Below are 57,671 nucleotides of genomic sequence, written 5' to 3' on the forward strand. Positions count from 1 at the left end.
CAAGTACTATTGAAGAAAAATGTGAAGGATGTTCATGTTTTTAAGCTGCCCAAGTATACCAAAGAAAGTCCGATTTCTGAGACGTTAATCCATTATCTGAATCCCCAAATATCGGTGCTGTTTGCTGCTGCAGAATACGGTCCCAATCCTGACGTGCTATATGATTTAAATGATACGTGGTCAGAGATTTACTATACAAAGCGGCACGGCACGATTACGATCAAGTTTACGGAAACGAAATTTGAGGTTATTACAATCCCGGTTACCGCTGAGGAATAACTCCAGAATTTTTGAAAAAATTCTCCTAAAACAGGCTTGATTTAGCTTATTATTGTGGTAACCTATTATAATAATGAAGTAGATGACTATATAAAGAAGTGATGGAAAGTGAAAAAGTGGATCATTTCAATACCGATTGTTCTTGTCTTAATATTTGTTGCCGGTTTTTTTAAGGTGTATTATAGTTCAATGGAACCGGTTAAGGCAGCTGAAAGAAAATCCCTTAAGCTTGCAGGGGAAGAAATAAGCAAAGTAGATGACTTTCATATTTATAATGGTCAAGAACAGGTAAATGTGCTTGAAGGGAGAAACAAACAGGGTAAAAAAATAATTGTTTGGATTCCTGAAAAAAGTAAACAGGTCATTGTAAAGCAAGCGAAAGATGGCATTTCAAAAGAGGAAGCCATTCAAAAACTAATGCAAGAAAAGAATCCTAAAAAAATTATCTCAGTCCGCCTAGGAATGGAAAAAAATATTCCTTTATGGGAAATTTATTACCGTTCTCAAAATAACCTGATAAATTATTACTATATTGATTTTGAAACAGGGAAATGGCTGAAAAAAATTGAAAATTTATAGCAGCGATGGAGATTGGAGGAAAAAGAAATGGTGTTGGGATTAGCTAACAGGGTATTGTCACTTACACCGTCATCGACATTGGCAATCACCGCTAAAGCAAAAGAATTAAAAGAACAAGGGGAAGATGTGATTGGTTTAGGGGCTGGAGAACCTGACTTTAACACGCCACAGCACATTCTGGACGCAGCTGTTGAATCGATGAACGAGGGTTTTACCAAATATACCCCATCAGCGGGTCTACCTGCGCTCAAGCAGGCTATTATCAGGAAGTTGGAGACTGATCAAGGGATAGCCTATCAACCGAATGAAATCATTGTTGGTAATGGCGCCAAGCATGTGTTATATACTTTGTTTCAAGTACTGCTAAATGACGGAGATGAAGTCATTATTCCAACCCCATACTGGGTCAGTTACCCTGAACAAGTTAAATTGGCAGGTGGGGTGCCCGTCTTCATTGAGGGCAAAGAAGAAAATCAATTTAAAATTACAGCGGAACAATTGGAACAAGCAATAACAGACAAAACAAAGGCTGTTATTATTAATTCACCAAGCAATCCGACAGGGGTCATATATACAGAAGGAGAGCTTCGAGAATTAGGAAGAGTCTGCTTGAAAAAGGATATCCTTATTGTTTCCGATGAAATCTATGAAAAGCTTATTTATGGTGGTGCCAAGCATGTCTCGATTGCCCAACTTTCTCCGGAACTAAAAGGGCAAACGATTATTATTAACGGGGTTTCCAAGTCGCATTCGATGACAGGATGGAGAATTGGTTATGCTGCTGGCAACGAAACAATTATTAAAGCGATGACGAACCTGGCCAGCCATAGTACATCTAATCCGACAACTACGGCTCAATATGCTGCAATTGCGGCCTATAATGGCCCTCAGGAGCCGGTCGAGGAAATGCGCAAGGCATTTGAGCAACGATTGGAAATTATTTATAATAAATTAACGTCTATCCCAGGTTTTACCTGCGTAAAGCCGCAAGGAGCGTTTTATCTCTTCCCAAATGTCAAGTCAGCTGCAGAAATGGCTGGTTATCAAAATGTCGATGATTTTGCAGCCGCCTTGCTGGTTGAGGCAAAGGTAGCTGTCATTCCGGGTTCAGGTTTTGGGACACCAGACAATATCCGCCTGTCTTATGCAACATCACTTGACCTGTTAGAGAAAGCTATTGCCAGAATAAAGGAATTTGTGGAAGCAAAGAGTCATGCAAAATAATCTACAGCCTGCGGAATGCAGGCTGTTTGTTTTCCTTTTCCAAAGCTGGATGCCCTTCGGGTCTTACTGGGAGTAATCGTTCATGATATACTGATTAAGAGGTGTCCAAACATGAAATCAAATATTCTAGCATGGCTGGAGGAGGGGAATATTACCGTCCCTAGTCTATTATTTTCGGAATATCGAAAGCTTAATTTGAATGAAACGGAACTTGTTCTCCTATTGAATATTTTAACTTTTTTAGAAAGAGGAAATTATTTTCCGACACCGGAAGAGCTGTCAGCAAGAATGACCATTTCCACTGCGGATTGTCATGAAATGCTTAGACGATTAATGCAAAGGGGATTCCTTGAAATTATTGAGCAATACTCGAACGAGGGCATCCGCTTTGAAAAATACTCGATTAAACCTCTGTGGGAAAGACTTGTCGAGCAGTTTTTAGTGAACCACCAGAGTGGCCTGCAGGAAGCAACCAGGAAAACTGAAGAAATGGATCTATATACTTGTTTTGAGAAGGAATTTGGCCGGCCGCTTTCCCCATTTGAATGTGAATCACTAGCTATGTGGATGGATGATGATCATCATGACCCGATTATCATTAAAGCTGCATTGAGAGAGGCTGTGATGTCGGGAAAACTTAATTTCCGCTATATTGACAGAATCCTGTTTGAATGGAAGAAAAACGGGATTAAAACGATAGAGCAAGCGAAAAATCAGGGGCGGAAATTTCGCCAAAAACAGCTGCAAAAAAGTAATCCCAAGGAAGAAGCCCACAATCCTTCCGTTCCATTTTATAATTGGTTAGAGAATTAACGGGGGTGAACAAGTTGCTGAATAATAGCCAAATCCGATTTTGTTTAGACCAAATAGGCGAAATGTTTCCTAATGCACATTGTGAATTACATCATTCCAATCCTTTTGAATTGATTATCGCTGTTTCCTTGTCAGCACAATGTACCGATGCTTTAGTAAACAAGGTAACAAAAGAGCTATTTATAAAATATAAAACCCCGGAAGACTATTTAAACGTATCCTTAGAAGAATTACAAAACGATATCCGCTCGATTGGACTTTACCGCAATAAGGCGAAAAATATCCAGAGTCTGTGCCGGATGCTTCTGAATGAATATGGCGGCAAGCTTCCAATGGACAGGGATGAGCTGACCAAGCTTCCTGGGGTTGGACGGAAAACAGCCAATGTGGTTGTGTCGGTAGCCTTTAATATTCCGGCAATTGCCGTCGATACACATGTTGAACGGGTGAGCAAGCGGCTGGGAATTTGCCGCTGGAAGGACTCGGTTCTGGAAGTAGAGAAGACATTAATGAAAAAAATCCCTAAAGAGGAGTGGTCTGTTTCCCATCACCGCCTTATCTTTTTCGGCAGATATCATTGTAAAACACAAAATCCGAAGTGTGAAAGCTGCCCATTATTAGAATTATGCCGCGAGGGGAAAAAGAGAATGAAAGGAAAGACGGTTATCAATGGATCAGTTAAATAGTACTGTTACCGCGATCCTCGAAGAATGGAAGATAACCAAGCCAAAACTGGAGGAACTATTTCGAAAACGTGATCAAAAAAGTGCGAAGCAGTTCATGGAAAAAGGTATTTTTTTGTTCAAACAATTTTTATTTATAACTAATGACCTGCCTGTTTCTATCGAACAGACGATACCTTACCAGCAATTAACCTATAAACCGGTAAATCTTGAAGAAAGATTGGAATTTATTGGTTCTCGTCCTCATTTACATCATGCTTACCGCCAGTTAGCTGAACTAATGGTGGAACTGGAAAAAATGTATGTAAAAAAACAACTCCAAAAAAATCGTCCAGCTAAATAAGCTAGACGATTTTTTTGGCTAATCTAACCATTAGAATCGGAATTTTCAGGGGGTGCAGTTGGATCTTGACCGTCACTGTTCCCATTGTTATGCCCGTTATTGTTTTCGTTCACATTTCCGTTTCCGTTACCAGTCCCATTTCCGTTACCAGTCCCGTTTCCATTATCGTTGCCATTCTCATTTCCCGTTCCATTCCCGCTGCCATTCTCATTCTGATTTCCATTATTGTTTCCAGTTTCATTTCCATTGCCATTATTGTTTTCATTCCCTGGTTGATTATCTTTGGCCGTTTTTGGGACTGTGATGGAAATCGTTACTGGATCACTCTTTTTACTTCCACTGATGGCTACAACCGTTATTTTGTATATTTTTCCTGGCTCAGCGGGAAGAGTTATCTTATTGTCCTGAGCTGTATAGTGTTTCTTACCGTCTGAGACATCAAATGTAACGGATTCATTTGTATTTTTATAGGACCAGGTTACCGCAATGCTATTTGTTGTTTCATCATAACTTGCTGCCAAATTAGTAGGAGAATCTAATTTGTAATATTTTTGCGAGACTGTTCTTGGCGCATGCCCCTTCAGTGCATATTCGATATCAACCTGGCTGCTTGGTGTATATTCACTGGCAAGAACCGGCGGCATTGACCCCTTTTCAATTCTAACCTTTTGCACCGAACTTGGCATTGTAAAGTCAGGTGTATCAATATCCTTGGATACATAGGCCATTAAGTCTTTAAAAATCAACTGGGCAATTCTTTGGTTATCACCAACTGCCAATATTGGAGTACTTCGATCTTTATAACCGGTCCAAATGGAGGCAGTGTAATTTGTCGTATATCCAGTAAACCAGGCGTCAGGTACTGCACTCCTGCTAGGAATATGCCACTTGCTTATCTCCTCATCTGTATAGTTGGTAGTACCTGTCTTACCGGCAATTGGCAGACCGGGAACTTTCGCTCTCACGCCGGTACCTGGATATTCTAAGACACTTTTTAACATGTCAGTAATCATGAAAGCAGTGGAATCCTTCATTGCCACTTTGGGCTCAGGTGCCAAACTGATAACAGTACCATCACGCAGCTCGATTTTTGTAACTGCATGCGGTTTTGTATAAACCCCATTATTACCAAAAGCACTGTAGGCACCGGCCATTTCCAGCGGGGAAACTCCGACTGTTTTTCCGCCAAAACCGCCGATTGCATAGGATTCGTAAATTTCTTTCAAGGGGATGCCGATACCCTTTGCGAAGTTTTTCGCTTTAACCAGCCCAACCTTCTGTAAGGTTTGGACGGCGGGACTGTTACGGGAAAGCTGCAGTGCTGTTCTAATCGTCATCGCACCCTTATAGGATTGGTCCCAGTTTCCAAACTTCTTCCCTGTTGAATAGGTAATTGGTTTATCCTCAATCATTTGATAGGTTCCCCAATTTAAATATTCGATTGCTGGGGCATAATCAAGCACAGGCTTAATCGTCGACCCAGGCTGCCGCCTTGTATCAATGGCATAGTTAAAGCCGCGTTGCACCTTTTGGTTCCTGCCGCCACCAATGGCCCGAATTTCTCCTGTTTTTGTATCAAGGAGGACAATTCCAGCCTGAAACTGATCGTCAGGATAGGGAATATCCTTTGAATTAAGAAGATTGTACACATGCTCTTGGGCATTTTTGTCTAATGTCGTATGAATGGTTAAGCCATCCGTCATAATATCAAAATCAGTATTTTCTTTTACTTCATCAATAACCGCATCGACAAACGAATCAAACGGCTTATCGTTTATCTTCCGGTCCTTTGGCTTCAGGACGGTGTCTTTCACCGAGACTTTTTTGGCCTCATCCATTTGCTTCTTGGTAATGTACCCATGCTGATACATGAGACTTAGAACAATATTCCGCCTTTTTTCAGCTAAATCCGGGTGGGTAAACGGATTATAATTATTAGGGCTTTGCGGCATCCCGGCGATTTGGGCCGCTTCCGCCAAATTTAATTCATTTAATTCCTTCCCATAATATACTTTAGCTGCGGTGGCAATACCATAATTGTTACCACCAACCAATACTTTGTTTACATACATTTCAAAAATCTGGTGTTTTGTGTATTTTTGTTCCAGTTGAAAAGCGAGCCATGCTTCCTGCACTTTACGTGAAAGTGTCTTTTTATTTGTTAAAAAGGCATTTTTCACGACCTGTTGAGTAATCGTACTGCCGCCTTCCGCCCCAAAGCCACGCTGGAAATTAGCTAAAACGGCCCCTGCAAAACGGATTGGGTCGATTCCATGATGCTTATAAAAGCGATAGTCTTCGGTCGCCAAAATGGCATTTTCAACGACTGGGGGGATATCTTTATAATTGACGTATTCCCGATTAACGGCGCCAACTTCCGTTATTAAATCACCATTTTTATCTAAAACCTTCGAAGGGATCGGATCTTTTAATAATTTCGGATCAAGTGGCGGAGCATCTTTGACAAGATAAGCGAAAGTGCCAACTCCGGCGATAATACAAATAATACCAAATGCCACCAGGGACAGAAAAATCTTTTTCAAGAGATCCCGAGATTTTTTCTTTGGTTTTTGCTTAGCCTTTTGCTGCTGGAGCTTCTTTCGGCGTTCCTCTCTTGATTGATATTGTTCAGCCATTTTTGAAGTAACCTTCCTTTCTAACCTTTGGATTAGTATTAGCAAAGGTTAAGTGCATCTAATATTTTAATATAGTCGATTCGAGGTTGAAAACCAAGGGGGATGAAATAACCATTTTGCTCAATTTCACCTTTTGTGATCGATTTCCTACCTCCATTTTTCATTCTATCCCAAAATCCTAACAAATGCTTTGCCTCAAGGAAATACACTTCCTTCAATTTAGTAAACATTAGGATGACAAAACATATTCCTCCCTGTTCAATTACAGCTTGCATGTGTGAAATCTGATGCTGATGGAAATTTTTTAACGGAAAAGAAGTAAAATTTCTCGTTTCCTTCGCTTCAAAATCAATATATTTGCCCTTATATACTCCATTATAATCGGTAGTCGAGGCAAGTTTAAAATAAGCTTCTTTGATCACAGCAGCGCTTCGTTTCGGGTAATCGACCTGGACGATTTGAATCGGGGTCGGCTTCTTGTGAACGACAGCTATTTTTCTGTCTCGGTAATATTTATTGGTCTCATTTAAATCTTCTTCAAGTGTCATTCCCCGATTTCCATAGGATTCATTTTTGCCGGTATGAGTGATCCGGTTTTTTGGCAGCTCATTCTGGTTAAACTTTTTACCATTTGGATAATGAATCTCCATGTTATGCACCCCTTTATGCCATACTTTATCATACCAAATCTTTGGACAAATCGGATGAATAAATTGTCCAGTTCTACAGATGCTACTAACAATTGTACCTTCATTGTCAAGAAATAGCATGAATCTTATCAGTAAAACAGATACCGCGTTTCACAGATAATATAATATGGTTGGGAAATATATTTATCAACCCATTCCCTGCTCAGATAACTTATAAACTATTAAAAAGGGAAAGCAGAGTATATATGAATCATCTTACAATACAGGAACAGCATATTATCCGTCAAATTAGATGGGAAACTAAAAAGAAAAACGTCGATAATATCTCGCGGACAAATGCGTACTTTACTTACTTTAAACAGAATCCCGACATTCTTTGGGCTTTTCTAGCCAGCATGGTATCAAGGAATGGCGGCTGGAATATGTGTGACCTTAAAGGAAATATTTTTTCCCAACTGATTGCCCCTCAAACCAGAAAACAACTCTTTTTAACTTACGAAAGAGCCAATTGGCTTATATTCCAGGATGCCTTTCCACAGTTGCTTATTTATCAATATTCGACGAAATTCAGCCGACCTTTGTTTCATTTACTGCCTTATTTCAATATTTCCAAATTTATTCAGAGGGAATGGAAGCGTTATTGGGAGGAAAAGGATAGGGAACGTCTAACAACCGCGTTAATTATTAATGAGCAGAACGTAATTCAAACACCGGTAATCGAACATCCCGTTTATCAGAAGAAAGTTTTTCACTCTTTGCTGTTCCATTTTCAGGATTGGCTTCACTTCAGCTGTGTCCTCTTTCCCACTTGCGGCGGTGAGCTATATGGAGCTAGTGTCAATGGGTTCAGCAAATTATCAAACCGGATCGGCTTGGGGAAAAGGCTTGTCAGTATTCTCTTTCATCCCCGTCTGTTTCCCCATTTTTTTGAGTTTGCCGAAAAAACTGCGCATACCGGCTCCAGATATGATTATGAACAATTTTTCAAGCAAAAGACTGTTCGAAAAACGCCGATGCTGCGGACAAGCTTTCCTATAATCGAACACCATCAGCAGACATTTGAGGATTGGAGTCAACAACGGGTGATATCCCCGGCATGGTTGTACGTTCCGGCAAAGCACAAACACCCGATTCATTTAACGGATTGGTATTTTGCTAAGTCTTATCAGCTGGAACTATTGCTAACACTGCAAAAAGCGTTACAGCTAAAAGGCTTAAAATAAGAAAAGTGAAGGCCCCTCGAGGGGATAGGAGCCTGAACTGGACAATAACAAAAAGCAAGGTTGCCCTTGCTTTAGTGAAAGGTTTTAAATTAAGTTGATGGTCTGTCGGGGCCTTCAAGTTTTTTATCGCCATAACCGGCTCGTCTTTCTGTGTCAGCTTGTATCGGCTGCTTTTTATTCTTGTTATCTTTTTTAGACACTATCAACACCTCCGAGTATAGCTTGCGCTGTTTTTGGTTTTTCATGCGAAAGTGGAAATTGTCGAAGTAATAGCGGGAACTTGCCACAATGACACTATCTTTGACGAATCACTTCTAGTTTTGTCAAGGAGGAAGGAAGAAGAAATATAATGGAGAATAAAAGTGATTAAGAAAATACGAGGGGGATATAAAAATGACTGATTCACAAACCGAAAAGGAAAGACTCCTATCCATGCTGGCGGAAATCCAAGACCAATTAGAAGAATTAGAATCGGTTCTGGAGGCTTCTTTCTCCGAGCAGCGAAATAGAATGAAACGGGATGAGCAAAACAAATTAGTTAATACAGCCAATCAGCTTTCCAGCTTGGAAAACAAATATAGCCATTTTCATCACATATCCCATAATGAAGATAGGATTTGCACCGCTCCGGCTAAAACGCAAAACTTAAAATGGGCGTTTAAGTAATTCGATCGTTTAAAATGAACGGAATTCAAAGCATTGAGAATTCACTCCATAACTTCCGATAAAACCACCAAAAAAAGATGCCAAAGCATCTTTTTTAGTTGTTATTTCTGATGAGGGAGTTTTCGAGAGCCATTTCAGGGAATGTTGCTCCATGACTTTCTAGCTCACGAACTAATGTGCGATATTCTTTAATGCTAATTTCATTATAAATATAAGTCTTTTTGGCAAAATCCATGAGCGCATTAACATCTTCAGTAAAGTAATTTCGACTTTTGATAAATTTCTCTTTTAATTCGCGAATATTCATTTTTCTCCTCCTTCATCATTTTTTAGCTATTAGGAAAGTATAAAATTTCCACCCAATTTTATACTTTCCTATGTCGCATAAATTCAACTATGCCTCTGTCTTCGTCCTAACGGTCTCGCCAATCGGCAAGTTTTCATTTATATCGTAACATGAATGAAAGGGCTTTCTTAGTTTTTTAAAAATTTAAACTTTAGACAGACTTCCACTAATTTTGACAAAATCTTTATTCCTTGGCTTTATTCACCTTTCATTTTTGTCCTTCATAAAGTGTAATAGTGATAAATGCGGAGGAGATGTTTGCCCATGTTTGCTAAAAGGAGAGCAACGAATCACTTTTATAATGGATCCCAGGGGCAAATGATGAACCAAGTTCCCATGGGGTACCCACAAAACCAACTGCCATATACTGCTCAGCCCATTCCTTTTCAGCACCGGCCTCAAAAGCAAGAATGGAGTTTGATTCAGCGGCCTGGTCCTTTTTATCCACAAGGATTTCAACCATATACGCAAAGCTTTTATCCCGGTCCGGGACCTCAACAGTTGTCATATCAGAATCAATACGCTTTACAAAAAGATTCGCAGTTTTTATTTCAAAATCCGTTACAGCCGAAGGAAGAAATGATTACAAACCCTTACTTGCCGATCAATGGTTTCCCAATTATGAACCCGTACCCAAAACAAAGCTTCATTCCAAAACCTCCGAACGGAATACAGTCGATTATGAATTCCTTTAAATCGCAGGACGGGTCAGTGGATTTTAATAAAATGATGAATACGGCGGGACAAATGGTGAATGCCGTTACGCAGGTTTCATCACTTGTAAAGGGATTGGGAGGGATTTTTAAAACATAAAGAGACGGCCAATTAAGCCGTCTTTACAATTTTTGCTACTAAAATTAATCAATTTCAATCATTTTCCCTCTTTCTCGGGGAATGCGCACCCGTAATAGGCCGTCACGATATGAAGCTTTAATCATTCTTTCATTAATTGTATGGGGAAGTGAAATCGTTCTTGAGGATTGCTGACGGACAAATTTACGCTGATAAATTTGATTTCTGCTATCTTCGGCTGTTTCCAGTTCTTTATTTTCAACGGAAATTGTTAAGTAATTACCGGTAATGTTTAAGTGAATTTGTTCCTTTTTTACACCGGGTAGTTCAGCAGAAACAATATATTCATCTTCGGTTTCAACAGTATCTACGTGGAAGCCCCCCTCAAAAGGAAAAGGAGTTTTGAAAAACTCATCAATGGATTGCAAAAATCCTCTAATTGGCTTTTCATTAAAAAATTCGTTCATTGCTTTTCGAAAGTCGGCAAATGGATCCAGCGGCATTTTTGAGTTATTCTTATCGCTTGGAAGATTAGATGACAAGGTAAACCCCTCTCTTTCCCAATTTTCACACGATATCATATGCATTGAAAGCCGAGGTTGTGACATCTTTTCTATCCAGCGAAATGGAGGTTAATTATTCCTATGGGGGGTTTTTCAAAGCAAATGTGAAAAAAACCGCAGCAACGATCGGCTGCGGTGGTTAAACAAGGTGGATTTCCTCCATTAATATTTCAATATCCATAATCATATTTCCTTGATCATCGACTTCAATTAATTCATCTTTTTTCATTTTTGTCAGGGTCCGGCTGATGGTTTCTCTCGTTGTACCAATCATATTGGCTAAATCTTTGTTGGTAAAATGCGATTTTAACAAAATAGTTCCATCGTCTTGTTTCTCCCCATGATTTTTGGACAAACGAATTAACAGCTTGACGATTTGTTCATAGGTATTATTTAGGATTTGCTCTTCTAAACGGTTTTGTAAATCAACAATTTTTTCGCCTAACACCCTAAAAACCTTAATACAAAGCTCAGGATTTTCAATCAGGACGTTTTCAAATTTGGCAATTGGAATGGTGATCAGTGTCGCTGGTTCTAGCACTTCGGCATATGCAGGATAATCCCCTTTTCTGAAGAAGCCGACATGCGGAAACATATCGCCATTTTTCATAATGTTAACAATTTGTTCCTTGCCGCTGACATCACTTTTATATATTTTAATTTTTCCTCTATAAATAAAATAGACATTTTCGAGCGGGTCCCCTTGAAGGAAAACATGGCTGCGTTTTTTCCATTCCCTCACAATCGAAATATCCGTGATTTTTGTCAGCTCAAAATCATTTAAATCACGAAACAGGGAGAAGCCGGAAAGGAGTTTTTTTATCTCGTCAATCTTCATTCAATCACCTTCACAATATGTTCACTCACTTTATTGTAACAAATAGTAAGCCTGAATGATTACTTTTTTTGCCGAAAAATCATGGTCCTCTAAAAATACGATTATTTTTCTTTAATAACGAACGTTTATTCGCTAAAATAGAGATAATGGGGTGATATGGATGAGTTTGAAAAAAAGTTTACCGGAAATTCTTGAAGACTTAAAAATAAATGATGAATTCAAAGAAAATATTGTAACATGGCGTAAGATTCCCGAGAAGGAAGCAAAAACTGTGGCATTGCCGGAGGATTTACATCCCGCACTCATAAAGGCGCTTCATGCTAAAGGAATTGAACAACTTTATACCCATCAGAAGTCAGCATATGAGAAGATCATGGCGGGCAATAATATGGTAGCAGTAACGCCAACTGCTTCTGGGAAAACATTATGTTACAACCTGCCTGTTTTGCAAACGATTCTAACGAATCCTAGTGTCCGGGCGCTCTATATGTTTCCGACCAAAGCACTCGCTCAAGACCAAAAGAGTGAGATCAATGAAATGATTCAAGCGGCAGGTGTTGAGGTAAATAGTTATACATATGACGGTGATACACCGGCAAATATCCGTGGACGGGTCAGAAAAGCAGGTCATGTGGTGATTACCAACCCGGATATGCTCCACTCGGCGATTCTGCCGCACCATACGAAATGGGTTTCATTATTCGAAAATCTAAAATTCGTTATCATCGATGAGCTTCATACGTACCGCGGCGTCTTTGGCAGTCATGTAGCCAATGTTATTAGAAGGTTAAAACGAATCTGCCGTTATTATGGCAGTCAGCCTGTTTTTATTTGTACGTCCGCTACGATTGCCAATCCGCGGGAACTGGCAGAAGCATTAACCGAGGAAAAAATGACACTCATTGATAATAATGGGGCACCGAGCGGGAGGAAGCATTTCGTTTTCTATAACCCGCCCATCGTTAATAAGCCGTTAAATATCAGAAAAAGTGCTACGCTCGAAGTCCGGAAGCTTGCCGGGGAGCTTTTAAAAAACAAAATCCAAACAATTATTTTTGCCAGGAGCAGAGTGAGGGTCGAAATTATCTTAACTTATCTACAGGAGTTAGTTAAACATCAATTAGGGCCTAAATCAATCGTAGGTTACCGCGGTGGTTACCTGCCGACCGAACGGCGGAAAATCGAGAAAGGCCTGCGCTCCGGTGAAATTTATGGAGTGGTCAGCACAAATGCACTCGAACTTGGTGTTGATATTGGCCAGCTGCAGGTTTGTATTATGACCGGATACCCTGGAACGATCTCCAGTGCCTGGCAGCAGGCCGGAAGAGCGGGGAGGAGACATGGAGAGGCCTTGGTTATTATGGTGGCGAGCTCAAGTCCGCTAGATCAATATATTATCCAGAATCCCGGCTACTTTTTTTCAAAAAGCCCGGAAACAGCAAGGATTAATCCTGATAATCTCATTATTTTAATTGATCATATGAAGTGTGCCGCCTATGAGCTGCCGTTTAAAGCAGGCGAAGAGTTCGGCGCTGTCGGGACTGAGGAACTGTTGGAGTATTTAACCGAGGAGCGGGTTCTTTACCGCAATGGAGATAAGTGGTACTGGATGAACGACTCTTTTCCCGCCCACAATATCAGCCTGCGTTCGGCCTCCCAGGAAAATGTGGTGATTGTTGACCAAACAGATGTCGCAAGTGTAAAAGTGATTGGTGAGATGGACCGGTTTTCAGCGATGACACTGCTTCATGATGAAGCAATTTATTTGCATCAAGGAAGGCAATTTCAAGTGGAAAAACTTGATTGGGAGGAAAAGAAGGCGTTTGTTCGTGAAGTCGATGTTGATTATTTTACGGATGCCAATTTAGCCGTCCAATTAAAAGTTTTAGAGGTCGATAAGCTGCAAACATCCAAAGCCGTGGAAATGGGTTTCGGTGATGTCAGTGTCAGAGCGATGGCAACGATTTTTAAAAAAATCAAGTTTGAAACGCATGAAAATATTGGTTCGGGACCGATTCATCTTCCCGAGGAAGAACTTCATACAAATGCCGCATGGATCTCATTACAGCAATCATTGACGGAAATGGGGCAGGATCGCCTTGAACAAGGTTTAATCGGTGTCGCGCATGCTTTAAATCATATTGCCCCGTTGTTTGTCATGGCTGATCCACAGGATATCCATGTCATTCCGCAGGTCAAGGCAGACCATAATGAAAAGCCAACGATCTTCTTTTATGATCGTTATCCAGGCGGCATCGGTTTAAGTGAAAAAATTTATGGTAGTATGGAACATGTCTTTTCCGAAACAAGGAAAATGATTATCGGCTGTGAATGTGAATCCGGCTGTCCGTCATGTATCGGTACGGAGGCAATCAATCAAACGGCCAAAAGGGACGCGTTAAAGATTATTGAAGCCTGCTTTCCAGCTTTTTATGTTGACAAGGAAGTGCCATCATGTCATTAAAAAATAAATTAAACCGCTTAAAACCATATTTATCGGGAGCAGAGCGGGCAGAAAAAAACAGTTCCTTGGCACCCAGCAACGCCATTGATGTGCCTTTCCAAGAACGCTGGGAAGAGGAAGGGATATTCCCTTATTTTTTCGATCAGAACTACTGTTTAGTCAGGGAAGTGAAATACCCCCTGGCGCAAAAACACGGACATTATCGATTTGAAGATTTTCTTACCGCGGTGGACATTTGGAATCATACGGCTATAAACCATCCGCTATCCGCCCGCGGATTCCAGCCGGAGGACCTGTTTTTTTTCGATACGGAAACCACCGGACTTGGAGGCGGTGTTGGTAATACAATTTTTTTACTTGGTCATGCCAGTGTTTCCGGCGATCAGTTAATTGTGCGTCAGCACATTCTTCCGCATCCGGGGGCAGAAGTCCCTTTATACCAAAGCTTTTTGGAAAAAGTGAATTATAAAACACTCGTTACTTACAATGGGAAATCGTTCGATTGGCCGCAGGTTAAAACAAGACATACGCTAGTAAGGGAGCATGTTCCGAAACTGCCGGCATTTGGTCACTTTGATTTATTTCATGCGGCAAGGAGGTTATGGAAACATAAATTGGATCGGATAAAACTAGCGGTGGTCGAGAAACAGGTTTTGGGGGTGGAAAGAGTGGATGACATCCCGGGCTTTTTGGCGCCGATGATTTATTTTGATTTCATTGAAAGCAAAAAGCCGGAGGGCATACTTGGCATTTTGAAACATAATGAAATCGATATTTTATCACTTGTGACGTTATATGCGCATCTCACGTTCCAATTATGCGGGGTGGACCCCGGTCGAACGAGGATGGAAACCTATGAGGTAGGGAAATGGTTTGCGGCAATTGGCGAAAGAGCCGAAGCAGAGAAAACATTCACAAAACTGACTGATAGCCAGGATTTAACCTCTTTTCACGCCAAACAGGCATTAGCCTTACAGGCAAAGAAAGACCGCGATTGGGAAAAGGCGAAACAATTATTTCTAGATGTTGCCGATTCAGAGGAAGAATTGTTAAGTCTGGAGGCTTGTGTTGAACTTGCGAAAATATATGAACATAGATTAATAGATTTACAACAGGCGGTCTTTTTTTGTGACAAGGCGCTTCGTCTGTCCTTACAGGTTAGGGGCAAGGCTAAATTATCAGGTGAAACCTCAGGGGAACGTCTGAAAAAAAGACATGATCGCTTAACGAAAAAATTGGCTAAACTTTCCTGCTATTAGCCAGTTTTAGCAAACATGATACAAAAAAACTGATGGTTGGGCAATTTTATTAGAAGTAACAAAATGTTCACATTTGCAACCGAAAAAACCAGTAATTCCATATTGTTAATCTTCAGTTAACAAGGTACAATTTACAATTGTTGAGAAAAACAACTCTAGAAACTTATGGAGCTGGTATTATGTACAAAGCGATTTTATTCTTATTTTTTGTGGTCGTCTGTTTAACTGCTGTCGTTTTTACCAGTCTGAAAGATAGCTTTTATTCATTTTTTTAACCATCGCTGGGCTTGGTCTTTGAGCACTTGAAGATGGTTATAAACACAATTGGAATTAACCGCGAAAAATAGGTATTTTCATTAGTACAAGAGTACTCCTTTCTTCATAGGCTGTTAATGTAAACACTATATGAATGGAAGGGAGATAAAAACTATGTTTCTTGGAGCTAATGTTACACCACCGGTTATTCATCCGACCACCAATTTTGTGAATCATACTTTTTCTACTACGGTGGTGCCGCATATTCATCCGGTCCATACCACAACGGTAAACCATCATATGTTCCAGCATAAGCATTACTGTCCACACACCTCTTCTTGTTGCGAAGATGTATGTAATCAGCATGTGAACTGCTGTAATCCATGTGCACCAGGCGGAATGCCAGCTGCTAATGCGATGCCGGGATTTGGAATGGGTATGGGTGCTGCAGGATTCGGTCCAGGACCGTTTATGGGACCCAGACCTTAGAGCTTAAAGGAGTAAAATATATTTCAGGGGCTTTTGGCCCTTGTTTTTTATTTCTTTTTCTTATTGATATGGTATGCTGATTTTAAAAAAAATGTTTGTCCTATTTTAAAAAATTTTTGCTGAAGGAGAGCATTCTTGATTAAAGTATTAGCGATTTCCGGTTATAAGCCATTTGAGTTAGGGATATTTAAAAACGACCACCCATCTGTTTCCTTTATCAAAGCGGCGATTAAAAAGGCTTTAATACCTAAACTGGAGGAGGGACTGGAGTGGGTTCTAATCAGCGGACAATTGGGTGTGGAGCTATGGGCAGCGGAAGTTGTTTTTGATTTGCAAATTGACTTCCCTGATTTAAAGCTTGCGGTGATTACTCCATTTCTCGATCAAGAAACGATGTGGAATGAGCAGAATCAAAAATGGTATGAATCGGTTCTGATGCAAGCCGACTTTGTAGATTCCGTGACCAAAAAAGGCTATGAAAAGCCGTGGCAATTTCGCTTGAAAAATCAGTTTTTTCTCGATAAAAGTGATGGCCTTTTATTGCTGTATGATCATGAGAAAGAAGGCAGTCCAAAATACTTATTTGAATTGGCCATGCAGTATCAGAAGAATCATGATTATCCGATTGAACTTATTACCTTCTCTGATTTACAAATGATCATCGAAGAAGAACAATGGAAACATTGGGAATATTAGCTATTTAAAGGAATAGTAATTGATTGTTGAATATAATCAATTATGATCTTACATCTTAGCTTAAGAAAATTGACAAAACCACAGATTTTTGAAAAAATAATAGGTAATGATGGGCAAAACTTGAGGTGATTTAAATGCTGTCAGATAAAATAAAATTAACCGCCAAAGATATTTTAGAGAAAGAATTTAAAACTGCCGTACGCGGTTATAAACAAGAAGAAGTAGATAAGTTTTTAGACCTAATCATCAAAGATTATGGTACAATGCATCAGGAAATTGAAGATCTTCAGCAGGAAAATCTAAGACTGCGAAAACAGCTTGAAGAGGTCTCGAAAAGACAGCCTGTGGCACAACCTGCCGGGACAACTAATTTTGATATTTTAAAGCGATTATCCAATCTCGAAAAGCATGTATTCGGCAATAAACTTGATGATTAACAGGGGATACCACGATTTCCAAATAATTACCATTGAATTAACAGCATGAGATACATATAATAAGATAGTAATCATTACTAACGTTCGGGTAATCGCGGCAATATTTGCTGAGGAAAGTCCATGCTCGCACGATGCTGAGATGCTCGTAGTGTTCGTGCCTAGCGAATTCATAAGCTAGGGCAGCCGGCGAAGCCGGTTGACGGCCGGGAAAATACCTAAGTCCGTTGGGATATGGTATGAATACCTATAAAAGTGCCACAGTGACGTAGCCTTTTCAGAAATGGAAAGGGTGGAACGGGTAAACCCCACGAGCGAGAAACCCAAATTATGGTAGGGGCATCTTCCCGGAGGAATTGAACAAAGGGAAGGACAGATGTAAAAATCTGTAGATAGATGATTACCGCCTTTGTACGAGATCTATGTCGTTTGTAGTACAGAGGAACAGAACATGGCTTACAGAACGTTTTTAATGAATAATTTTTGCCAATAATCGCCCTCCTAAATTGGGAGGGCCTTTTATTCGTATATAGGACTATTTTGTTATTGGACCATAATAATGGCTAAGAAAACAGCACATAGCAACGATAAGGGTGAAAATATGGGTACATATCAGATTATTGCGACCGCTGCGATGGGGCTGGAAGCGTTGGTTGCCAAAGAGGTACGGGCACTTGGATATGAATGCCAAGTTGAAAATGGTAAAGTCACATATACGGGAGATGAAAGCGCCATTGCCAGAAGTAATCTGTGGCTTCGAACGGCTGACAGGATCAAGCTAAAGGTCGGTGAATTCAAGGCTTTTACCTTTGATGAATTATTCGAACGGACAAAAGCCCTTCCTTGGGAAGAATTCCTGCCGGAGGACGCTGAGTTCCCTGTGATTGGGAAATCAGTAAAATCGAAGCTGTTCAGTGTTTCCGATTGTCAGGCGATTGTCAAAAAAGCGATTGTCGAACGAATGAAACAGCATTATAAACAAAATAGTTGGTTTGCGGAAAATGGCCCTTTATACCGGATTGAAGTGGCCTTATTAAAGGATCTAGCCACCATTACAATCGATGCCAGCGGACAGGGTCTGCATAAACGGGGCTATCGGACTGCCCAAGGGGAAGCACCGCTAAAAGAAACATTGGCTGCAGCCCTTATCATGTTGACTAATTGGCATCCTGATCGGCCATTCTACGACCCTTTCTGCGGCTCCGGCACGATTCCAATTGAAGCGGCTTTAATTGGCCAAAATATCGCTCCGGGTTTTAACCGTGATTTCGTTTCTGAGGAGTGGAAGTGGCTTTCTTCCCGGGTCTGGGAAGAGGCTAGAATCGAGGCGGAGGATTTGGCAAAATATGATCAACCGCTTGATATAACTGGCTCTGACATCGATCATCGCATGGTAAAAATCGCACAGGAAAATGCCTTTGAGGCCGGTTTTGGCGATCTGGTCCATTTTAAGCAAATGCAAGTGAAGGATTTTACAGCAACAAAAGAATACGGTGTGATTGTCGGGAACCCTCCCTATGGTGAAAGGATTGGCGAGAAAACGGCTGTTGAAGCAATGTATCGTGATATGGGGCAAGTCTTTAGCCGTTTTGATACCTGGTCCATTTACATATTGACCTCGAATGAACAATTCGAGCAATTATATGGAAAGCCGGCAACAAAGAAACGTAAGCTTTATAACGGTTCGATTCGTACCGATTTATACCAATATTGGGGCAGGAAACCGCCGCGAAATCATGAAGTTTGACACGATTCAATAAGAAAAGCGAAAGCGCCTTTGGTGGAGCTTCCGCTTTTCTTTGTCCAGCTGCAGCGCCTAACCCCTCGAGGTCAAAGAACATTTGCTTGTCGGGGCTGACCAAGGCGCTTCCGCTTTTCTTTTTACCATCTTCCTAATGCTCTTTTTCCTTCCTCTGTCATTTTGTCAGGGGACCATGCTGGTTCCCAGAACGAGGTTAACCTCGACGTTTCTGGTTTCTTCAAGCGCTTCGACACAGTAGCGCACTCCGCTCGTAATACTGCTGTGAAGCGGGCATCCTGGTGTTGTTAAGGTCATGGTAATTTGTACATCGCCTTGTTCAGTAGTCCCGATACCATATATTAATCCTAAATCGACCACATTCATATTTAATTCAGGATCATAGACGCTTTTTAATGCTTCGAGTATTTTCTCTTCTAAGTTCATCGTAAACACCTCGTTATTTTTTTAAAACGCTAAAGATTCCACCAGCAAACACGATAAATACAATCGATGCAACGAATTGTCCAATATTAAAGAGAACTGCAGATTGGATGATTAAGGAACAAAAAACGACAGCTACTGCGGTTATCAATAATGACAAAACAGGGGCTATGAGTTTTTCATTCATCATTTCCTTTAAAGCAGGTACCTTTGCTTTGCCAATTTCTTTACTGTATTTATAGGTCCACCAGAGGAAAGGAACAATCTTATATAAATAGCCTGTGATGCTAAGAACGATCCAAAGTAAAATATAGGCGTAGACGAGCGGTCCGATCACCTTATTAAATGTTGAAGTCCATAAAAGCAAGAAGGCTGCCAAATGAATAATGTTTCCCAAGCCAATAGCTGACAAAGCAAATGAGAACGGCTTATCGAGTTTTTTCTTTAACCTTTTGTTAATGATGATGCTGATATGCCAGCTGAAAATGGAAAACCCCACTAACAGTAGAAAGAAACCAACCTTTGTTAAAACGCTTTGTCCATTAAAGAAGGAAATGAGTGTGATGATCAGTCCTGCTGTATAAAATCCATATACATATCTGGCATGAATCATTGGAAAACCATGCGATAATGAAAACATCGGAACCATCTTATAGGAAAATCCGAAAATTAACAGAGTAAACCAGCCGGTAAGGCCCATTAATAAATGGCTTTTAAAAATAGCTTGATAATAGTTGGTACCGGTACCTGTTTCTAAGCAATATATTAAGGTGATCCCTAAGGATATCGTCAGCAGCAAGCAAACTAAAGCGGTTCCGACAAAAGCCGTCAGGATATTTGGCTTAGCCTGTGTTTGTAAGGTCATCAGCATTTGAAATATAAACATTAAAATTCCCAAAAGGGTCAGGATCCCTGGAATCAACGCATGTTGCGGTGAAAAATATAAAGTGACAGCAAAGGAGATGACTCCTATTGCCGTAATGAAAAATTGGATAAAACCCAATTTTTCACTCCAAATTTTAGTTAAAAAGGCCACTGGTACCAGCTGGTACATCGCTCCCATAGCAATCATCAAGGCCCACCCCAGGACTAATAAATGGGCTGCCGACCAAATCCCCGGAATTCGAAAGCTGCCCCCGGTCACCATTTGCCCGTTAAATAGCAACATGATTTGCGAGGCAATGAGGGCTATTAAACTAAATAATATAAAGGAAAAAGGAAGTTTGAAATTGGTTTCACTTCCTAAATTCTGCGGAAGCATAGTCTCACCTTCTTAACGAAAGATTTCAATTTTAAAACTTCCATCTGATTGTTGTTCGGTTCGCTGTTTATATCCGAGTTCTTCCAGCTGCTCATAAAGGAACATGGGTCTTCTATCATTAATAATCGTTAATACTTCATCATCTTTCATTTTTGTTAATGCAGCTAAAGTCCGCATCATTGGCTGTGGCGGCTCAAGACCACGATTATCTAGCATTTTCATTGATTTCACACTCCTAGTTGCTCTTTGTAAAGGTTACTTTCCAATGCTTTTTTTCGATTTCCTCCGCCTCATGGGAAAAGCCCTTTGCTTTTAAAATGGCAAACAGCGGGGTTGGCTTAAACGGGGCATGAAGAATGAAGATATCGCCCTGATTGCAATCCTTTACAGCCTCCATTATTTTTTGGAATGGCTCAATTTTATTTTTTAAATCTTCTCTAACATCTAATTCAATTATTTTCGGTTCCATTTAACCATCCTTACCTTTCCTTCAAATTAAGAAAACAATTCTCCTTGGAGGGATTCACGGTCGATATAGTAAAACCCATCCTCACTCAGAACAACTTGCTTTTTCTTTTTTAATTGGTTAATCGTACGGCTGACAGTTTCCCTGGAAGTTCCAATCATATTGGCCAATTCCCGATTTGTAAATGGGGTTGTCAGCTTATAATGACCCCCGATTTTTTCCCCATTCGTTTTACATAACCTAATAAGCAGGAGAACAATTTGTTCAAATGTATTATGAAGAACCTGCGCTTCTAATCTCCCTTGTAAATCGATAATTTTTTCTCCCAGCACTTTAAAAAGTTTAATACAAAGTTCAGGAAAAGAAATGAGGATTTCTTCAAATTTGTCAATAGGGATAACAATTAAATCTGCATCCTCGATAACCTCAGCATGTGCTGGATAATGCCCCTTCCTAAAAAAGCCGGCATGAGGAAACATTTCACCCGGTTCCAACACCGAGACAATTTGCTCCTTACCGGTAAAATCAGTTTTGTAAATTTTCACCTTACCGCGATGAATAAAGAAGACACGATCAAGGGGGTCGTCCTGCATAAAAACATACATCTTATGCTTATAAAAGCGAGTTAGGGCAATCTCCACGATGGGAGCTAGTTCATCGGATGATAACTCTTTAAATAAGGGGACATCGGATAGTCTCTTTTCTATGTCCTCTTGCCTCATTAACATCACCTTCATGTTATTAATTACTCTATTCGGAACTATTTTAGCAATGAAATCACAGTAAATATGTGACCTGCATCATAGAAGTGAAGTTTTTATGAAAATAATTCTCGATGTGACAAAATTGTGAACAAAAATCCGCTAAATGTGAGAATTATCACAGATTAAAAATGAGGCGCCTCACACTGTAGAATTATTGGAAAGCTAAAATATGATTTGTAATGAAAAGGAGGAGAACCAAATGGATATCCAAAGGGGAACAGCCACAAAAAAAATGGCAAAGGAAAATAAAAATGCCCTATTGAAATCTATTCTATTAGTCACTATTATTCTTAGTTTCACAGTTTTGCTTGGGGGAGGTTATTGGATCTTCAAGGAACAAGCTCCTAGGCCGCTGAAAATCACCAATCAAAAGGGTGAAGTATTGTTAACGAAAAAATCAATTATGGGCGGCCAGGCCGTATGGCAAAAATACGGATTAATGGATTATGGTACCGTGCTTGGACATGGCTCCTATATGGGACCGGACTATACGGCCGAAGCATTAAAAATATATACCGAAGGAATGCAGGATTTTAAGGCAAATCAACAGTATCAGCAAAATTATGCGACCCTAAATACGGATGATAAGGCAATCATCAAAAATCAAGTTATTAAGGAAATGCGAAAAAATCGTTATGATTCAAGCAAAGATACTTTGCAGCTTACGGACGCACAGGCGTTTGGCTTGGAGAAAGTGCGTACATATTATAAGAAGATTTTCACAAAAGGCGATGGCTGGGGTTTAAAGGCCAATCTAATAAAAGAATCAGATATGCCAACAAGTCATCGTGCCTATGTAGATAACGGGGATCAAATAAAGCAAATTTCTGATTTCTTCTTCTGGACGGCCTGGCTCTCAAGCACTGTACGGCCAGGAGACAAAATAACCTATACGAATAACTGGCCGTATTACGAAGATGCCGGAAATCATCTGTCTTTCTCAGCTGTATGGTGGAGCGGAGCAAGCGTTACGATATTAATTTTAATGATTGGGATTATTCTATACTTCTTCTACCGTTATCAATTTAGCATGAAAGAGGCCTATAAGGAAGGAAATTTCCCGCGGATAGATTTACGTGCCATGCCGGTGACAAGTTCGCAGGTTAAAACAGGAAAGTATTTTGCCGTTGTTTCAGTGTTATTCTTTGTTCAATGTATGTTTGGGGCGTTACTTGCCCACTATTACATTGAACCGGAGAGCTTTTTCGGAATAAAGTGGATTCATGATATCCTTCCATTTAATATCACAAAAGGCTATCATTTGCAGCTGGCGATATTCTGGATTGCAACTGCCTGGCTTGGAATGGGGATCTATGTAGCACCGCTTGTTGGCGGTTATGAACCGAAGAAGCAAGGATTATTAGTTGATATTTTATTCTGGGCATTAGTTGTCCTTGTCGGCGGCAGCATGGTCGGCGAATGGCTTGGTGCCAAAGGCTATTTAGGCAACGAATGGTTCCTGTTCGGACACTCAGGCTGGGAATATATTGAGCTGGGACGTGTATGGCAGCTGATTCTGATCGTAGGTATGTTTATTTGGCTGTTTATTGTCTTTCGGGGAATTAAAGCCGGATTAAAGAAAGAAAGTGATAAAGGCGGTTTAATTCACTTATTATTTTACTCGGCAATTGCTGTTCCAGCCTTTTATATCTTCGCATTATTTATTAATCCGGATACAAGCTTTACCTTTGCTGATTATTGGCGTTGGTGGATCATTCACCTTTGGGTGGAAGGAATTTTCGAAGTGTTTGCCGTAGTGGTAATCGGGTTCTTACTTGTTCAATTGGGACTCGTTACGAAAAAATCAACTGTTAGACAATTATACTTCCAATTAATTTTATTGTTAGGCAGCGGGGTAATCGGCATTGGCCACCATTATTACTATAACGGATCCGCTGAGGTTTGGATAGGACTTGGTGCTGTTTTCTCAGCTCTGGAAGTCATTCCGTTGACATTATTAATTCTTGAAGCATATGAACAATATAGAATGATGCGTGATGGCGGCGTCGATTTTCCTTTCAAAGGTACCTTCTGGTTCTTGATTTCTGTTGCCATCTGGAACTTGGTCGGTGCTGGTGTCCTAGGATTCTTGATCAATCTGCCAGCCGTTTCCTACTTTGAACATGGGCAATTCTTAACACCAGCTCATGGACATGGTGCGATGATGGGGGTATATGGTATGTTTGCCTGTGCAGTCCTGCTATACTCCTTAAGAAATGTTGTAAAACCAGAGGCTTGGAATGATAAGTGGATTAAATTTAGCTGTATCATGTTAAATATCGGTCTTGCCGGAATGGTCTTCTTATCGCTGCTTCCTGTCGGTATTAAGCAAATAAAAGAAGCCTTCTATCATGGTTATGCAGCCAGCCGTTCCTCGGCATTCCTGAAACAGGATTTTGTGCAAACTATATTAACCTGGCGTGCTGTTCCTGACACCATTTTCCTAGCCGGAGTAATTGTTCTTACACTATTCTGCATTAAAGCGCTTTTCAATTTGCGTAAGCCAACACATAAAGAGGGGGAAAAGCTCCCGGTTAAAGATTTAACACTTGATTATGAAGAAGAATAAATAAGGAAAATCCGTAAGGCTCAGCTTTACGGATTTTCATTTTTTTTGCATATAGTTTCGTAGCAAGTGAAGCAGTAACTTTGTTTTTCATCCGTCATGACTCCATTGAAAAAACCGTCTAAACAATAAATGTCTTTACCACAGCAACTGCAGGTGCCAACTAATTCCTTCATCCCAAATCCTCCTTTGCCTTAAACCTATTAACAAAATCATCAATAAACTGTGATAGGGTTCACTATTTCTTGGAAAAACATTTTTTATAATGTAATAGCAGTTAACGAAATAACAGGAGTGATTCTATTGCAAACTTTTGCTAAGGTAATAAATGTACCAGATTATCCACCACGTGAAAAACATCCAACGATCTTTAAAGCATTTGATGCGTTAGCATCGGGGGAAATCATGCAAATTATCAATGACCATGATCCAAAGCCCCTGCTATATCAATTTATGATGGAGAGAGCAGAGCAATTTACTTGGGAGTATACTGAAGAAGGTCCTGAAATTTGGAAAGTAACGATTAGTAAGAGATAATTTTTGCTGATTTGACAAGTCCCTCTTTAAAACATTCGAGAAACCCATTATTTTAGATAAATTTATTTTACAACAGAAATAACTTCTGTTGTATTTTTTTATAAAGGGGAGATCGCTTGCACCGTCTTTTAACTTTTCAGAAGAATGTGATAAAATTTATTTTATGAAAAAGGGGGAAGCTTTGATGGATTTTGGACCATTAACTATGGAGTTCTTAGAATTATGTCAGAAAGACATTGATTATTTATCAGAAAAATATGGAAAGGTGTATCAGTTAAATTGAAACACGTTTACCCGATTTTTTTGATATCTATTAGTGCGACGTTATGGGGGATTATCGCGATCTTTGTTCGGAAACTTTCAGCTATTGGCTTATCTTCAATGGAAATTGTTACTATCCGAGTGGTAATGGCAGCCATATTGCTGGGGATTATCGGACTGGTAAAATATCGGCCGCAGATGAAAATTTCTCTATCAGATTTGAAGTTATTTATCGGGACGGGAATCTTTAGTATTGTGTTATTTAATTGGTGCTATTTTACTTCCGTTAATCAAATGAATTTATCTTTAGCGGTCATATTGCTTTATACATCGCCAGCTTTCGTGACCATTTTATCATTTTTGTTTTTAAAGGAAAAAATGACATGGCTAAAGGCTGTCTCAGTCTCCGGAACGATCCTGGGGTGTATGCTAATTGCCGGCGTCAGCCAACATGATGCTGCCTCTTTAAGTACGCTTGGCATTATTACTGGTCTTGGTGCCGGTTTTGGTTATGCCTTATATAGCATCTTTGGTAAATTTGCCTTGGAAAAATATCAGCCGTTTACCGTTACCTTTTATACATTTTTAATCGCGGCTATTTTCTTACTCCCAATTTCCGGTCTATGGAATAAAGCAGGATTACTTTTTAGTGGGCAAGTCCTCATTTATGGAATTGGTTTTGCGTTGTTTCCAACCGTTATTGCCTTTTTATTATATACGAAGGGGTTGGAGAAAATTGAAAGCAGTAAGGCAGCCATCATTGCAACTGTTGAACCTTTGGTGGCTACTTTATTAAGCCTATTACTTTATAAGGAAAGCTTTGGATTGATTCAGGCCATTGGATCCAGTCTAATTCTCGTATCAGTTATTATCGTTAATCTGCCAAAAAAACAAAAGGCTTCAATCATCGATTGAAGCCTTCGTTTGTCCTAGTTTTCAAGTGTTTTTTTCTTTTGTTTATCTAAAGATGTTTTCTTTTAACGAAGTATTTACTTTTTATTACCATGTCTTAAAGCCTTTTGAGCCAATTGGTGCATTTTGAATGATATCAATGAATGGCACCGTGTAGGCAAACAAGATAAGTACAGCAGTTATTCCAAGCCATAATTTCCAGTTTTCAAATACCAATGGTGCTTTTTCTTCCAGATTCTCTGCTTCACCAACAGGGAATTCTTCTTCTCCTTTTGGTGCAAAGAAAGCGAGATTAATAAAAATGATTAAGAACAAGATAATCCCAATGAATAAAATCGATCCGCCGACTGCTTGGGCAATTTGGTATGGAATCCAATCTAAAGCCTGCTGTGAATTCCCATATGTTGAAAAACTTGAGCGTCGTGGTCCGCCTAAGAGACCTTCAAGATGCATTGCTACAGACATGAACGTCATTCCAATAAACCAAACCCAACCTTGGATAATCGCCAATTTATTCATGGATTTTGTTAGTTTACGCCCCGTTAAATGCGGGACAAGCCAATAAGACACACCCAGGAATGTTAATAATACAGCGGTTGCAACTGTAAGATGAAAGTGACCCGTTACCCAAATAGTGTTATGAACTACCTGGTCCATTTGGTTGGAAGCATTGACAATACCACCAGCACCTGCAGGGATAAATGCAACCATACCGATAAATGGAACGGTAAAGCGGGCATCATTCCACGGAAGTACTTTAAACCAGCCGAAAAGGCCTTTTGCTCCCTTGCTACGTCCATATCTTTCAAATGTAGCGAAGAGGGAGAATGCGGTCATCAATGATGGGATGACAACCATAAATGTCAGGATAACTTGAATGAACTTCCATGCTGGATCAATCCCCGGTTCCATTAACTGATGGTGGAAACCGACCGGAACCGAAAATAGCAGGAATAAAATAAATGTCAAACGAGCTAAAGAATCTGAGAAAATTTTGCCACCAATTACTTTTGGAATCACAACATACCAAGCCATATAAGCAGGAAGTAACCAGAAATAAACCAGCGGGTGACCGAAGTACCAGAAGAGCGTACGGCTTACCAGGACATCAACCCGGTCAACCAGACCCAAAGACCATGGAAGCAATTGGAATAATACAGTTGAGGCTACACCAAGGGTAGCGACAATCCACATTACTGTATTAATAACAGCCATAAAGGACAAAAGCGGACTTGGTTTCCCAGGATTATTCTTCCGCCATTTAGCGTAGGTCATAATTTGTGCTGCACCATCAACCCAGCTGCCGACAACGACCAAGGTTAAACCTAAGTAGAAAATCCAATGTGCTTGAAGCGGTGCATAGAACGTATAAAGAACGGATGCTTTATTGGTCAAAATCATCGCAGCCGCCATTAATGTTCCAATTGTCATCAGCCAAAAACCAATCCAACCAGCACGTCTCGCTGCATTAGAGTGGGTTCCGGCTGTTTTGCTGACTGCAGCATATTGGAATCCCATGATGAAAAACGTAGTTAAAATAAGCCCCATTAACACACCGTGGGTGGTTAAAATCTCATAATAGCCTATTCCTAATGGTAATTCGAATTTACCGGAACGGACGAGCACTTGCAGTAAGCCCATAAGTCCCCCAAGAGCAAGCGCTATAAAGGCCACATAAAAATGCGCCATTGAAACCTTTGCATCTTTGGGATCAACCTTTACCTTTGCCGAAACACTATTTATCATTGTTTAACCACCTCTATCTTTGAGAACATTAAATGGTGACCCGAGCCGCAATATTCGTTACAAACGACTAAATATTCGCCAGCTTTATTAAATGTTGTCGTATATTCGCTGACATAGCCAGGTTCAAGCATCATATTAATATTCGTTCCGGCAACTTCAAAACCGTGAATGACGTCTTTCGTTGTAGCAATTACCTTTACTTTCGCCCCAAGAGGAACTTTTACTTGAGCGGGATTATATGAGAATGCCTGCGCAACATAGACTAGCTCATAATCCCAGTCTTTTCCTTCTACTTTATGTAACCCCGGTTTGTCGAATGGCTTTTGCTGATCGACCTTATCAGGGTCTACTGTTGTTAAACAGCTTGGTGGTTTATTGCCAAGGTAGAAGGCGCTTACACCTATCGTGGTTAAGAAAAGAACCAGGCAGCTAACACCCACTATTAGCCAAATTTTTTCCAGCTTATGCATATGCATAATTTTTTCCCCCTTCAATCTTTAAAAACGTTCTACGAATAGCATGTAAACACTAACCCAGGTGATAACAATAAACAATCCCAGGAAGAAAACGGATGCAAGTGTTCCTTTTAAAGAAGAACTATCTTCTATTTCTGTTTTTTGTTCCGTTTTAAGTTCTGCTTTCGCCATCCCCAAACACTCCCTTCTGAAAGTTTAAAAATAAAAATAATTTAGTTCTCTTTCATAATACAAAACAATCTTGAAAGAAAAATACCAAATTTAAGAGTTCACAAATTGTTCATACTTTATATTTTCACTATGAATATAGTGAAAAATTGATGTAATAGTGATTTATGTCACATTTTGCATTTTTGCAAATGTGAACAAAATGTGAAATGCCATAACTCACTTGTGACATAAGTAGTTGAATTTTCCTAAAAGGTCCTTTCGCCATTTTATGTCACCTTATCGGATAGAAGGAATAGTATAATTATTATTTGAATATTTTTCAGATTGGAAGAGAGTGATCGGTAAGTGGAGAAATATTACTGTGAGCAATGCCGCTTATTGTATAGCAAAATGGAGTATTGTAAAATATGCGGAATTTTAGCCAGTAACAAAATAAAGATTGAAATTCATAAGCAGCCCGAAAAATAAAGCTGGAAAAGATTGTTCAATGCCTGGCCAATGAATCTGCTATATAATAATAGAGCACAACAACAACCTTCAAAACGTTTGCTTCTCCATCTGCGGGGAGGCTTTTTTTTACTGGAATAATGGCTGGTGAACAGGAGATAATATTCCGTAAATATATTAGGGAGTCAGAAAATGCCAACAATCATTTCTATTGCAGAAGTTATTCCGCCGTTTGAAATAAAACAAGACAAAGCCTCTGAATTTGCCAAAAATCTATTTTCAAATGCCTATAAGGATATCGATAGATTATTGCAGGTGTTTCAAAATGGTCAAATTGAAAAACGCCATTTTGTGAAAGATTTAGCCTGGTTCGGGAACAGCCATTCATTAAAAGAAAGAAATGATGCTTATATTGAAGCAGCGGTTTCTTTAGGGAAGGCTGCAGTTATAAATTGTTTAACAAATCGCTCATTTTTAAAAAAATCAATTCCCGTTGCGGAAATTGATGCCATCTTTTTTGTCTCGACAACTGGTTTTGCTACTCCCACTATAGAGGCGAGGATAATGAATCTTCTCCCGTTTAACCCAAACACAAAACGGATCCCCATTTGGGGGCTTGGCTGTGCCGGCGGGGCCGCCGGGTTATCAAGAGCATATGAATATTGCCTGGCCTTTCCCAGCGCAAAAGTTCTTGTCTTGGCAGTTGAACTTTGCAGTCTCACATTTCAGCATGATGACCTTTCAAAAAGTAATTTAATCGCCACATCGCTTTTTGCTGATGGTATAGCTTGTGCGCTGATTTGTGGAGATGGTTGTAATCTGGATGAAGTAAGATTGAAAAAAACCTTGCCGGCAATAATGGCCACGCAGTCGACGTTAATGCCTGATTCATTGGATGTTATGGGGTGGGATCTTCAAAATGAGGGCTTATACGTTCTCTTCTCCCGCGATATCCCCAGTATCATCGAGCGATGGCTAAAGCCAAATGTTATCAGCTTTCTTCAACATCAGCGGCTTCATTTGGAAAAAATAGATTATTTTATTGCCCATCCGGGTGGTAAAAAGGTACTAGACGCTTATTTGAAAGCACTACATATCCCTGCTTCCATGGTTGAAAATTCTTTGGAGGTGTTAAGACAATACGGAAATATGTCTTCAGCGACTATATTTTATGTGTTAAAGCGTTATTTGGAATTGCAAATTCCGGTTGGGGCCAATGCTTTGTGCGCTGCCCTCGGTCCGGGCTTTAGTATGGAATTGTTATTATTAAGGTGGTTTGAATGAGTAGTAGTACACCGTTTCTTTGCTTAATCAGCTATCTAATTACCGCACGTTTAATAGAACTGGTGATTGCAAAAAGGAATGAAAAGTGGTTGAAACAGCGGGGGGCAGTTGAATTCGGCAAAGATCACTATCGTTATCTAGTCACGATGCACATGCTGTTTTTTGCGGTATTTGTTTTTGAAAAAATTTTCTTTAATTGCAGGTTAACTCCGTTATGGCCGGCAATTTTCCTTCTTTTTATATTGGGGCAGATGATGAGAATTTGGATCATCGCGTCACTCGGTAAGTATTGGAACACGAAAATTATTGTGCTGCCAAATGCAAAAGTAGTCAAGAATGGTCCATACCGCTTTATGAAACATCCTAACTACTGTATCGTTACATTGGAGTTTATCGTGATTCCATTATTGTTTTCCACCTATTATACATTATTTATTTTTACATTATTAAATATGTTCATGCTTATGATTCGGATTCCGGAAGAGGAAAAAGCACTTAAAAGGTTAACGGAATATGAAGGAACTTTTCATGATTATAATCGTTTTATACCAAAGATTGTGAAATAATTGTGACTTTTACTTTTTTGATGTTGAAAATGATTATCATCAGTGCTACAATTTGATTAGAGTGAGAATTGTTCTCAGCAATGGACGTAATAAGGAGAGTGTTACATATGACATATGCTTTTGTTGTCGGAACAATCATTATTTACGCATTTGTCATCAAGCACGTTTTAAAAAATGTAACTCATTAAAATGGATTTAATTTTTGCCAGGGAGCTTGTACACTCCTTGGCTTTTTTATTTTTTAAAAAATTACACCGGTTTGGAAGTGTCAAGATAGGAAAAGTTTGAATTATCGTATAAAATAGAAATTATTATCACGATGCTAAGGGGATTAAATGTAATGGTGAAAACTGCCAAGCAAACTGAAACCATCCAGACGCTTAAACAAAAGATGGTCTTGATGTACGACTATTTAATGGAACAAAGTGATCACGAAAATGCTGAAAAAGTGAAACAGTTAGCAAAAAAATTGGCCAATCGGGAATATGCGATTGCCTTTTGCGGTCATTTTTCCGCAGGAAAATCAACGATGATCAATCGGGTAGTGGGAGAAAATTTATTGCCGTCGAGTCCAATTCCTACCAGTGCCAACCTGGTGAAGGTGAAATCCGGCGATGATTATGCAAAAGTCTTTTTTAATAACGGTAAGCCGCGCCTTTATTTAGCTCCTTATGACTATGAACTGGTTAAAAATTATTGTAAAGACGGCGATAAAATTGAGGAAATTGAGATTAGTCACAGTGATTCCCATCTGCCGGAGAATACGGTGATTATGGATACACCCGGGATTGATTCAGCCGATGATGCTCATCGGATTGCCACTGAATCAGCGATCCATTTAGCAGATTTGATCCTTTATGTAATGGATTATAATCATGTTCAGGCAGAATTGAATTTTTTATTTACGAAAGAGCTGACAGAGGCTGGGAAAGATGTCTATTTAATTGTCAATCAAATTGATAAACATAAGGAAGAAGAGCTAAGTTTTCAAGACTTTCAGCAAAGTGTTGTTGCTGCTTTTGGTTCTTGGGGGGTAAAGCCGGCAAAAATCTTTTATACGTCATTAAAAGATAAAGAACACCCGTTAAATCAGTTTCAGGATCTGCAGCAGTTTATTGCTGACCATTTAGTTGAAAAAGATCAATTTTTACTGCCATCCGTATTTCATTCTTTAAAAAAAATTGCCGCAGAACATATTGAACATACAAGAAAAGCAGAGAAGGATAAACTAGCACCGATTTTTGCCCGATTAAATGATTTAACTGACGAGGAAAAAACAGGATTACTGGAAACCTATCAGAAAATTTCTGCTGACTTGAAAGAACTAACCGAAAGTGTCACAAAAAAGGAAAAGCAATTTGATGAAGAAATGAATAAAATTTTAAAAAATGCCTATTTAATGCCGTTTCAAACTAGAGCTTTAGCTGAAAGCTTTCTGGAGTCATCACAGCCGGAATTTAAGGTAGGGTTCCTGTTTTCAAAGCAGAAAACGCTGGAGGAGAAAAAGGCCCGATTCCAAAAATTTTACGATGATATCAATGATAAAACGAAGTCACAGCTTGAATGGCACTTACGTGAATTTTTGTTAAGGACGTTAAAAGAGGCCGGATTAAATCATGGTGAACTATTAGACATGGCGCAAAAATTTTCGCTCTCGGTTCCTGAAAAGATCTTACTTGATGCGATAAAGTCAGGAGCCCGCTTAACCGGGGAATATTTGCTTCATTATACTGAAGATGTTGCCAATGATATTAAGAAGTATGCCAGAAATGAACTTGGTCAATTTAAAGCGAGCTTGCTTAGTTCTCTTTCCGAGCAGGTAAAAAGGTTAAGAACTCAATATGAGCAGGAACTGAGTCATATGCAGCAGTATGTTGCGGCATTCTCGGAACTAACATCATTTGAACAACAGATTGCCAGGAAAGAAACAATTATCAATGATTTACTCAGTGAAACCGACGTCTTCTTTCAAGAAGATCATGATCTATTTAAGCTGGCGGAAGAGGAATATGAGCTGGTGAAGTCCGATTATGAACCTCTTAAAGAAAAAAAAGAAAAGCTGATTACGCCAGCTAGCGATAAGCTTGCTCGGAGTCGTCAATCGAATAGTAAGCGGGCAGAGGATCAGCTGAAAACGACAGTTGCCAGACTGCAGCTGGCTTCAAAGTTAATCGTGGATTTACCGGGGTTCCAAAAATTATCAATTGAATTGATGGAGAAGGCTGGCAGATTAGAAAACAAAGGTTTTACCGTTGCTTTATTTGGTGCTTTTAGCGCAGGCAAATCCTCATTTGCCAATGCCTTAATGGGAGAAAGGGTGTTGCCGGTTTCACCAAACCCGACTACTGCGGCGATTAATAAAATTAAACCGGTAACCTCCGAGTACAAGCACGGTACGGCCTTGGTGAAGTTTAAGGAAAGTGCGGCAATGCTTGAGGATGTTAACCGTTCGTTAAAGTTTTTTGATTTACAGGCCAAGGATTTCACAGAGGCGATAAAACATATCAGCTCGATTATGCTTGAGCAAGGCCAGGCGGGTGTCTTGGAGAAAACCCATTTTGCCTTTTTAACGGCATTTGCAAAAGGATACTCCGCCTTTGTACCACGCTTGGGCACGGTTTTAGTCACGGATCTTAACGAGTTTCATAATTTTGTTGCCTTAGAGGAAAGATCTTGTTATGTCGAATGGATTGAGCTTTACTATGACTGCGAATTAACCCGGAAAGGAATCACTTTAGTTGACACACCTGGGGCGGATTCGATTAATGCACGACATACCGGGGTTGCCTTTGATTATATCAAAAATTCAGATGCGATTCTTTTCGTCACTTATTACAATCATGCCTTTTCAAAAGCAGACCGGGAATTTCTAATTCAGTTGGGCCGGGTTAAGGATTCATTCCAGCTTGATAAAATGTTCTTTATTATTAATGCCATTGACTTGGCTGAGAACGAGGAGGAAAAACAGGCTGTTTGTGATTATGTTCAAGATCAGCTGGTGAAATACGGGATTCGCAATCCCCATCTTTATCCATTATCAAGCTTGCTTGCGCTGCAGGAAAAAACAGATCAACCAGCGGCAGAATCATCGGGAATGAGTTATTTTGAGCATGATTTCGCAGAGTTTATTTCCAATGATTTAACGGAAATGGCAGTTTCCGCGGCGGAAAAAGAAGTGACACGTCTTCAGGCTGTCATGAACAAGCTGATTCAAACTGCCAAAGAAGATAAGAATCTCAAAGCGAAAAAGCGCTTTGAGATTGAGCAGCAGAAGGCGGAAATTATTGGTCTATTAGCCGCCCAAACCGCTGACCATCTCACGAGCCGCATGCTTCAGGAAGCTGAAGAGTTAATTTACTACATTAAACAGCGGGTCTTTTTCCGCTTTGGTGATTTCTTTAAAGAAGCCTTTAACCCATCGACATTAAGGGATGATGGGCGCAACTTGAAAAAAGTCCTGCAAGCGGCCCTTGAAGAATTCTTAGAGAGCCTTGGTTTTGACTTTGCTCAAGAGATGCGGGCGACAACTGTTAGACTAGACCGGTTTGTGGAAAAACTGTTTGCGGAATACCAGGAAACGATTGTCTGGCACTTACAGGACATTAATCAGGATTTATCTTTTTCATTTGTTGAAGTCAACGCCAATAATCAGCTTGATTTCCCAATTGCCTTTAGCAAGACTGACCTCCAAGTGTTTGCCAGAGCACTCTCTTATTTTAAGAGTCCGAAGGCCTTTTTTGAAAAGGATGAGAAAAAATTTATGCTGGAGGAACTTCAAAACGTGTTAAATCCGCTGGCGGACCAGTATTTAAATCAGGAAGCTGAACGAGTGACTCAATATTATACGGATGAAATATCTCGCGAATTCTACCGTTTACTTGACCATATAAAACAACAGGCTGAGGATTTCTGCTTTAGCTTATTAGCTGCCATAGACGGCGGTGTGCCAATTGAACGGCTAATGGAAATAAAACAGCAATTAGCTAATTCATAGGGGGGAACTAGATTGAAGTACATTGTAGAAAAAGACTGGCTGTTAAGAAATTTAGATGACAGCAAGATTAGAATTGTTGATTGCCGGTTTTCTTTGGCGGATAAAGAGCAAGGCCGTCAAGAATATGAAGAAAGCCATTTGCCTGGGGCCGTTTTCTTTGATGTGGTAAAAGATCTATCCAGCACCGTTAAAGAACATGGAGGCCGTCATCCATTTCCTAATTTGCCAGATTTCATTCACAAATTGGAACAAGCAGGCATCGATGAGACCGTAACCATTGTTGCTTATGACAACGGCGAATGCTCATTTGCCGGACGCTTTTGGTGGCTGCTTCACTATTTGGGTCATGATAAGGTATATGTATTAAATGGCGGTTTTAAACAATGGCGGGCGGCGAACTATCCTCTATCCGCGGATATTCCATCCTTCGAAAAAGTTCATTTTCACAGCCATATTCGGCCTGAACTTTTAGCCGATATCGAAGAGGTAAAAGCCGTATCTGCCGGAAAAAAAGCAGCAATACTAATTGATTCACGTGAAGCCAAGCGCTATCTGGGAATGGAAGAGCCGATTGATAAAAAGGCCGGTCATATCCCTGGTGCCATTAATAAACCATATATCGACGGATTTAGCGGCGGGCAGTTTAAGCCGGCAGAGGATCAAAAAGAAAGATTCAAAGATGTCGATCCGGACAAACAAATTATTGTTTACTGCGGCTCAGGCATTACGGCAACGCCGAACTTTTTGGCGTTAAAGGAAGCAGGCTTTGACAAAGTAAAGCTTTATTTAGGAAGTTTTAGCGATTGGATCAGCTATGACGATAATATTATCGAATAATTTTTTTAAGCTGTATTTGTGGTATAATGGTAAACATGTGTTTTTTCTAAGGAGGTTCTTAACATGAAGCAGCAAAAGCCTTCATTTATGCTTGTTGATGGAATGGCACTGCTTTTCCGAGCTTTTTATGCAACAGCCGTTTCCGGACAATTTATGGTCAACTCTAAAGGAATCCCGACAAATGGAATCCATGGCTTTATAAAACATATGTTTACCGCTATTTCGTCGTTTAAGCCGACACATTTGGCGGTATGTTGGGATATGGGCAGCAAAACATTTCGAACTGAGCTTTTTCCGGACTATAAAGGCAACCGTGGCGAGGCTCCAGAGGAGTTAATCCCGCAATTTGACCTTGTCAAAGAGGTGGTGGCATCATTTGATATTCCCAACATAGGTATCGACGGGTTTGAAGCAGATGATTGTATGGGGACAATTGCAAACCAAGTCAAGGACTATGCCCATGTTTCCATCCTGACAGGAGATCAAGATATTCTTCAATTGCTGGATGATGAAATATCGGTTATTTTGCTGAAAAAAGGCTTTGGAAATTATCTGGTACACACGCCTGAAACCTTTTTTGAAGAAAAAGGAATTTCACCAAGACAGATGATTGATTTAAAAGCCTTGATGGGGGATCCGAGTGATAATTACCCCGGGGTAAAAGGGATTGGCGAGAAAACGGCACTTAAATTGTTAAAAGAGTTTCATCATGTTGAGAATATAGTCGCCAACCTCGATCGGTTGTCCAAATCAAATCGCACCAAAATTGAACAGAATATCGACATGCTCTACCTATCGAGAAGATTGGCCGAGATTAAATGTGATGTTCCTGTCAGCTGCACCATTGAAGAAGCGGGGCTGAGGATTGAAAGGGAAAAAGTCTTAAATAAATTAATGGAGCTCGAAATCCGCGGTTTGCAGCGGCTGCTGCCAATGGATGAAGCCATTATATCTTAACAAGTGAGTTCTGGCTGTCTAGGAAGACAGCCAGTTTGTCGTTTGTGCTATATTTTGGTATTAGACTTTTTCGCTCTGTTTTCCAGCTTGCTTTTCGGTTCCTCGGAAAATTCTGCATCCTGTCCGTAACCTTGTGGATTCACACCTGGTGCTTTGACACCGCGATTTTTGCTTTTCTTACCCATATTGTCACCTCCCGCTTGATTAGTATTTCCGTTTCGTATAATAAAACTCAACTTTCTCAACAATAAGGGCAGAGGTGATTCAGAATGAACAAAGGGGTTTATTTGTCCCTTTTAAGTATAGGGCTTGCTCAAGCAATAAAAATCCCGCTTCATTATATAAAAAAAAGGGAGTGGCGGCCGGATCTATTTTTCAGTACCGGGGGCATGCCCAGCTCCCATTCTGCCGGGGTTTCTACGTTAACAACATACATTGCCTTAAAACAAGGGATGCCGACTTTTGATTTTGCCTTATCGCTTATTTACGGGTTGATTGTCATGTATGACGCCCAAGGGGTACGAAGGCAGACGGGTGAATTAACATTACAAGTTAATTCTCTTAATGAATTCATTGAGAAAATTCATAAAGACGAGAGCGTCAAATTTAAACAGAATGGGCCAAAAAAGTTAAAGGAAGCGCTGGGACATCAGCCAGAAGAAGTATTAGGCGGTGCGCTGCTTGGAATATTAGTAGGGATGATCGGCCATAAATGTACAAAAAAGGATAGAAAATCAGCAAAAATTACGATAAGATTTTAAAGGGATTGGCAGATTGAATGGAGAGGGATGTAAGTAAAGTGCGGACAGTGGAAGATTATTTGCACTATTTAAAAGGAAAGGGCTTTCAATTACAAGAAGATGCCATTGGCTTTATTTACTTTGGAAAACATTATACCAATGCTTCCGATGAAATCATCAATACAGCGATTGAAGTGACGCTTAAAGCCCAAAAAAGCTTCGATGGCAGTTTCTATGTTTCGTTACTGGAAACGTTTATCACAAATAACATCAATAGCAGAGAAGATGCTCTTAAGTTTGTTAAAGAGAATGTATTGCTGGCCATTTAACAGCCTAAAGCAAAGCTATCGCGAATGGTGTCAGGCACCGCTAATTTATTGAGGGCCCTGACACCATAGCCTTTAGATCGTCTTTTTGCTACCCTCCAATACTTTTACTTTTTTGCAGCAGCGGAATTTTCTTGGCAGGCAATTCAGCCAAGATCATCCCTATAAAGATAAGGCTGCAGCCCATAATGGCGCTAGATGTTAATCTTTCGTCAGCCCAATAATATCCGGTGATTGCCGCAAAGACAGGCTCCATGGCAAAAATTAAGGCAACTCTTGTGGCGGATGTATATTTTTGGAATTTTGTTTGAATAAAAAAAGCAATCGCCGTAGCGAATACACTTGTGACAATTAATGCGATGATGACCTCCTTTGATAGTAAAATATCGGCTCGGAGAGACTGTTTCCAATCTTCAAAAATAAAGGATGAAACGATACATAAAATGGCAACGGTTGTAATCTGAACAACTGTTAACAGCATCGTTGGATATTGGCGGGCAAACTTTCCAGTAAAGATAATTTGTAGTGCGAAGCTTATGGCACAAATAAAGACAAATCCATCGCCAATATTAATTGCTGTAACGTCAGTCATTGTCAATAGGAATAACCCGAGTGTTGCTACCATTATTCCGAAAATGGCATTTCTGCTTGGAAATTGTTTTAAAACAGCCATAGAAAAGATGGGGACTAATACCACGCTCAAACCTGTAATAAACCCGGCCTTGGAGGTAGTGGTATATAATAACCCGATTGTTTGGCTGACATATCCGAGAAACAACCAAAAACCAATGAAAAATCCGGCAGCTGCCAATTTGAAATCAAATTGTTTTAATTGTCCTCTGTTAAAGAACATAAGAAATAGAACAAGTAATAAAGCCGCCATTAAAAAGCGGATTCCGTTAAAGGCAATTGGTGGTAAAAAGTCGATTGCCTTTTGAACTAATACAAAAGTCATTCCCCAAATAAGGGCTACAAAAAGTAAGCTAATATCGGCGATTATTGATTTCCTCATTTTATGTTCTTACCTCCATAAATGTTGACCTTTCTCTAATGCAATATGGAAAGTTTATCATAATTATGATAAGTTTGCAGATAATTTGCATAATTGGGTAAGATAACAAAGTGTATAGAAAATATTCTATAATAAAATACAACGGTAAATTATGAAAGGCTGAAAAAAATGAAATTCAGACTGGAATGGAAGTATAAATTAAAAAATAATCAAAAAGTTCACTGCTCTTCGGAATGGATTTCAGGAATGAATGCCATTCAAATGGGAGAAGAATTAGAAGCTGGCGGTAAGGCCAGTGAATTGTATTTTTATGATGAAAAAGGGACATCGTGGATATTAAAGGAAATGAAAAAGCTGGTTGTCGAAATTGAGGAGGATCCGCATGAAGTTACCGTCTATTTTGATGGCGGATTTAATCGAGAATCCAATCAGGCCGGGATTGGCGTGGTCATTTATTTTAAACAAGGGAAAAAGAAATATCGCATACGTGCTAATGAGTTAATAGAGGAAATGGATACAAACAATGAGGCGGAATATGCAGCATTTTACTATGCCTTAAATATACTGGAAGATTTAGGCGTTCGCCATTTGCCATGTGAATTTAAGGGTGATTCTCAGGGATTATTAAAGCAGTTGGAAGGTGAATGGCCGTGCTACGAAGAAGTGCTGAACCGATGGCTTGACCGGATCGAGGAAAAAATCAAGGCATTGGATCTGAAACCAGTCTACAAGGTTATTCCCAGAAAGGACAATAAAGAAGCGGATAAATTGGCAACCCAGGCATTAGAGGGAAAAGAAGTCTTCTCTAAAATGTTGATACTTTGATAAGCGGGGGTAGGAAAATTAGTGAAACCAACAGTCAGGAAAGAAGTTCTTCAACAAGTGGAATTGATCATGGCTCAATATTGTGAGGGCTGTTTTTTACATCGGCATTTGAAACAGGAAGGCGGCAGGAGACTTGCCCATCGCTTTTGCATTTCACAATGTACAGTTGGTGAAACTTTAAAGGAATATGGAAAAAAACTGATTTAATGACAAGCCAACATAGAAAAAGGTCGACATCATTTGTCGACCCTTAATTGTCTAATCTATAAATGGATCATAGTTTTACAACGTTAGCAGCTTGAGGTCCACGGTTTCCTTCGACGATTTCAAAAGAAACTTCTTGGCCTTCTTCTAATGATTTGTAGCCTTCACCTTGGATTGCGCTAAAATGTACGAATACATCGTCGCCGCCTTCGACTTCGATAAAACCAAAGCCTTTCTCATTGTTAAACCATTTAACTTTACCGTTTTGCATGTACTTCTTCCTCCTAAGCCTTTCGCGGCACCGCCTATATAGTGCCAAAGTAAAATATTACCATGTCACGTTTACCAACGCTTTGTTTCATTGTTAAATCTGTGTACATGATGCTTTAAATATACAATAAGAAAAAAGGCCAGTCAAGGAACGCTGAAGATTTTTACAAATATTATTGAGGAGATTTCTGGATTCAAAAACATTTAACATAAAGTAATTGAGGCCCCTCATATGTTAGATTATGACTAAATATTGAGGTGGGGATCCATGTATCGCTTTTCAATTGAAAAAGATGAATGGGTTTTAAGATTTTCTCCAAAGCTTTCCATTGATGCTGACGAACGGCAAATGATTTTGATGTCACTCCTTCACATAGGCGAGAAACTGTCGAAATATTCACATGGAGATGCCTTTATCATTTTTACAAAAAAGATCGGCGCTATTGTCTTTACTGTAGAAACAATCCCATCATTTATATTAACCGTATCAAATATTATTTCAGAAGAATATTGGTACAATCAAGATTCGGTCAGTTAAAAAAATAAGTGCAAGAGGTTCAACAGGGTGCCCATTGAGGCACCCTGTTTTGGTTGAACTAGGAATCATGTTAATATTGTAACAAATTTGACAAAAACTAGAGCACTTTCTTTGATTATCTTTGATAAGATAAATGTGAGGAATATCACATTTAAAAACAAATCGGCTTTTTTGTGGGTGCATAATTTTATTAACATAATAATCAAATAATCTAAAGGGAGTGTTATTAGTGGATCCGCTTTTTTTGGCAAGGGTTCAGTTTGCCGCGACAACGATTTTCCATTTCTTCTTTGTTCCGCTTTCCATTGGACTTGTCTTTATGGTAGCAATTATGGAAACCATGTATGTCGTGAAAAAAAATGAACTCTACAAAAAAATGGCAAAGTTTTGGGGGCATTTATTTTTAATTAATTTTGCCGTTGGTGTAGTTACCGGAATTATTCAAGAGTTTCAATTCGGCATGAACTGGTCAGATTACTCCCGATTTGTTGGGGACGTCTTCGGTGCTCCGTTGGCTATTGAAGCACTTTTGGCCTTTTTCATGGAATCTACTTTTATTGGATTGTGGATTTTTGGCTGGGACCGTTTGTCGAAAAAGGTCCATCTGGCTTGTATTTGGCTGGTTTCCCTTGGTACTACTTTATCGGCAATTTGGATCTTGACAGCCAACTCATTTATGCAGGTTCCGGTTGGATTTGCAATGAAAAACGGCCGTGCGGAAATGAATGACTTTTTGGCCTTAATTACGAATGGCCAATTACTTGTCGAATTTCCACATGTCTTTACGGGTGCCTTATGTACTGCGGCCTTCTTTGTTGCCGGAATTTGCGGCTATAATTTATTGAAAAAACGTCATATTGCTTTTTACAAAAAGTCCATGAAATTGGCTATAATTATTGGCCTAATCGGCAGTATTGGTGTTGCTCTTACGGGTCACACACAAGCCCAGTATCTTGTCAAAACACAGCCGATGAAAATGGCTGCAGCAGAAGGGATTTGGAAAGATACTGCTGATCCTGCGCCATGGTCTCTTTTTGCTTTAATTGATACTAAGAAACAGGAAAATAAATTTGAACTAAATATTCCATACGCCTTAAGCTTTTTATCCTATTCGAAATTTGAAGGTTCACTTAAAGGGATGGAAACACTGCAAAAGGAATATACTGAAAAGTATGACTCAATCGTAGGTGAGGGAACAAATTATATCCCTCCGGTAAAGACCACCTATTGGAGCTTTAGACTGATGGTCGGTTTTGGAGCAGCGATGATTCTTTTATCAATCATTGGTTTAATCCTCTGGAAAAGGGACCGGCTTGTTGCAAGTTCTACATTTTTGAAGTTTTTGGTGCCGGCAATAGCGTTCCCATATTTGGCCAATACCTTTGGCTGGCTGATGACAGAAATTGGACGGCAGCCATGGTCTGTATTCGGTTTAATGACCACCGCCGATGCTGTTTCGCCAAATGTCCCTGCTGGGATGGTGCTATTTTCAACCATTATATATCTAGTGGTATTTACCATTCTTCTTGGTGTAATGGTGTATTTAATAATCAGGGAAATCAAAAAGGGTCCGGAAGAAGTACAGGGTATAGATGATAAACTTTCAACAGATCCATTTAAGGTAGGTGCTTAAGATGGAGTTAAGCGAGTTATGGTTTGTCTTAATCGCAGTGGTATTTATTGGTTTCTTCTTCCTGGAAGGGTTTGATTTTGGGGTAGGCATGTCAACCCGTTTTGTAGCTAAAAATCAAACAGAACGTTCAGTTATGGTCAATACCATCGGGCCGTTCTGGGATGCGAATGAGGTGTGGCTGTTAACAGGCGGCGGAGCTATTTTTGCGGCTTTCCCACACTGGTATGCCACGATGTTCAGCGGCTACTATTTGCCTCTGTTTGCGGCTTTGCTTTGTTTAATCGCGCGCGGAGTCTCATTCGAGTTCCGGCGAAAAATCAAGAATGAACGTTGGACAAATATTTGGGATTGGGTCATATTTATCAGCAGTCTTCTGCCGCCATTTTTACTTGGTGTCTTATTTACCAGCATGCTCAAAGGCATGCCAATTCAAAAAGATATGAATATGCAGCCCGGATTTACCGATTTTATCAACGTTTATTCCCTATGGGGCGGTGTAACCGTAACAATATTATGCTTCTTGCACGGCCTTCACTTCTTGACGTTGAAAACGGATGGCGAGATTAGAAGCCGCTCGGCCAGCCTTGCCAAAAAGGTTGCCTTGGCTGCACTGGGAGCATTGGCCATTTTTGTTGTCCTGTCCTGGATCATGACTGATATATTCACCGTCCATCTTGTTCCGGAGCTGGCGTTAGTGGTGTTAATTGTCTTGGCATATGCCTTAGCCTACTATTTTGTCTCGAAAAAGCGGGAAGGGTTAGCATTTACAATGTCTGGTCTAGGTTTGGCATTTACTGTTTCGGCGATATTTGTCGGGCTGTTCCCGCGGGTCATGATCAGCTCGATCAATAAAGCCTTTGATTTGACAGTCTACAATGCATCCAGTGGAGCTTATTCTCTCAAAATCATGACAATTGTTGCGGTTACGATCCTTCCATTTGTGTTAGGTTATACAGTCTGGAGTTACTATATTTTCCGTAAACGGGTAACAGATAAGGAGCATTTAACCTACTAATGGACAAAGCGATATTCACCTATAAAGGAGTTACACCAGTTTTAATTAAATTAGCGGTTTTAACGATATTGCAATGTGGAATGATCATTGTACAGGCCTATTATTTAGCGAATGCAATCTCCTCTCTTTATAGAGGAGATTTGTTTCGTACTGTGGTCGTTAAATTAATCATTTTCCTTATAGCACTTGTCCTTCGCCAGCTGCTATCTGTGTGGAAAAAAAATATTAGCTTTCATTTTGCTGCACATACAAGTGAATGCTTTCGTGATGCACTATTGCAAAAACTAATTTCTTTAGGTCCTCGTTTCATCCGAAAAGAGGGTCGGGAATGACAGTTACATTAGTAATGGAAGGAATTTTAAAGTTTCGTCACTATTTGGAAATTTATTTAATAAAAATGATGAATATGGCCATTATTCCTATGGTCATTGTTTTGTTTATTTTTAAGGTTAGCGTTCAGTCAGCGGTAATATTAGTAGTAACTTTACCAATTCTGGTGACGTTTCTTATACTCCTTGGACTTGCAGCAAAAAGTAAGGCAGACCGGCAATTTCAGTCATTTCATCTGCTTTCGAATCATTTCATCGACTCGCTTAGGGGATTAGAAACCCTCAAATACCTCGGATTGAGTAAAGAACATGTTCATAAGATTAATAGTGTCAGTGAAGCCTATCGACGGGCCACGATCAAAACTCTGAGAATTGCCTTTTTATCGTCTTTTGCGCTTGACTTTTTTACTCTGCTTTCGGTTGCTACCGTGGCCGTTTTCTTAGGCTTGGGATTAATAAATGGTACGGTCCAGCTGCACCCGGCTTTAACGATTCTTATTTTGGCACCGGAATTCTTCCTTCCGATTAGGGAACTGGGGGCTGATTATCATGCTACTCTCGATGGCAAAAATGCCGGTAAAAAGATAGCAGAAATTATTGCCCAAGAATCAGAACATCACGATCATAAGATTTTACCAGTTTGGAATACATCAAGCAGTTTAGCTATTAAACATGTAAATTTACAGTTTCCTGATCATCAACAAGGTGGTCTTCAAGATATTGAACTTACCGTTTCAGGCCCCCAAAAAATTGGCATCATTGGGGCAAGTGGTGCGGGAAAATCCACCTTAATTGATCTGTTAAGCGGCTTTCTTGAACCTTCATCAGGAGAGTTTTGGATAAATGGAGAAAAGAGTTCTACACTATCCAATGACGTTTGGCAGCAGCAAGTTACGTATATACCGCAGCATCCATATATTTTTAATGACACGGTTTTAAACAATATCCGCTTTTACCAACCGGAGGCTGCAGATGACGACGTGCTTAGAGCTGCCAAGAAAGCTGGACTTGAGGAGGTAATCCAATCACTGCCCCAAGGGCTGGAAACCGTGATTGGGGACGGCGGCCGCAGCTTAAGCGGGGGGCAGGAACAACGAATCGCATTAGCCCGGGCTTTCTTGGGGAACCGCTCGATTATTATGCTTGACGAACCTACTGCCCATTTAGATATTGAAACGGAAGCAGAATTAAAGGAAACGATGTTAAAACTATTTAGCGGCAAGCTGGTTTTCTTTGCCACTCATCGTCTGCATTGGATGTTGGATATGGATCAAATTATTGTGTTAGATCAAGGCCGTATTGTCGAAATTGGATCACACGAACAGTTAATCGCAAACAAATCCTATTATTATCAACTCGTAGAAGCGCAGAAAGGAGATGGTCAACATGGGTAAGGAGAACTGGATTCGGCCTTATATACGGCAATACCGAACTTTCTTTGTCCTCTCAATCTTTCTTGGCCTATTGACCATTCTCTTTGGTGGTGCCCTTATGTTTACGTCGGGGTATTTAATCTCTAAATCGGCAGCACGGCCTGAATCCATCTTGATGGTGTATGTTCCGATTGTTGGTGTCCGCGCTTTTGGTATTGGCCGGGCGGTATTAAGCTATGTTGAAAGGTTATCAGGGCACTCGTTAGTGTTAAAAATCCTTTCAGAGATGCGTGTGAAGTTGTACAAAGTGATCGAGCCTCAAGCTTTTTTTGTACGCTCACGCTTTCGCACCGGAGACATTCTCGGGGTACTTGCTAATGATATTGAACATATCCAAGATTTCTATTTAAAGACCTTCATTCCTGCGTTTGTTTCCTTAATTATTTATGCGATCATCGTTGTTTGTTCTGATTTGTTTTCTATACCATTTGCAATCTTTCTTGCAATCATGATTGGCTTATTGTTATTTGTCGGTCCGCTCTTTTCATTGATCTATACAAAAGCCAAAAATGAACATTTAAAGAAGAACAGAAATGAACTCTATTATAAATTTACCGATGGCATTTTCGGTATTAGCGACTGGATCCTTAGCGGTCACTCTTCACAATTAATTGAAAAAGTGAAAAAACAAGAACATCAGATATTCCAAATAGAAGAAAAAAAACAATCCTTTATAAATTGGCGTGATGTCGCCAATCAGCTTGTACTGGGTTTCATTGTTATCGGAGTAATCTACTGGGCTAATGATTTTACACTTAAAGAGCTGCTTACTCCGCCATTCATTGCTGCCTTTGGACTTGCTGCTCTCTCCTTAATGGAATCCTTTTTGCCGATTGCAGGTGTCGTTAGTGATATTACCACCTACCAAGATTCCCTAAAGCGGCTGGATACAATAGAAAGTAAAGCCTTATTAATAACCGAAGAAAATCACACTGCTGATGACGTGGAGTTATTCTCAAACTGTGATAAACTGATCGAGATCAATAAGCTGACATTCGGTTACTCCCCAGATCTCCCGGTCCTGAATGAAGTGAATCTAACCGTTTCCCAAGGAGAGAAAATTGCTATTATCGGCAGAAGCGGCACAGGAAAGTCAACCTTGTTACACTTGCTGCATGGCGCCATTCATCCAACTAGTGGCGAAGTTAAAATAAATGGTCGGAATCTAACCAATTTAAGCGGATCAATCACTAAATATATTAGTGTTTTAAACCAAAAATCCTATTTATTTAATACATCGGTTTTGAATAATATCCGTCTGGGAAATCCAGCGGCAAGTGATGATGATGTCATTCGTGTTGCCAAGATGGTACAGTTAGATGAGATGATTAAGCAGCTTCCGCTCGGTTATGATACCATCATGGAGGAAACAGGGCAGCGTTTTTCGGGAGGAGAGCGTCAGCGGATTGCACTTGCCAGAATTTTATTGCAAAATACACCGATTGTTATATTGGATGAACCGACAGTCGGTCTTGATCCAATTACCGAATCTAAACTGTTATCTACTATTTTTACGACACTAAAGGATAAAACGATTATTTGGGTGACGCACCATTTAATTGGTGTTGAACAAGTAGATCGTGTTCTCTTTCTCGATCAAGGGAAATTTGTCATGGAAGGCAGTCATAAACAGCTGTTAGAGAGCGAAGAACGGTATCGGCGATTATATAGCTTAGACCGTCCGTTTTACTAAAACCTTTGATACCACCCTAAAAAATGAGGGAATGGAGGTATAAAATGGTTAGTGTAATTATTTCAGAGAAACCATCCGTCGCAAAAAATATTGCGGATGCGTTAAATATAAAGAATAGAAAAGATGGATACTTTGAAGGTAAAGACTATATTGTTACTTGGGCTTTTGGACATTTATTACAACTTTACAATGTGAAGGATTACGATGTGGGAAAGGCAAGGTGGAGAATGGAAAACTTCCCATTTATCCCTTCCCATTTTCGCTATAAAGTAAAAAGTGATCCTCGTAATAAAGAAAAAGAAGATCTTGGTGCTAAAAAGCAGTTGAAAATTATATACAGCTTAATCAAACGAAATGATGTAGATTCAGTGATACAGGCTTGTGATTATGATCGTGAAGGACAAGTCATTGGCGATACGATTATTTATAATCTCAAGACAAAAAAACAAGTTTATCGCTTATTATTGAACGAATGGACTCCGGATGAAGTGTTAAAAGGACTCCAAAACTTAAAGCCAAATACGGAAATGAGGCCTCTCCTAGACGCTGGTATTAGCCGTCAGTGGGCTGATTGGGTAATTGGCATTAATTTAACTTCTGTGGCAACCTTGAAGTATCAGAAGGGTTCTGGAAAGGCACTGAACATTGGAAGAGTGCTACTGCCAACGCTAAAAATTATTTATGATCGAGATAAAGAAATCGAAAACTTTGTACCTGAAGATTATTTTAAATTAGCGGCTACATTTAAAACAAAAGATGGTAAAGAGTACGAAGGGACATATATGGAAGATGGAGAGGATAAATTTAAGAATAAGGAAACTTTGGAATTAATACAACAAGCTCTAAGTCATCGATCAGCCACAATCTTAGACAAAAAAGTTGAACTTAAAAAAGAATATCCCCCATATTTATTTAACCTTTCAAACTTACAAGGTTTTATAACAAATAAATATAAAGGTTGGACTTCTGATAAAGTCTTGAAAGTGGCTCAATCTCTTTATGAAAAGAAATATATTACGTATCCACGTACGGCCAGTGTAGTATTGGAAGAAAGTTTAGTAGATAAGGCGGCTAAGGTACTGGGTAATCTAAAAAAAGGACTGCCATATGAAAATGAAATTACATTTGCGAAAAAGAAACGTGTTTTTGATAATTCTAAGGTAGAAAGTCACAGTGCGATTACTCCAACGTATTTACTTCCGAAATCGTTATCGGGGGATGAAGAAATTGTTTATAATGCTATTAAAAATCGCTTTATAATGCAGTTTATGCCGATTGCTGAACATGAAGAAACTAAAATTATCACCAAAGTTAATAATAATGAAATAAAAGGTCTGTTTACATCAAAAGGGAAAGTACAGCTAGTTGAAGGATGGAAAAAGGTTGAGAAAATCGAATCGAAGGATACTATTCTACCTTTAGTGAATATAAATGAGGTCGTAAGTATTGAAGACCACAAATTGACTTCTCATGTGACAAAACCACCAAAGCACCATACAGAAAAAACATTATTAAGAGTAATGGAAACATGCGGCAAGGGTAAAGACAAAGAGGATGATGATAGTGAAGAAATGATGGCTGCTATTTTAAGTGGTTATAGTATAGGTACACCAGCTACAAGGGCTGAAACAATAAAGAAGCTAAAAGACGTTGGCTATATTGCTACTCAAAATAAAGATTTAATTTGTACGGAACTGGGCAGAAAGTTAGTTGACACATTTCCAGTAAAGGAATTATTTGATTTAGAATTCACTGGTAGATTGGAAAAAACATTGTCTGATATTGAAAAGCAAAAGTTTAAAAAGGAAAGTTTCTTGAACTTAATTTTTGATTTTACAACAGGTGCTGTTAAAACAATTAAAAATGAAAAAGACATCATTATTAATGAAGTATCAAACGAAAAGAAAACCATTGAGGTTCTTGGCAAATGTCCTCTTTGTGGGCATGGAATTATTGAGGGACAAAAAGGTTATGGATGTAGCAACTGGAAAAATGGCTGTAAATTTGTCATTTGGAAAAATGATAAATATTTAGCATCGATGAAAAAGAAACCAACAAAAACAATGGTAAAAAGCCTTTTAAAAAATGGAGTCGTTTTGGTTAAAGGACTAACTAGTAAAAAAGGGAATAAGTTTGATGCTTATTTACGTTATGAAAAAAATTCTGATAACGAATATTTTAGTTGGAAGATGGAGTTTCCTGAAAAGCAAAAGGTTAAGGGTGAAAATTAACAAGGATTTACAAATAACGGTAAAGACTTTAATGCCAGGGTTTTTTTCGATGAAATCGGCTATAACCTGAAGTTCTTATTTGAAAGCGGGACAATAAAAAAATGACCTTTAGACCAATATTAGTGTGATAAAGAGCCTTGTCACTCTTATGGTTCTATAGTAAACTTTTAATGATGATGAGTAATGGAGGACTTCGGGATGCCCACACCAAGTATGGAAGATTATATAGAGCAAATTTATATGTTAATTGAAGAAAAAGGATATGCTCGTGTCTCTGATATTGCTGAAGCGCTATCTGTTCATCCCTCCTCAGTAACGAAAATGGTGCAAAAGCTTGATAAAGATGAATATTTAGTTTATGAAAAATATCGAGGACTTGTTTTAACTGCAAAGGGAAAAAAGATTGGCAAACGGTTAGTGTTCCGCCATGAATTACTGGAACAATTTTTGAAAATTATCGGTGTCAAGGATGAAAATATTTATAATGATGTCGAAGGAATTGAGCATCATTTAAGCTGGGATTCCATTGATCGGATTGGTGATCTGGTGCAATTTTTTGAAGAAGATGAAAAGCGGATTGATGCCTTAAAAGAAATTCAGAAACACAATGAAAATGGGTAGGAATGAGCACTTGGCAGAATCGCCAGGTGCTTTTAAAATAGGTTGGGATAATGATCAAAATCTTGCTCATGCTCGGGCAGTAAACACGGATTACCCTCCGGTCCCATCTCAACATGAACACCGGCAAGTAAACCTTTTTCCGCTTCCATTATCGCTTTTTGATAAGAAATGACCCGGCCTTCAGAGGTAATAAAACTAATAATCTTGCCATAATAATTCCGATGCAGTGCTGTAATTGTTTCCACCAAATATTCCACCTTTCCCTTCTAGCTTTTCATCTTTTCTATTTTTTAATCCACTTGCAAAAGAAAAGCATCGGAAAAATTTTTCCGATGCTTGTTTACCTCCAAATAAAAGGTGTTTCCTGGTAGACATAATAGTTTAGCCAATTTGAAAAGAATAAATGTCCGTGAGAACGCCAGCGATTAATCGGCGGCTGATTGGGATCATTATTGGGAAAGTAGTTTTCCGGCACATGAATCTCGAGACCTTTTTCAATATCTCTTTGATATTCCTGTGCCAAAGTATCGGATTCATATTCCAAATGACCGGTAATCATGACATGTTTGCGGTCTTTTGAGGAAATTAAAAGGGCGCCCGCTTCATCTGAGGCAGCTAACAGTGTTAACTTAGGATGATTTTTAATTGCCTCGATTGAAACATCTGTATATCGGGAATGAGGAGCGAAAAACTGGTCATCAAATCCCCGCAGTAATAAATCGTTCGCTTCAAAAACACGATGTGGATAGATTCCTGAGCATTTTCGGCTTAACTCAAATTTTCCGATATCATAATGGAAATAAAGAGCTGCCTGGGCACCCCAGCAAATATGTAACGTTGAAGTAACGTTTTCCTTCGTCCATTCCATGATTTCAGTCAATTCCGACCAATATTTCACTTGTTCAAATTCCAATAATTCAACGGGGGCTCCCGTTATAATCATCCCATCATACTTGTGATTTTTCACTTCTGCAAAAGTAGTGTAAAATTGTTCAAGATGCTGTTTACTCGTATGTGTCGACTCATATGAGCTGGTTTTTAGAAAGTTCACATTCACTTGTAATGGTGAATTTCCCAGCAATCTTAGTAGCTGAGTCTCCGCCTTTTCTTTTTCAGGCATCAAGTTTAAGATTAAGATGTTTAATGGTCTGATGTCTTGGCTGGTGGCTCGTTCGTCATCCATGATAAAAATATTTTCCTGTTCTAAAATTGCCCGTGCCGGCAGCAATTTTGGAATGTTAATAGGCAAATGGACCGACTCCTTTCATTTTTCGTTCATTCACCTAAATAAGTTTAATAGGTCAATGTGAATGAATAATATAAATATTCAATATTATTATTATAAACATTATTGATATTTCAGGAAAGATGATAATTTACTCTATTTACTTGTTCGAATGAATGCCTTATTTCCTAAAAGGACAAAGCAGTTCTAAATAAAGAAAACGAAGGAGTAGAAAAGTGATATGTTTGATCCAACAGCCTTTGATAACATGAAGGTAGTGATTGAAGGGGCAATATATGATCGGGATCTAAATGGAGAAATCATAATTACCGACCGAAATGATATAATTAACTCTGCAAAATTGTCTCGAGAGTTTTCGGTTCGTTTTACCCTTCCCGAAGATATAGATCATCATCTTTCTGCACAGATAGAATTGGTTGCAACGCTTGATAATTTGGCAGCTGAGCTGCTTTCCAGCTCCATGTCAGAAAAATTGGCAGGCTGTTTGGTTAAACTGGAATTCTTTTTAATACATCATCACGTTGCTGATAACTATCAAGCCATTCAAAAGTTGTTTTCCGGTATATGGGGAGAAACAAGAAAAATTACACAAACAATTCAGTATAAGCCTTTCGAGGAACCGCAAAAGGTAAAACATATTGTGACCATTGATTTTGCCCGGCTAATCAGGGAAGAACAAATGGATGATTTAATCGAGATGCTTGATTTTATCGTTAAGACTCTAAAGGAGTTACAGGTATTTACCATTTAAGATATGAGGATGAAAGCAGGTGTAAAAGGTGAACAGGGAAATGATCGAGCAAACAGAGAGCTTTGTCCGCCAAGAATTAGCTGAAGATGCGACAGGTCATGATTGGTATCATGTAGACAGAGTTCGGCGAAATGCATTATATATTACACACGAGGAACAATCTGGCGACCCATTTATCATTGAAATGGCGGCACTTCTTCATGATATAGCTGACGAAAAACTGAATGAAACTGTTGAAAAAGGAGAACAAAAGCTTGATAGCTTCTTGCAGACGTTATCAATAAATGAACAAACGAAACAACATATTAAAGAAATTATCGGCACCATTTCCTTTAAGGGCGGGCATGGCAGTGAACTTACCTCTGCCGAAGCAAAAATTGTCCAAGATGCGGACCGTTTGGACGCAATCGGTGCAATTGGAATTGCCAGGGCTTTTGCTTATGGAGGCAAAAAAGGACAACCAATCTATAATCCAGAACTTCAGGTTAGACAAGAAATGAGCCTGGAGGAATACCGGAAAGGGAAATCAACAAGTATTCATCATTTCTATGAAAAACTGTTGAAATTGAAAGATTTATTAAATACTGAAACAGCTCGAACAATGGCTGAAAGCCGCCAAAAAATGATGGAGCGCTTTTTAGATCAATTTTTTCAAGAATGGAATGGGATAAGATAATGAAGATGCTCACTGTCGAAAACGTTAGCAAAACATACGGAGAAAAGCAGCTTTTTCAGGAAATTTCCTTTACAATTGCGGAAAAAGAACGTGTAGGTTTAATTGGTGTCAACGGAACGGGAAAGTCTTCGCTATTAAAGATTGTAGCCGGTTTGGACCAGCCTGATTCCGGAAAAATAATAATGGGAAAAGACTATTCAATCGCCTACCTTCAGCAGCAGCCGGAGTTTGCTGTCGACCGCACGATTCTTGAGCAAGTCTTCCTTGGTGAGGCTCCTATCCTTAAGCTAGTACGAGAATATGAAAATACCTTGGTGCGACTGGCCAGCTCACCGAATGACGTTGAGACTCAGGAAAAATTATTTAACTTGCAGAAACAAATGGATACTCTAAATGGCTGGGAGACAAGCACAAATGCCCAATCGATTTTAACAAAATTGGGGATTACGGATTTTCGCCAGCATGTCGGTACTCTTTCCGGCGGGCAAAAAAAACGGGTTGCTTTGGCACAGGTCCTCATTGCTGAACCGGATCTGCTCATTTTGGATGAGCCTACCAACCATCTTGATTTTGAATCGGTCAAGTGGCTGGAGGAATATTTAAGCAGATATAAGGGCTCGATTTTACTTGTTACCCATGACCGTTATTTCCTTGATAGGGTAACCAATCGTATTTTTGAATTGGACAAGGGGCAGCTCTATAGCTATAAGGGCAATTACGCTGCCTTTTTGGAGGCTAAGGCTGTTCGCGAAGAAAACGCGGTGGCAACCTATGAAAAACAAGAGAACCTCTACAGACGGGAACTGGAATGGATTCGCCGCGGTGCTCAGGCGAGGTCGACAAAGCAAAAGGCAAGAATTCAACGCTTCAATGAACTTGATGAAAAGCTCGCGACTGGAAAACCCGGAACGGACAAGCTTGATATTGCCTTATCAGGGAGCCGCTTAGGTAAACAGGTTTTTGAATTAAAGGATGCAACGAAGCGGTATGGTGCCAAAACCATTCTACATCATTTTGATTTACTGGTTAAACCCGGGGATCGAATTGGCATCATTGGGAACAACGGGACCGGAAAATCAACTTTTTTAAATATCCTTGCTAAACGAGTTTCGCTCGACGAGGGTGAGTATAATATGGGCCAAACCGTGAAAATCGCTTATTATACCCAAGAAGGCGAAGATATGGATGAGAATAAGCGGATGATTGAATATATGAAAGAAACAGCCCAAGTTGTGGAAACATCGGATGGGAAGACGATTTCTGCCGCCCAAATGCTGGAACGTTTTTTATTTCCGCCTTCCACCCATGGTACTCCAATCCGGAAGCTCTCAGGCGGGGAAAAGCGCCGTTTGTATTTATTGAAAATTTTAATGACAGCCCCTAATGTCTTGCTGCTGGATGAGCCTACGAATGACTTGGATACCGAGACATTGACAGTGCTTGAGGATTATCTCGAGGAGTTTTCCGGAGTCGTAATAACAGTTTCTCATGATCGCTACTTCCTAGATAAAGTTGCCGAACAGTTGCTTATTTTAAGAGGTGAAGGGCAAATAGAGTCTTTCTATGGGAATTATAGTGAATACCTTGAAAAAGTAATCGCTATTGAGGCGAATAAAGCAGCTGTAACAGCTGCGCCAATTCCTAAGGGTCCGGAAAAAGAAAAAAAGAAGAAGAAAATGACCTATAGGGAGAAGAAAGAATGGGAAGAGATTGATGGAGTCATTGCCCGGACAGAAGAGCAGCTGGAAGAGATCACAGCGGCAATGGCGGCATCCGGCAGTGATTTTGCAAGTTTACAGGAGTTAATGAAGCAGGAGGCAGAAATAAGCGAAAGGCTGGACCAGTTAATTGATCGCTGGACCTATTTGGCGGAGCTTGCCGAAAATGAATGAATATACACGTCATGAAAGACGTGCTTTTTCATTTAAATCAGGCATCTTACATGAATTAATGATATTCAATATGTTAAACTTGTTAATGAATACATGAGAATAAGGTGATTGTGTTGAGAATTAAGTCTATAGAACCAACGCCAAGTCCAAATACGATGAAAATTATTCTTGATCATGAGCTGCCGATGGGTAGAAGCCATAACTATAAAAAAGAAACGGCTGCGGATGCTCCTCCAGTTATCCAAGCTATCCTGTCTATAGAGGGTGTTAAGGGAGTTTACCATGTTGCCGACTTCCTGGCAATTGAGCGAAATGCAAAATATGATTGGCAGCAAATTTTGCCAAAAGTTCGTCAGGCGTTTGGTGAAAAGTTAACTCAAGCAGAGGAAAGCCAGAACCTTGTTACCGATCACTTTGGGGAAATAAAAGTGGAAGTTCAAATGTTTAAAGGAATTCCGCTGCAAGTCAAACTAACGGATGGTACACAGGAAAAGCGGTTCGGCATGCCGGAATACTTTTTAAAAGAAAGAGAGAAGGCCCAACTGCCTGAGGATAATTATATATTGCTGCGCAAATGGAAAAATATAGGAGTGAGATACGGTGACATCGATCAGGTTGGGCAAGAGGTTGTTGAGGAACTCGTTGCCGCCTATCCACTTGAAAGATTAAAGGAACTTGTAAAAAAAGCACAGTCAAAAGACGGCACTAAAGAACAAAAACCTAAACGCAGCCGCAAACGACTAACGGTCCAAGACTTAAACCATCCTGATTGGCGGGTTCGCTACCAGCTGCTGGAGCAAATGGATGATCCGGAACTGGCCGATTTGCCTGTTCTTGAAAAGGCTTTAGCGGATGAAAAACCTTCGATACGCCGGCTGGCCACCGTTTACTTGGGGATGATTGAAGATCAAGCTGTACTGCCTCTCTTGTATCGCGCCCTCAAGGATCGGACCGTTACAGTCCGCCGTACAGCTGGAGATTGTCTGTCCGATTTAGGATTTATTGAAGCTGTTCCGGCAATGATGGAAGCATTGCAGGATTCCAGTAAAATAGTGCGCTGGCGGGCAGCGATGTTTCTATATGAAGTGGGAGATAAACGAGCACTTCCGGCATTAAAAGCTGCCGAAAATGATCCCGAATTTGAAGTCAGAATGCAAATTAAAATGGCTATCGAAAGAATAGAAGGCGGCCAAGCCGCCAAGGGCTCCGTTTGGAAGCAAATGACCGAAGCACGAAAGACAGAAGCATAATTGCTTTAAGTTGATTTTCTTAAAAACAAGAATGGAGTGAAGTATTAATGTCAAATGCCTATGAAGAATATATGAAACAAATTATTTCGCCGATGCGTGAAGAGCTGACAAATGCCGGCTTTGAAGAATTAACGACGGCAGAGGACGTCGAAAAATTTATGGAAAATGCAGATGGAACAACTCTAGTCGTGGTAAATTCTGTGTGTGGTTGTGCCGCTGGATTAGCTCGCCCTGCAGTAGTTCAGGCTATAGTAAACAGTAAGAAAAAACCGACCCATCTTGTTACGGTGTTTGCCGGTCAGGATAAGGAAGCAACAGCGAAGATGCGTGAATATTTTGAAGGCTATGAGCCTTCCTCTCCTTCAATGGCATTACTGAAAGGGAAACAAGTAGTTCATTTTATTCCACGGCATGATATTGAAGGGATGGAGATGGAAACAGTAATGCAAAATGTGCTCGGGGCGTTAGAAGAACATTGTTAACTTATGGGGGACGAACTCACGGCGTCCCTCAGTTTAATTTATGAAATAAATATCAATATTATCTGGACGTTTCCAAAAATTTAAATTTTTAATAAATATATCAAACTGCATTTTCCATTTTTTCGAAAAAAGAAGTATAATGACCTTATCGGTAAGTTTTTTTGACTTAATAGAGAAAATGGGTGAACTGTCGTGAATAAATGGCTCCGAAAATCACTTTTTATCATCATTTCTATCTTAACTTTCGGCTTAGTCACACCTTCACAGCTGATGAATACGGTGAATGCCGAAAATCATGGCGATCGTGATGCATTTGAAGCTCAGTCGGTAGAGAATAATTTTGTCAAAGCAACCGGTCTTTTAGAAGAGTCTGAGTCTGCAAAAGAAACATTCCTGCAAGAACTATTAAAACAAGCTGAGTTACAATCCTATCAAAAATTTGGAACGAGAATAAAACCGGTGATTGAAAATGAATTCCGGGAAATTATCTTACCTAATATTGAATCAGCACTTGAAGAAACGGCGGCACAATTTCCCGAAGAAGACTTAAAAAATTTGACGATTACAGAAAAGCCGGGAAAGGGACTTTCCGAAAAAATATTTAATATAAAAAACGCTGAAACAGGGAAAGATATTCTTCGATTCCATGTGAGAAGGGAACATCCGCCGCAAGCGGGATACTGGTTTAACTTTCACTACCATACGTATCACGACGAATATCAAGGCCATCATGATCTCGGTTCTATCTATTGGGACAAAAATACTCCTCCAAAATGGATGAGTTAAACTTTCTTTTAACGAAAGAAAGAAAAAGTTATTTTTAAGTGAAACTTTTTATTAAAAGACTCGTAAATAGACTATCAACTAAAATGGAGGAATGATAAAAATGGCAGTAAGTTTATCAAAAGGACAAAAAGTTGATCTAACAAAAACAAATCCAGGGTTAACCAAAGTGGTAGTTGGCCTTGGCTGGGATACAAATAAGTATGACGGCGGTCATGATTTTGACCTGGATTCTTCTGTTTTTCTATTAGGCGAAAACGGTAAAGTGACAACTGAAACTGATTTTGTCTTTTATAACAATCCACAAGGGGCCAATGGTGCAGTCGTACATACCGGGGACAACCGAACAGGCGAAGGAGATGGCGATGACGAACAAGTAAAAATTAATTTAACGGAAATTCCGGCCAACATTCAGCGGATTGCTTTCACGATAACAATTCATGAAGCAGCCAGCCGCAATCAAAATTTTGGACAGGTGTCGAACTCATACGCCCGAATTTTTAACGAAGAAACAGGTGAAGAATTGATTCGTTATGACTTAGGCGAAGATTTCTCGATCGAAACAGCCATTGTAGTTGGAGAATTATACCGTCATAATGGCGAGTGGAAATTCAGTGCAATCGGAAGCGGCTACCAAGGCGGCTTGGCAGCATTGGCGACAGACTTTGGGTTACAAGTCGGCTAATCAGTTCATGATTTTAAGACCCGGCAGGAAGCTGGGTCTTTTTGACAAATCAGTCTATCTAGGGGGAACAAACTTAAATGTCAGTTTTACAAGGAATTCTCGACACATATGCGCAATTTTTTGATTGGCATATGTGGGGAGAGGTTTTGACCGATCCGGTTGCATGGGGGCTCATTGGTTCACTGGTTATTCTTGAAGGCCTCCTTTCTGCCGATAATGCTCTCGTTTTAGCAGTAATGGTAAAGCATTTACCGCATGATAAACGGAAAAAGGCCCTTTTCTATGGCTTAATTGGCGCTTATACCTTCCGCTTTGTTGCGATTGGGATTGGCGTATATCTGATTAAGCTATGGTGGGTCAAAGTTATCGGGGCTGGA

Annotated in this window: 60 protein-coding genes, 1 other RNA gene and 2 pseudogenes (2 of these 63 running past the window's edge); 43 read left to right on the plus strand and 20 right to left on the minus strand. The window is 39.7% G+C overall.

All coding sequences use genetic code 11. The features are described 5' to 3' along the window. From RCG24_RS03020 to RCG24_RS03045, 6 genes are all read left to right on the plus strand, one after another. A protein-coding gene (locus RCG24_RS03020) for a ComEC/Rec2 family competence protein (protein WP_202655418.1) crosses the window boundary here: on the plus strand, nucleotides 1-279 show its end. It extends 567 nt beyond the left edge of the window; the window shows 279 of its 846 coding nt (coding positions 568-846); its start codon lies beyond the left edge, outside the window; it ends in the stop codon at nucleotides 277-279. Nucleotides 280-387: 108 nt separating this feature from the next. Then, nucleotides 388-858: a cell wall elongation regulator TseB-like domain-containing protein gene (locus tag RCG24_RS03025; protein ID WP_202655419.1), complete on the plus strand. Its 471-nt coding sequence runs from the start codon at nucleotides 388-390 to the stop codon at nucleotides 856-858. 27 nt (nucleotides 859-885) lie between these two features. Next, entirely contained in the window at nucleotides 886-2,082 is a 1,197-nt protein-coding gene (locus tag RCG24_RS03030) for a pyridoxal phosphate-dependent aminotransferase (RefSeq protein ID WP_374049118.1), read from the plus strand. A gap of 111 nt (nucleotides 2,083-2,193) precedes the next feature. Continuing rightward, the gene (locus RCG24_RS03035) at nucleotides 2,194-2,895 is read left to right on the plus strand and encodes a DnaD domain-containing protein (protein WP_202655420.1); all 702 of its coding nucleotides are present in this window, start codon (nucleotides 2,194-2,196) and stop codon (nucleotides 2,893-2,895) included. Nucleotides 2,896-2,909: 14 nt separating this feature from the next. Next, nucleotides 2,910-3,581, plus strand: coding sequence for an endonuclease III (nth, locus tag RCG24_RS03040; RefSeq protein WP_308078295.1), 672 nt, complete (start codon nucleotides 2,910-2,912; stop codon nucleotides 3,579-3,581). After that, nucleotides 3,565-3,921: a YpoC family protein gene (locus tag RCG24_RS03045; RefSeq protein WP_202655422.1), complete on the plus strand. Its 357-nt coding sequence runs from the start codon at nucleotides 3,565-3,567 to the stop codon at nucleotides 3,919-3,921. The genes nth and RCG24_RS03045 overlap by 17 nt, the downstream gene beginning before the upstream one ends. Nucleotides 3,922-3,944: 23 nt before the next feature. On the opposite strand, the gene RCG24_RS03050 is transcribed toward RCG24_RS03045, so the two are convergent. Both RCG24_RS03050 and recU read right to left on the minus strand, forming a co-directional pair. Further along, nucleotides 3,945-6,557: a transglycosylase domain-containing protein gene (locus RCG24_RS03050; protein ID WP_308078296.1), complete on the minus strand. Its 2,613-nt coding sequence runs from the start codon at nucleotides 6,555-6,557 to the stop codon at nucleotides 3,945-3,947. A gap of 38 nt (nucleotides 6,558-6,595) precedes the next feature. Then, complete coding sequence (recU, locus tag RCG24_RS03055) at nucleotides 6,596-7,207, minus strand: Holliday junction resolvase RecU (RefSeq protein WP_202655424.1); 612 nt, start codon at nucleotides 7,205-7,207, stop codon at nucleotides 6,596-6,598. A gap of 245 nt (nucleotides 7,208-7,452) precedes the next feature. Here recU and RCG24_RS03060 point away from each other — a divergent pair, with 245 nt between their 5' ends. Both RCG24_RS03060 and RCG24_RS03065 read left to right on the plus strand, forming a co-directional pair. After that, nucleotides 7,453-8,430, plus strand: a complete 978-nt coding sequence (locus RCG24_RS03060; RefSeq protein WP_202655425.1) for a DUF2515 domain-containing protein — start codon at nucleotides 7,453-7,455, stop codon at nucleotides 8,428-8,430. Between the two features lie 393 nt (nucleotides 8,431-8,823). Then, the gene (locus tag RCG24_RS03065; protein ID WP_202655426.1) at nucleotides 8,824-9,096 is read left to right on the plus strand and encodes a hypothetical protein; all 273 of its coding nucleotides are present in this window, start codon (nucleotides 8,824-8,826) and stop codon (nucleotides 9,094-9,096) included. Between the two features lie 94 nt (nucleotides 9,097-9,190). Here the strand turns inward: RCG24_RS03065 and yppF are convergent, their stop codons facing one another. Next, nucleotides 9,191-9,403 carry a YppF family protein gene (gene yppF / locus RCG24_RS03070; RefSeq protein WP_202655427.1) on the minus strand — a complete coding sequence of 71 codons (213 nt, stop codon included), beginning with the start codon at nucleotides 9,401-9,403 and terminating at the stop codon, nucleotides 9,191-9,193. A gap of 310 nt (nucleotides 9,404-9,713) precedes the next feature. Further along, nucleotides 9,714-9,950, minus strand: a complete 237-nt coding sequence (locus RCG24_RS03075) for a hypothetical protein (protein WP_235888202.1) — start codon at nucleotides 9,948-9,950, stop codon at nucleotides 9,714-9,716. Here RCG24_RS03075 and RCG24_RS03080 point away from each other — a divergent pair. Further along, nucleotides 9,944-10,255 carry a YppG family protein gene (locus RCG24_RS03080; RefSeq protein WP_235888203.1) on the plus strand — a complete coding sequence of 104 codons (312 nt, stop codon included), beginning with the start codon at nucleotides 9,944-9,946 and terminating at the stop codon, nucleotides 10,253-10,255. The two genes, RCG24_RS03075 and RCG24_RS03080, sit on opposite strands and share 7 nt — an antisense overlap. Nucleotides 10,256-10,299: 44 nt before the next feature. On the opposite strand, the gene RCG24_RS03085 is transcribed toward RCG24_RS03080, so the two are convergent. Then, on the minus strand, nucleotides 10,300-10,776 hold the full coding sequence (locus tag RCG24_RS03085; protein ID WP_308078297.1) for an Hsp20/alpha crystallin family protein: 477 nt from the start codon (nucleotides 10,774-10,776) through the stop codon (nucleotides 10,300-10,302). A 160-nt stretch (nucleotides 10,777-10,936) separates the two neighbouring features. Continuing rightward, a complete protein-coding gene (locus RCG24_RS03090; RefSeq protein WP_202655428.1) occupies nucleotides 10,937-11,635 on the minus strand; it encodes a Crp/Fnr family transcriptional regulator in 699 nt (232 codons plus the stop codon). A 160-nt stretch (nucleotides 11,636-11,795) separates the two neighbouring features. Here RCG24_RS03090 and RCG24_RS03095 point away from each other — a divergent pair, with 160 nt between their 5' ends. From RCG24_RS03095 to RCG24_RS03125, 7 genes are all read left to right on the plus strand, one after another. Then, nucleotides 11,796-14,099, plus strand: coding sequence for a DEAD/DEAH box helicase (locus RCG24_RS03095; RefSeq protein WP_308078298.1), 2,304 nt, complete (start codon nucleotides 11,796-11,798; stop codon nucleotides 14,097-14,099). Then, nucleotides 14,090-15,358, plus strand: coding sequence for a ribonuclease H-like domain-containing protein (locus RCG24_RS03100; protein ID WP_308078299.1), 1,269 nt, complete (start codon nucleotides 14,090-14,092; stop codon nucleotides 15,356-15,358). Before RCG24_RS03095 ends, RCG24_RS03100 begins: the two co-directional genes overlap by 10 nt. Before the next feature lie 429 nt (nucleotides 15,359-15,787). Beyond that, nucleotides 15,788-16,102 carry a CotD family spore coat protein gene (locus RCG24_RS03105; protein WP_202655431.1) on the plus strand — a complete coding sequence of 105 codons (315 nt, stop codon included), beginning with the start codon at nucleotides 15,788-15,790 and terminating at the stop codon, nucleotides 16,100-16,102. 138 nt (nucleotides 16,103-16,240) lie between these two features. Next, nucleotides 16,241-16,798, plus strand: a complete 558-nt coding sequence (locus RCG24_RS03110; protein ID WP_202655451.1) for an SLOG family protein — start codon at nucleotides 16,241-16,243, stop codon at nucleotides 16,796-16,798. Between the two features lie 134 nt (nucleotides 16,799-16,932). Next, on the plus strand, nucleotides 16,933-17,235 hold the full coding sequence (gpsB, locus tag RCG24_RS03115; protein ID WP_202655432.1) for a cell division regulator GpsB: 303 nt from the start codon (nucleotides 16,933-16,935) through the stop codon (nucleotides 17,233-17,235). An 80-nt stretch (nucleotides 17,236-17,315) separates the two neighbouring features. After that, nucleotides 17,316-17,696, plus strand: an RNA gene (rnpB, locus tag RCG24_RS03120) — RNase P RNA component class B. A 137-nt stretch (nucleotides 17,697-17,833) separates the two neighbouring features. Then, nucleotides 17,834-18,979, plus strand: coding sequence for a THUMP domain-containing class I SAM-dependent RNA methyltransferase (locus tag RCG24_RS03125; RefSeq protein ID WP_202655452.1), 1,146 nt, complete (start codon nucleotides 17,834-17,836; stop codon nucleotides 18,977-18,979). A gap of 134 nt (nucleotides 18,980-19,113) precedes the next feature. On the opposite strand, the pseudogene RCG24_RS03130 reads toward RCG24_RS03125, so the two are convergent. The 5 genes and pseudogenes from RCG24_RS03130 to RCG24_RS03150 all read right to left on the minus strand — a co-directional run bounded on the left by RCG24_RS03130 (nucleotide 19,114) and on the right by RCG24_RS03150 (nucleotide 21,863). Next, a pseudogene (locus RCG24_RS03130) lies at nucleotides 19,114-19,417 on the minus strand (metal-sulfur cluster assembly factor). Nucleotides 19,418-19,430: 13 nt separating this feature from the next. Continuing rightward, entirely contained in the window at nucleotides 19,431-20,675 is a 1,245-nt protein-coding gene (locus tag RCG24_RS03135) for a hypothetical protein (protein WP_202655059.1), read from the minus strand. A gap of 12 nt (nucleotides 20,676-20,687) precedes the next feature. Next, nucleotides 20,688-20,897 (minus strand): DUF2249 domain-containing protein, encoded by a 210-nt coding sequence (locus RCG24_RS03140; protein ID WP_202655060.1) that lies wholly within the window; start codon nucleotides 20,895-20,897, stop codon nucleotides 20,688-20,690. Between the two features lie 13 nt (nucleotides 20,898-20,910). Next, on the minus strand, nucleotides 20,911-21,144 hold the full coding sequence (locus RCG24_RS03145; RefSeq protein WP_202655061.1) for a DUF2249 domain-containing protein: 234 nt from the start codon (nucleotides 21,142-21,144) through the stop codon (nucleotides 20,911-20,913). A gap of 26 nt (nucleotides 21,145-21,170) precedes the next feature. Then, complete coding sequence (locus tag RCG24_RS03150) at nucleotides 21,171-21,863, minus strand: Crp/Fnr family transcriptional regulator (protein ID WP_202655062.1); 693 nt, start codon at nucleotides 21,861-21,863, stop codon at nucleotides 21,171-21,173. 241 nt (nucleotides 21,864-22,104) lie between these two features. Between RCG24_RS03150 and RCG24_RS03155 the strand changes: the two genes are divergently transcribed. Continuing rightward, nucleotides 22,105-24,474: a nitric-oxide reductase large subunit gene (locus tag RCG24_RS03155; RefSeq protein ID WP_308078300.1), complete on the plus strand. Its 2,370-nt coding sequence runs from the start codon at nucleotides 22,105-22,107 to the stop codon at nucleotides 24,472-24,474. 26 nt (nucleotides 24,475-24,500) lie between these two features. Here the strand turns inward: RCG24_RS03155 and RCG24_RS03160 are convergent, their stop codons facing one another. Then, a complete protein-coding gene (locus RCG24_RS03160; RefSeq protein WP_202655064.1) occupies nucleotides 24,501-24,647 on the minus strand; it encodes a hypothetical protein in 147 nt (48 codons plus the stop codon). A gap of 127 nt (nucleotides 24,648-24,774) precedes the next feature. On the opposite strand from RCG24_RS03160, the gene RCG24_RS03165 reads away from it, so the two are divergent. Together RCG24_RS03165 and RCG24_RS03170 are read left to right on the plus strand one after the other, a co-directional pair. Then, nucleotides 24,775-25,008, plus strand: a complete 234-nt coding sequence (locus RCG24_RS03165; protein WP_202655065.1) for a DUF2249 domain-containing protein — start codon at nucleotides 24,775-24,777, stop codon at nucleotides 25,006-25,008. Between the two features lie 279 nt (nucleotides 25,009-25,287). Then, a complete protein-coding gene (locus tag RCG24_RS03170) occupies nucleotides 25,288-26,184 on the plus strand; it encodes a DMT family transporter (protein ID WP_308078301.1) in 897 nt (298 codons plus the stop codon). An 84-nt stretch (nucleotides 26,185-26,268) separates the two neighbouring features. Here RCG24_RS03170 and RCG24_RS03175 read toward each other — a convergent pair whose 3' ends face one another. From RCG24_RS03175 to RCG24_RS03185, 3 genes are read right to left on the minus strand one after another with little or no spacing between them, the layout of a single operon-like run. Further along, nucleotides 26,269-27,927, minus strand: coding sequence for a b(o/a)3-type cytochrome-c oxidase subunit 1 (locus tag RCG24_RS03175; RefSeq protein WP_308078302.1), 1,659 nt, complete (start codon nucleotides 27,925-27,927; stop codon nucleotides 26,269-26,271). Beyond that, a complete protein-coding gene (locus RCG24_RS03180) occupies nucleotides 27,924-28,403 on the minus strand; it encodes a cytochrome c oxidase subunit II (protein ID WP_202655068.1) in 480 nt (159 codons plus the stop codon). The genes RCG24_RS03175 and RCG24_RS03180 overlap by 4 nt, the downstream gene beginning before the upstream one ends. Nucleotides 28,404-28,424: 21 nt before the next feature. After that, entirely contained in the window at nucleotides 28,425-28,574 is a 150-nt protein-coding gene (locus RCG24_RS03185) for a cytochrome c oxidase subunit 2A (RefSeq protein WP_202655069.1), read from the minus strand. Between the two features lie 639 nt (nucleotides 28,575-29,213). Between RCG24_RS03185 and RCG24_RS03190 the strand changes: the two genes are divergently transcribed. The 5 genes from RCG24_RS03190 to RCG24_RS03210 all read left to right on the plus strand — a co-directional run bounded on the left by RCG24_RS03190 (nucleotide 29,214) and on the right by RCG24_RS03210 (nucleotide 36,659). Beyond that, nucleotides 29,214-30,305, plus strand: coding sequence for a type III polyketide synthase (locus RCG24_RS03190; protein WP_202655070.1), 1,092 nt, complete (start codon nucleotides 29,214-29,216; stop codon nucleotides 30,303-30,305). Next, nucleotides 30,302-30,871, plus strand: a complete 570-nt coding sequence (locus RCG24_RS03195) for an isoprenylcysteine carboxyl methyltransferase family protein (protein WP_202655071.1) — start codon at nucleotides 30,302-30,304, stop codon at nucleotides 30,869-30,871. The genes RCG24_RS03190 and RCG24_RS03195 overlap by 4 nt, the downstream gene beginning before the upstream one ends. Before the next feature lie 340 nt (nucleotides 30,872-31,211). Further along, complete coding sequence (locus tag RCG24_RS03200; RefSeq protein ID WP_308078303.1) at nucleotides 31,212-34,865, plus strand: dynamin family protein; 3,654 nt, start codon at nucleotides 31,212-31,214, stop codon at nucleotides 34,863-34,865. A 12-nt stretch (nucleotides 34,866-34,877) separates the two neighbouring features. Continuing rightward, the gene (locus tag RCG24_RS03205; RefSeq protein WP_202655073.1) at nucleotides 34,878-35,702 is read left to right on the plus strand and encodes a sulfurtransferase; all 825 of its coding nucleotides are present in this window, start codon (nucleotides 34,878-34,880) and stop codon (nucleotides 35,700-35,702) included. 63 nt (nucleotides 35,703-35,765) lie between these two features. Beyond that, nucleotides 35,766-36,659, plus strand: a complete 894-nt coding sequence (locus RCG24_RS03210) for a 5'-3' exonuclease (RefSeq protein WP_202655074.1) — start codon at nucleotides 35,766-35,768, stop codon at nucleotides 36,657-36,659. 47 nt (nucleotides 36,660-36,706) lie between these two features. On the opposite strand, the gene sspL is transcribed toward RCG24_RS03210, so the two are convergent. Continuing rightward, nucleotides 36,707-36,844: a small, acid-soluble spore protein L gene (gene sspL, locus RCG24_RS03215; RefSeq protein ID WP_202655075.1), complete on the minus strand. Its 138-nt coding sequence runs from the start codon at nucleotides 36,842-36,844 to the stop codon at nucleotides 36,707-36,709. An 84-nt stretch (nucleotides 36,845-36,928) separates the two neighbouring features. On the opposite strand from sspL, the gene RCG24_RS03220 reads away from it, so the two are divergent. Together RCG24_RS03220 and RCG24_RS03225 are read left to right on the plus strand one after the other, a co-directional pair. Beyond that, nucleotides 36,929-37,420, plus strand: coding sequence for a divergent PAP2 family protein (locus tag RCG24_RS03220; protein ID WP_202655076.1), 492 nt, complete (start codon nucleotides 36,929-36,931; stop codon nucleotides 37,418-37,420). A 17-nt stretch (nucleotides 37,421-37,437) separates the two neighbouring features. Next, the gene (locus RCG24_RS03225; RefSeq protein WP_235888175.1) at nucleotides 37,438-37,728 is read left to right on the plus strand and encodes a DUF6123 family protein; all 291 of its coding nucleotides are present in this window, start codon (nucleotides 37,438-37,440) and stop codon (nucleotides 37,726-37,728) included. A gap of 88 nt (nucleotides 37,729-37,816) precedes the next feature. On the opposite strand, the gene RCG24_RS03230 is transcribed toward RCG24_RS03225, so the two are convergent. After that, a complete protein-coding gene (locus RCG24_RS03230) occupies nucleotides 37,817-38,737 on the minus strand; it encodes a DMT family transporter (protein ID WP_202655077.1) in 921 nt (306 codons plus the stop codon). A 168-nt stretch (nucleotides 38,738-38,905) separates the two neighbouring features. On the opposite strand from RCG24_RS03230, the gene RCG24_RS03235 reads away from it, so the two are divergent. Together RCG24_RS03235 and RCG24_RS03240 are read left to right on the plus strand one after the other, a co-directional pair. After that, entirely contained in the window at nucleotides 38,906-39,562 is a 657-nt protein-coding gene (locus tag RCG24_RS03235; protein WP_308078304.1) for a reverse transcriptase-like protein, read from the plus strand. 21 nt (nucleotides 39,563-39,583) lie between these two features. Next, a complete protein-coding gene (locus tag RCG24_RS03240) occupies nucleotides 39,584-39,769 on the plus strand; it encodes a zinc-finger domain-containing protein (protein WP_308078305.1) in 186 nt (61 codons plus the stop codon). Between the two features lie 67 nt (nucleotides 39,770-39,836). On the opposite strand, the gene cspD is transcribed toward RCG24_RS03240, so the two are convergent. Further along, nucleotides 39,837-40,037: a cold-shock protein CspD gene (gene cspD / locus RCG24_RS03245; RefSeq protein ID WP_042355328.1), complete on the minus strand. Its 201-nt coding sequence runs from the start codon at nucleotides 40,035-40,037 to the stop codon at nucleotides 39,837-39,839. Nucleotides 40,038-40,304: 267 nt separating this feature from the next. On the opposite strand from cspD, the gene RCG24_RS03250 reads away from it, so the two are divergent. From RCG24_RS03250 to mntR, 7 genes and pseudogenes are all read left to right on the plus strand, one after another. Then, nucleotides 40,305-40,574, plus strand: a complete 270-nt coding sequence (locus RCG24_RS03250; protein ID WP_202655080.1) for a hypothetical protein — start codon at nucleotides 40,305-40,307, stop codon at nucleotides 40,572-40,574. 229 nt (nucleotides 40,575-40,803) lie between these two features. After that, nucleotides 40,804-42,207, plus strand: a complete 1,404-nt coding sequence (locus RCG24_RS03255; RefSeq protein WP_202655081.1) for a cytochrome ubiquinol oxidase subunit I — start codon at nucleotides 40,804-40,806, stop codon at nucleotides 42,205-42,207. Nucleotide 42,208: 1 nt separating this feature from the next. Further along, nucleotides 42,209-43,222, plus strand: coding sequence for a cytochrome d ubiquinol oxidase subunit II (gene cydB, locus RCG24_RS03260; RefSeq protein ID WP_202655082.1), 1,014 nt, complete (start codon nucleotides 42,209-42,211; stop codon nucleotides 43,220-43,222). Continuing rightward, nucleotides 43,222-44,945: pseudogene (cydD, locus tag RCG24_RS03265) on the plus strand (thiol reductant ABC exporter subunit CydD). Before cydB ends, cydD begins: the two are co-directional and overlap by 1 nt. Further along, the gene (cydC, locus tag RCG24_RS03270; RefSeq protein ID WP_202655084.1) at nucleotides 44,938-46,677 is read left to right on the plus strand and encodes a thiol reductant ABC exporter subunit CydC; all 1,740 of its coding nucleotides are present in this window, start codon (nucleotides 44,938-44,940) and stop codon (nucleotides 46,675-46,677) included. The pseudogene cydD and the gene cydC overlap by 8 nt, the downstream one beginning before the upstream one ends. 44 nt (nucleotides 46,678-46,721) lie before the next feature. Beyond that, the gene (locus RCG24_RS03275; protein ID WP_308078306.1) at nucleotides 46,722-48,908 is read left to right on the plus strand and encodes a type IA DNA topoisomerase; all 2,187 of its coding nucleotides are present in this window, start codon (nucleotides 46,722-46,724) and stop codon (nucleotides 48,906-48,908) included. A gap of 198 nt (nucleotides 48,909-49,106) precedes the next feature. Next, nucleotides 49,107-49,529: a transcriptional regulator MntR gene (mntR, locus tag RCG24_RS03280; RefSeq protein ID WP_202655086.1), complete on the plus strand. Its 423-nt coding sequence runs from the start codon at nucleotides 49,107-49,109 to the stop codon at nucleotides 49,527-49,529. A 32-nt stretch (nucleotides 49,530-49,561) separates the two neighbouring features. On the opposite strand, the gene RCG24_RS03285 is transcribed toward mntR, so the two are convergent. Both RCG24_RS03285 and metA read right to left on the minus strand, forming a co-directional pair. Continuing rightward, entirely contained in the window at nucleotides 49,562-49,774 is a 213-nt protein-coding gene (locus RCG24_RS03285) for a DUF3892 domain-containing protein (protein ID WP_202655087.1), read from the minus strand. Between the two features lie 95 nt (nucleotides 49,775-49,869). Further along, on the minus strand, nucleotides 49,870-50,778 hold the full coding sequence (metA, locus tag RCG24_RS03290) for a homoserine O-acetyltransferase MetA (protein ID WP_202655088.1): 909 nt from the start codon (nucleotides 50,776-50,778) through the stop codon (nucleotides 49,870-49,872). Nucleotides 50,779-50,995: 217 nt separating this feature from the next. Here metA and RCG24_RS03295 point away from each other — a divergent pair, with 217 nt between their 5' ends. From RCG24_RS03295 to RCG24_RS03330, 8 genes are all read left to right on the plus strand, one after another. Further along, entirely contained in the window at nucleotides 50,996-51,526 is a 531-nt protein-coding gene (locus tag RCG24_RS03295; RefSeq protein WP_202655089.1) for a hypothetical protein, read from the plus strand. 40 nt (nucleotides 51,527-51,566) lie between these two features. Then, a complete protein-coding gene (locus RCG24_RS03300; protein ID WP_202655090.1) occupies nucleotides 51,567-52,202 on the plus strand; it encodes an HD domain-containing protein in 636 nt (211 codons plus the stop codon). Next, nucleotides 52,202-54,094 (plus strand): ABC-F family ATP-binding cassette domain-containing protein, encoded by a 1,893-nt coding sequence (locus RCG24_RS03305; protein WP_308079100.1) that lies wholly within the window; start codon nucleotides 52,202-52,204, stop codon nucleotides 54,092-54,094. Before RCG24_RS03300 ends, RCG24_RS03305 begins: the two co-directional genes overlap by 1 nt. 113 nt (nucleotides 54,095-54,207) lie before the next feature. Further along, a complete protein-coding gene (locus tag RCG24_RS03310) occupies nucleotides 54,208-55,344 on the plus strand; it encodes a conserved virulence factor C family protein (protein WP_202655092.1) in 1,137 nt (378 codons plus the stop codon). A gap of 47 nt (nucleotides 55,345-55,391) precedes the next feature. Beyond that, nucleotides 55,392-55,826 carry a BrxA/BrxB family bacilliredoxin gene (locus tag RCG24_RS03315; RefSeq protein WP_202655093.1) on the plus strand — a complete coding sequence of 145 codons (435 nt, stop codon included), beginning with the start codon at nucleotides 55,392-55,394 and terminating at the stop codon, nucleotides 55,824-55,826. A gap of 192 nt (nucleotides 55,827-56,018) precedes the next feature. Then, nucleotides 56,019-56,612, plus strand: a complete 594-nt coding sequence (locus RCG24_RS03320) for a YpjP family protein (protein ID WP_202655094.1) — start codon at nucleotides 56,019-56,021, stop codon at nucleotides 56,610-56,612. 100 nt (nucleotides 56,613-56,712) lie between these two features. Further along, a complete protein-coding gene (locus tag RCG24_RS03325; protein ID WP_202655095.1) occupies nucleotides 56,713-57,294 on the plus strand; it encodes a TerD family protein in 582 nt (193 codons plus the stop codon). A gap of 77 nt (nucleotides 57,295-57,371) precedes the next feature. Continuing rightward, on the plus strand, nucleotides 57,372-57,671 hold the 5' end (the start) of the coding sequence (locus RCG24_RS03330) for a TerC family protein (RefSeq protein ID WP_202655096.1). Its footprint extends 471 nt past the window's final position; the window shows 300 of its 771 coding nt (coding positions 1-300); the start codon lies at nucleotides 57,372-57,374; the stop codon falls past the right edge of the window.

This window comes from Neobacillus sp. OS1-32 (assembly GCF_030915425.1).
Taxonomy (GTDB): Bacteria; Bacillota; Bacilli; order Bacillales; family Cytobacillaceae; genus Neobacillus; species Neobacillus paridis.

Coding starts and splice junctions, on each gene's coding strand:
- RCG24_RS03325 (WP_202655095.1), top strand. CDS start 56,713: ATGGCAGTAAGTTTATCAAAAGGACAAAAAGTTGATCTAACAAAAACA.
- RCG24_RS03030 (WP_374049118.1), top strand. CDS start 886: ATGGTGTTGGGATTAGCTAACAGGGTATTGTCACTTACACCGTCATCG.
- RCG24_RS03100 (WP_308078299.1), top strand. CDS start 14,090: ATGTCATTAAAAAATAAATTAAACCGCTTAAAACCATATTTATCGGGA.
- RCG24_RS03275 (WP_308078306.1), top strand. CDS start 46,722: ATGGTTAGTGTAATTATTTCAGAGAAACCATCCGTCGCAAAAAATATT.
- RCG24_RS03230 (WP_202655077.1), bottom strand. CDS start 38,737: ATGAGGAAATCAATAATCGCCGATATTAGCTTACTTTTTGTAGCCCTT.
- RCG24_RS03135 (WP_202655059.1), bottom strand. CDS start 20,675: ATGCTTCCGCAGAATTTAGGAAGTGAAACCAATTTCAAACTTCCTTTT.
- RCG24_RS03220 (WP_202655076.1), top strand. CDS start 36,929: ATGAACAAAGGGGTTTATTTGTCCCTTTTAAGTATAGGGCTTGCTCAA.
- RCG24_RS03095 (WP_308078298.1), top strand. CDS start 11,796: ATGAGTTTGAAAAAAAGTTTACCGGAAATTCTTGAAGACTTAAAAATA.
- RCG24_RS03160 (WP_202655064.1), bottom strand. CDS start 24,647: ATGAAGGAATTAGTTGGCACCTGCAGTTGCTGTGGTAAAGACATTTAT.
- RCG24_RS03185 (WP_202655069.1), bottom strand. CDS start 28,574: ATGGCGAAAGCAGAACTTAAAACGGAACAAAAAACAGAAATAGAAGAT.
- RCG24_RS03300 (WP_202655090.1), top strand. CDS start 51,567: ATGATCGAGCAAACAGAGAGCTTTGTCCGCCAAGAATTAGCTGAAGAT.
- RCG24_RS03295 (WP_202655089.1), top strand. CDS start 50,996: ATGTTTGATCCAACAGCCTTTGATAACATGAAGGTAGTGATTGAAGGG.
- RCG24_RS03125 (WP_202655452.1), top strand. CDS start 17,834: ATGGGTACATATCAGATTATTGCGACCGCTGCGATGGGGCTGGAAGCG.
- cydC (WP_202655084.1), top strand. CDS start 44,938: ATGGGTAAGGAGAACTGGATTCGGCCTTATATACGGCAATACCGAACT.
- RCG24_RS03145 (WP_202655061.1), bottom strand. CDS start 21,144: ATGGAACCGAAAATAATTGAATTAGATGTTAGAGAAGATTTAAAAAAT.
- RCG24_RS03140 (WP_202655060.1), bottom strand. CDS start 20,897: ATGAAAATGCTAGATAATCGTGGTCTTGAGCCGCCACAGCCAATGATG.
- RCG24_RS03195 (WP_202655071.1), top strand. CDS start 30,302: ATGAGTAGTAGTACACCGTTTCTTTGCTTAATCAGCTATCTAATTACC.
- RCG24_RS03190 (WP_202655070.1), top strand. CDS start 29,214: ATGCCAACAATCATTTCTATTGCAGAAGTTATTCCGCCGTTTGAAATA.
- RCG24_RS03250 (WP_202655080.1), top strand. CDS start 40,305: ATGTATCGCTTTTCAATTGAAAAAGATGAATGGGTTTTAAGATTTTCT.
- mntR (WP_202655086.1), top strand. CDS start 49,107: ATGCCCACACCAAGTATGGAAGATTATATAGAGCAAATTTATATGTTA.
- RCG24_RS03045 (WP_202655422.1), top strand. CDS start 3,565: ATGGATCAGTTAAATAGTACTGTTACCGCGATCCTCGAAGAATGGAAG.
- recU (WP_202655424.1), bottom strand. CDS start 7,207: ATGGAGATTCATTATCCAAATGGTAAAAAGTTTAACCAGAATGAGCTG.
- RCG24_RS03200 (WP_308078303.1), top strand. CDS start 31,212: ATGGTGAAAACTGCCAAGCAAACTGAAACCATCCAGACGCTTAAACAA.
- RCG24_RS03105 (WP_202655431.1), top strand. CDS start 15,788: ATGTTTCTTGGAGCTAATGTTACACCACCGGTTATTCATCCGACCACC.
- cspD (WP_042355328.1), bottom strand. CDS start 40,037: ATGCAAAACGGTAAAGTTAAATGGTTTAACAATGAGAAAGGCTTTGGT.
- RCG24_RS03180 (WP_202655068.1), bottom strand. CDS start 28,403: ATGCATATGCATAAGCTGGAAAAAATTTGGCTAATAGTGGGTGTTAGC.
- cydB (WP_202655082.1), top strand. CDS start 42,209: ATGGAGTTAAGCGAGTTATGGTTTGTCTTAATCGCAGTGGTATTTATT.
- RCG24_RS03210 (WP_202655074.1), top strand. CDS start 35,766: ATGAAGCAGCAAAAGCCTTCATTTATGCTTGTTGATGGAATGGCACTG.
- RCG24_RS03235 (WP_308078304.1), top strand. CDS start 38,906: ATGAAATTCAGACTGGAATGGAAGTATAAATTAAAAAATAATCAAAAA.
- RCG24_RS03050 (WP_308078296.1), bottom strand. CDS start 6,557: ATGGCTGAACAATATCAATCAAGAGAGGAACGCCGAAAGAAGCTCCAG.
- RCG24_RS03155 (WP_308078300.1), top strand. CDS start 22,105: ATGGATATCCAAAGGGGAACAGCCACAAAAAAAATGGCAAAGGAAAAT.
- RCG24_RS03060 (WP_202655425.1), top strand. CDS start 7,453: ATGAATCATCTTACAATACAGGAACAGCATATTATCCGTCAAATTAGA.
- sspL (WP_202655075.1), bottom strand. CDS start 36,844: ATGGGTAAGAAAAGCAAAAATCGCGGTGTCAAAGCACCAGGTGTGAAT.
- RCG24_RS03090 (WP_202655428.1), bottom strand. CDS start 11,635: ATGAAGATTGACGAGATAAAAAAACTCCTTTCCGGCTTCTCCCTGTTT.
- RCG24_RS03150 (WP_202655062.1), bottom strand. CDS start 21,863: ATGAGGCAAGAGGACATAGAAAAGAGACTATCCGATGTCCCCTTATTT.
- RCG24_RS03035 (WP_202655420.1), top strand. CDS start 2,194: ATGAAATCAAATATTCTAGCATGGCTGGAGGAGGGGAATATTACCGTC.
- RCG24_RS03305 (WP_308079100.1), top strand. CDS start 52,202: ATGAAGATGCTCACTGTCGAAAACGTTAGCAAAACATACGGAGAAAAG.
- RCG24_RS03075 (WP_235888202.1), bottom strand. CDS start 9,950: ATGACAACTGTTGAGGTCCCGGACCGGGATAAAAGCTTTGCGTATATG.
- RCG24_RS03065 (WP_202655426.1), top strand. CDS start 8,824: ATGACTGATTCACAAACCGAAAAGGAAAGACTCCTATCCATGCTGGCG.
- RCG24_RS03315 (WP_202655093.1), top strand. CDS start 55,392: ATGTCAAATGCCTATGAAGAATATATGAAACAAATTATTTCGCCGATG.
- RCG24_RS03175 (WP_308078302.1), bottom strand. CDS start 27,927: ATGATAAATAGTGTTTCGGCAAAGGTAAAGGTTGATCCCAAAGATGCA.
- yppF (WP_202655427.1), bottom strand. CDS start 9,403: ATGAATATTCGCGAATTAAAAGAGAAATTTATCAAAAGTCGAAATTAC.
- gpsB (WP_202655432.1), top strand. CDS start 16,933: ATGCTGTCAGATAAAATAAAATTAACCGCCAAAGATATTTTAGAGAAA.
- RCG24_RS03225 (WP_235888175.1), top strand. CDS start 37,438: ATGGAGAGGGATGTAAGTAAAGTGCGGACAGTGGAAGATTATTTGCAC.